This window comes from Microcoleus sp. Pol7_B2, from assembly GCF_036701035.1.
In the GTDB taxonomy this organism is placed as follows: Bacteria; Cyanobacteriota; Cyanobacteriia; order Cyanobacteriales; family Microcoleaceae; genus Microcoleus.
In genome coordinates this window covers 1-57,671 of record NZ_JAUBQB010000019.1, presented here as the reverse complement: position 1 = coordinate 57,671, position 57,671 = coordinate 1, and the positions used below count along the sequence as shown (strand labels likewise).

Annotated in this window: 52 protein-coding genes and 1 tRNA gene (1 of these 53 running past the window's edge); 25 read left to right on the top strand and 28 right to left on the bottom strand. The window is 45.6% G+C overall.

Translation table 11 applies throughout. The features are described from left to right. Together QUA57_RS10365 and QUA57_RS10360 are read left to right on the top strand one after the other, a co-directional pair. Nucleotides 1-1,943, top strand: the 3' portion of a protein-coding gene (locus QUA57_RS10365) for a tetratricopeptide repeat protein (protein WP_333060695.1). 1,786 nt of this gene lie to the left of the window's left edge; the window shows 1,943 of its 3,729 coding nt (coding positions 1,787-3,729); the start codon falls outside the window, past its left edge; the stop codon is at nucleotides 1,941-1,943. 229 nt (nucleotides 1,944-2,172) lie between these two features. After that, nucleotides 2,173-2,607, top strand: coding sequence for a hypothetical protein (locus QUA57_RS10360; protein ID WP_333060694.1), 435 nt, complete (start codon nucleotides 2,173-2,175; stop codon nucleotides 2,605-2,607). 182 nt (nucleotides 2,608-2,789) lie between these two features. On the opposite strand, the gene QUA57_RS10355 is transcribed toward QUA57_RS10360, so the two are convergent. Next, entirely contained in the window at nucleotides 2,790-3,866 is a 1,077-nt protein-coding gene (locus QUA57_RS10355) for a DMT family transporter (protein WP_333060693.1), read from the bottom strand. Nucleotides 3,867-4,212: 346 nt separating this feature from the next. On the opposite strand from QUA57_RS10355, the gene sppA (QUA57_RS10350) reads away from it, so the two are divergent. After that, a complete protein-coding gene (gene sppA / locus QUA57_RS10350; protein ID WP_333060718.1) occupies nucleotides 4,213-5,031 on the top strand; it encodes a signal peptide peptidase SppA in 819 nt (272 codons plus the stop codon). Nucleotides 5,032-5,315: 284 nt separating this feature from the next. Further along, nucleotides 5,316-5,723 (top strand): chorismate mutase, encoded by a 408-nt coding sequence (gene aroH / locus QUA57_RS10345; protein WP_333060692.1) that lies wholly within the window; start codon nucleotides 5,316-5,318, stop codon nucleotides 5,721-5,723. A 158-nt stretch (nucleotides 5,724-5,881) separates the two neighbouring features. On the opposite strand, the gene crtR is transcribed toward aroH, so the two are convergent. Next, on the bottom strand, nucleotides 5,882-6,772 hold the full coding sequence (crtR, locus tag QUA57_RS10340; protein ID WP_333060691.1) for a beta-carotene hydroxylase: 891 nt from the start codon (nucleotides 6,770-6,772) through the stop codon (nucleotides 5,882-5,884). Nucleotides 6,773-7,207: 435 nt separating this feature from the next. On the opposite strand from crtR, the gene pyk reads away from it, so the two are divergent. Next, nucleotides 7,208-8,995, top strand: coding sequence for a pyruvate kinase (gene pyk, locus QUA57_RS10335; RefSeq protein WP_333060690.1), 1,788 nt, complete (start codon nucleotides 7,208-7,210; stop codon nucleotides 8,993-8,995). Between the two features lie 94 nt (nucleotides 8,996-9,089). Further along, nucleotides 9,090-9,161: transfer RNA gene (locus tag QUA57_RS10330), tRNA-Thr, on the top strand. Between the two features lie 345 nt (nucleotides 9,162-9,506). Here QUA57_RS10330 and QUA57_RS10325 read toward each other — a convergent pair. The 8 genes from QUA57_RS10325 to QUA57_RS10290 all read right to left on the bottom strand — a co-directional run bounded on the left by QUA57_RS10325 (nucleotide 9,507) and on the right by QUA57_RS10290 (nucleotide 17,364). Further along, nucleotides 9,507-10,565: a potassium channel protein gene (locus tag QUA57_RS10325; RefSeq protein ID WP_333060689.1), complete on the bottom strand. Its 1,059-nt coding sequence runs from the start codon at nucleotides 10,563-10,565 to the stop codon at nucleotides 9,507-9,509. A gap of 125 nt (nucleotides 10,566-10,690) precedes the next feature. Then, the gene (locus QUA57_RS10320; RefSeq protein WP_333060687.1) at nucleotides 10,691-13,576 is read right to left on the bottom strand and encodes an AAA-like domain-containing protein; all 2,886 of its coding nucleotides are present in this window, start codon (nucleotides 13,574-13,576) and stop codon (nucleotides 10,691-10,693) included. A gap of 10 nt (nucleotides 13,577-13,586) precedes the next feature. After that, the gene (locus QUA57_RS10315; protein WP_333060685.1) at nucleotides 13,587-14,114 is read right to left on the bottom strand and encodes a type IV pilin-like G/H family protein; all 528 of its coding nucleotides are present in this window, start codon (nucleotides 14,112-14,114) and stop codon (nucleotides 13,587-13,589) included. Between the two features lie 107 nt (nucleotides 14,115-14,221). After that, nucleotides 14,222-14,755 carry a type IV pilin-like G/H family protein gene (locus tag QUA57_RS10310; RefSeq protein WP_333060683.1) on the bottom strand — a complete coding sequence of 178 codons (534 nt, stop codon included), beginning with the start codon at nucleotides 14,753-14,755 and terminating at the stop codon, nucleotides 14,222-14,224. Between the two features lie 101 nt (nucleotides 14,756-14,856). Next, nucleotides 14,857-15,384, bottom strand: coding sequence for a type IV pilin-like G/H family protein (locus tag QUA57_RS10305; RefSeq protein WP_333060681.1), 528 nt, complete (start codon nucleotides 15,382-15,384; stop codon nucleotides 14,857-14,859). 107 nt (nucleotides 15,385-15,491) lie between these two features. Next, the gene (locus tag QUA57_RS10300; RefSeq protein WP_333060680.1) at nucleotides 15,492-16,010 is read right to left on the bottom strand and encodes a type IV pilin-like G/H family protein; all 519 of its coding nucleotides are present in this window, start codon (nucleotides 16,008-16,010) and stop codon (nucleotides 15,492-15,494) included. 116 nt (nucleotides 16,011-16,126) lie between these two features. Further along, nucleotides 16,127-16,687, bottom strand: a complete 561-nt coding sequence (locus tag QUA57_RS10295) for an SPFH domain-containing protein (RefSeq protein ID WP_333060678.1) — start codon at nucleotides 16,685-16,687, stop codon at nucleotides 16,127-16,129. 131 nt (nucleotides 16,688-16,818) lie between these two features. Continuing rightward, nucleotides 16,819-17,364 (bottom strand): NfeD family protein, encoded by a 546-nt coding sequence (locus tag QUA57_RS10290; protein ID WP_333060676.1) that lies wholly within the window; start codon nucleotides 17,362-17,364, stop codon nucleotides 16,819-16,821. Nucleotides 17,365-17,539: 175 nt separating this feature from the next. On the opposite strand from QUA57_RS10290, the gene QUA57_RS10285 reads away from it, so the two are divergent. Beyond that, on the top strand, nucleotides 17,540-19,345 hold the full coding sequence (locus tag QUA57_RS10285; protein ID WP_333060674.1) for an AAA-like domain-containing protein: 1,806 nt from the start codon (nucleotides 17,540-17,542) through the stop codon (nucleotides 19,343-19,345). Between the two features lie 7 nt (nucleotides 19,346-19,352). Here the strand turns inward: QUA57_RS10285 and QUA57_RS10280 are convergent, their stop codons facing one another. Further along, on the bottom strand, nucleotides 19,353-19,913 hold the full coding sequence (locus tag QUA57_RS10280) for a Uma2 family endonuclease (RefSeq protein ID WP_333060672.1): 561 nt from the start codon (nucleotides 19,911-19,913) through the stop codon (nucleotides 19,353-19,355). A gap of 370 nt (nucleotides 19,914-20,283) precedes the next feature. Here QUA57_RS10280 and QUA57_RS10275 point away from each other — a divergent pair, with 370 nt between their 5' ends. From QUA57_RS10275 to QUA57_RS10260, 4 genes are all read left to right on the top strand, one after another. Next, nucleotides 20,284-20,925 carry a type IV pilin-like G/H family protein gene (locus QUA57_RS10275; protein ID WP_333060670.1) on the top strand — a complete coding sequence of 214 codons (642 nt, stop codon included), beginning with the start codon at nucleotides 20,284-20,286 and terminating at the stop codon, nucleotides 20,923-20,925. Between the two features lie 23 nt (nucleotides 20,926-20,948). Continuing rightward, the gene (locus QUA57_RS10270) at nucleotides 20,949-21,722 is read left to right on the top strand and encodes a sterol desaturase family protein (RefSeq protein WP_333060668.1); all 774 of its coding nucleotides are present in this window, start codon (nucleotides 20,949-20,951) and stop codon (nucleotides 21,720-21,722) included. Next, nucleotides 21,712-22,326, top strand: a complete 615-nt coding sequence (locus tag QUA57_RS10265) for a rhodanese-like domain-containing protein (RefSeq protein ID WP_333060667.1) — start codon at nucleotides 21,712-21,714, stop codon at nucleotides 22,324-22,326. The genes QUA57_RS10270 and QUA57_RS10265 overlap by 11 nt, the downstream gene beginning before the upstream one ends. Nucleotides 22,327-22,498: 172 nt before the next feature. Continuing rightward, nucleotides 22,499-23,599: an iron-containing redox enzyme family protein gene (locus tag QUA57_RS10260; RefSeq protein WP_333060666.1), complete on the top strand. Its 1,101-nt coding sequence runs from the start codon at nucleotides 22,499-22,501 to the stop codon at nucleotides 23,597-23,599. 200 nt (nucleotides 23,600-23,799) lie between these two features. On the opposite strand, the gene QUA57_RS10255 is transcribed toward QUA57_RS10260, so the two are convergent. Further along, nucleotides 23,800-24,519 (bottom strand): SAM-dependent methyltransferase, encoded by a 720-nt coding sequence (locus QUA57_RS10255; protein ID WP_333060664.1) that lies wholly within the window; start codon nucleotides 24,517-24,519, stop codon nucleotides 23,800-23,802. Between the two features lie 248 nt (nucleotides 24,520-24,767). On the opposite strand from QUA57_RS10255, the gene QUA57_RS10250 reads away from it, so the two are divergent. Then, nucleotides 24,768-25,400: a hypothetical protein gene (locus QUA57_RS10250; RefSeq protein WP_333060717.1), complete on the top strand. Its 633-nt coding sequence runs from the start codon at nucleotides 24,768-24,770 to the stop codon at nucleotides 25,398-25,400. Nucleotides 25,401-25,623: 223 nt separating this feature from the next. On the opposite strand, the gene QUA57_RS10245 is transcribed toward QUA57_RS10250, so the two are convergent. Continuing rightward, a complete protein-coding gene (locus QUA57_RS10245) occupies nucleotides 25,624-25,866 on the bottom strand; it encodes a ChaB family protein (protein WP_333060663.1) in 243 nt (80 codons plus the stop codon). Nucleotides 25,867-27,019: 1,153 nt separating this feature from the next. On the opposite strand from QUA57_RS10245, the gene QUA57_RS10240 reads away from it, so the two are divergent. Further along, nucleotides 27,020-27,988: a hypothetical protein gene (locus QUA57_RS10240; RefSeq protein ID WP_333060662.1), complete on the top strand. Its 969-nt coding sequence runs from the start codon at nucleotides 27,020-27,022 to the stop codon at nucleotides 27,986-27,988. 71 nt (nucleotides 27,989-28,059) lie between these two features. Then, on the top strand, nucleotides 28,060-28,899 hold the full coding sequence (locus QUA57_RS10235; RefSeq protein WP_333060661.1) for a DUF4142 domain-containing protein: 840 nt from the start codon (nucleotides 28,060-28,062) through the stop codon (nucleotides 28,897-28,899). A gap of 461 nt (nucleotides 28,900-29,360) precedes the next feature. Here the strand turns inward: QUA57_RS10235 and QUA57_RS10230 are convergent, their stop codons facing one another. Further along, nucleotides 29,361-29,729, bottom strand: a complete 369-nt coding sequence (locus tag QUA57_RS10230; RefSeq protein WP_333037416.1) for a Lin0512 family protein — start codon at nucleotides 29,727-29,729, stop codon at nucleotides 29,361-29,363. 291 nt (nucleotides 29,730-30,020) lie between these two features. Here QUA57_RS10230 and QUA57_RS10225 point away from each other — a divergent pair, with 291 nt between their 5' ends. Continuing rightward, nucleotides 30,021-30,935, top strand: a complete 915-nt coding sequence (locus QUA57_RS10225; protein ID WP_333060659.1) for a branched-chain amino acid transaminase — start codon at nucleotides 30,021-30,023, stop codon at nucleotides 30,933-30,935. Between the two features lie 190 nt (nucleotides 30,936-31,125). On the opposite strand, the gene fghA is transcribed toward QUA57_RS10225, so the two are convergent. After that, entirely contained in the window at nucleotides 31,126-31,980 is an 855-nt protein-coding gene (gene fghA, locus QUA57_RS10220; protein ID WP_333060658.1) for an S-formylglutathione hydrolase, read from the bottom strand. Between the two features lie 88 nt (nucleotides 31,981-32,068). Beyond that, nucleotides 32,069-33,178: an S-(hydroxymethyl)glutathione dehydrogenase/class III alcohol dehydrogenase gene (locus tag QUA57_RS10215; protein ID WP_333060657.1), complete on the bottom strand. Its 1,110-nt coding sequence runs from the start codon at nucleotides 33,176-33,178 to the stop codon at nucleotides 32,069-32,071. A gap of 78 nt (nucleotides 33,179-33,256) precedes the next feature. On the opposite strand from QUA57_RS10215, the gene QUA57_RS10210 reads away from it, so the two are divergent. The 3 genes from QUA57_RS10210 (at nucleotide 33,257) to sppA (QUA57_RS10200) (ending at nucleotide 37,220) form a co-directional block, all read left to right on the top strand. Beyond that, nucleotides 33,257-33,940 carry an SDR family NAD(P)-dependent oxidoreductase gene (locus tag QUA57_RS10210; RefSeq protein WP_333060655.1) on the top strand — a complete coding sequence of 228 codons (684 nt, stop codon included), beginning with the start codon at nucleotides 33,257-33,259 and terminating at the stop codon, nucleotides 33,938-33,940. A gap of 144 nt (nucleotides 33,941-34,084) precedes the next feature. Next, on the top strand, nucleotides 34,085-35,134 hold the full coding sequence (gene fni / locus QUA57_RS10205; protein ID WP_333060654.1) for a type 2 isopentenyl-diphosphate Delta-isomerase: 1,050 nt from the start codon (nucleotides 34,085-34,087) through the stop codon (nucleotides 35,132-35,134). Between the two features lie 265 nt (nucleotides 35,135-35,399). Continuing rightward, entirely contained in the window at nucleotides 35,400-37,220 is a 1,821-nt protein-coding gene (gene sppA, locus QUA57_RS10200; protein WP_333060652.1) for a signal peptide peptidase SppA, read from the top strand. Between the two features lie 229 nt (nucleotides 37,221-37,449). Here the strand turns inward: sppA (QUA57_RS10200) and QUA57_RS10195 are convergent, their stop codons facing one another. After that, nucleotides 37,450-37,719, bottom strand: coding sequence for a GlsB/YeaQ/YmgE family stress response membrane protein (locus tag QUA57_RS10195; RefSeq protein ID WP_333037423.1), 270 nt, complete (start codon nucleotides 37,717-37,719; stop codon nucleotides 37,450-37,452). Between the two features lie 299 nt (nucleotides 37,720-38,018). Between QUA57_RS10195 and QUA57_RS10190 the strand changes: the two genes are divergently transcribed. Next, nucleotides 38,019-39,206, top strand: a complete 1,188-nt coding sequence (locus tag QUA57_RS10190; RefSeq protein ID WP_333060651.1) for a tetratricopeptide repeat protein — start codon at nucleotides 38,019-38,021, stop codon at nucleotides 39,204-39,206. 124 nt (nucleotides 39,207-39,330) lie between these two features. Here QUA57_RS10190 and QUA57_RS10185 read toward each other — a convergent pair whose 3' ends face one another. Then, the gene (locus QUA57_RS10185) at nucleotides 39,331-40,056 is read right to left on the bottom strand and encodes a carbonic anhydrase (protein ID WP_333037425.1); all 726 of its coding nucleotides are present in this window, start codon (nucleotides 40,054-40,056) and stop codon (nucleotides 39,331-39,333) included. A gap of 233 nt (nucleotides 40,057-40,289) precedes the next feature. Here QUA57_RS10185 and QUA57_RS10180 point away from each other — a divergent pair, with 233 nt between their 5' ends. Further along, nucleotides 40,290-41,105, top strand: a complete 816-nt coding sequence (locus QUA57_RS10180; protein WP_333060649.1) for an MOSC N-terminal beta barrel domain-containing protein — start codon at nucleotides 40,290-40,292, stop codon at nucleotides 41,103-41,105. A gap of 19 nt (nucleotides 41,106-41,124) precedes the next feature. Here the strand turns inward: QUA57_RS10180 and ylqF are convergent, their stop codons facing one another. Together ylqF and QUA57_RS10170 are read right to left on the bottom strand one after the other, a co-directional pair. Then, entirely contained in the window at nucleotides 41,125-41,979 is an 855-nt protein-coding gene (gene ylqF / locus QUA57_RS10175; RefSeq protein ID WP_333060647.1) for a ribosome biogenesis GTPase YlqF, read from the bottom strand. Nucleotides 41,980-42,172: 193 nt separating this feature from the next. After that, nucleotides 42,173-42,586: a universal stress protein gene (locus tag QUA57_RS10170; RefSeq protein WP_333045478.1), complete on the bottom strand. Its 414-nt coding sequence runs from the start codon at nucleotides 42,584-42,586 to the stop codon at nucleotides 42,173-42,175. Nucleotides 42,587-42,769: 183 nt separating this feature from the next. Between QUA57_RS10170 and QUA57_RS10165 the strand changes: the two genes are divergently transcribed. After that, a complete protein-coding gene (locus QUA57_RS10165) occupies nucleotides 42,770-43,969 on the top strand; it encodes a phosphoglycerate kinase (RefSeq protein WP_333060645.1) in 1,200 nt (399 codons plus the stop codon). Between the two features lie 191 nt (nucleotides 43,970-44,160). Next, nucleotides 44,161-44,877 carry a pentapeptide repeat-containing protein gene (locus tag QUA57_RS10160; protein WP_333060644.1) on the top strand — a complete coding sequence of 239 codons (717 nt, stop codon included), beginning with the start codon at nucleotides 44,161-44,163 and terminating at the stop codon, nucleotides 44,875-44,877. A 219-nt stretch (nucleotides 44,878-45,096) separates the two neighbouring features. Here QUA57_RS10160 and QUA57_RS10155 read toward each other — a convergent pair whose 3' ends face one another. From QUA57_RS10155 to QUA57_RS10140, 4 genes are all read right to left on the bottom strand, one after another. Next, on the bottom strand, nucleotides 45,097-45,870 hold the full coding sequence (locus tag QUA57_RS10155) for a response regulator (RefSeq protein ID WP_445304466.1): 774 nt from the start codon (nucleotides 45,868-45,870) through the stop codon (nucleotides 45,097-45,099). 205 nt (nucleotides 45,871-46,075) lie between these two features. Then, nucleotides 46,076-47,422, bottom strand: a complete 1,347-nt coding sequence (locus QUA57_RS10150) for an EAL domain-containing response regulator (protein WP_333060643.1) — start codon at nucleotides 47,420-47,422, stop codon at nucleotides 46,076-46,078. 588 nt (nucleotides 47,423-48,010) lie between these two features. Beyond that, entirely contained in the window at nucleotides 48,011-48,280 is a 270-nt protein-coding gene (locus QUA57_RS10145; RefSeq protein ID WP_333060641.1) for a hypothetical protein, read from the bottom strand. Between the two features lie 80 nt (nucleotides 48,281-48,360). Next, nucleotides 48,361-50,265, bottom strand: a complete 1,905-nt coding sequence (locus tag QUA57_RS10140; protein WP_333060639.1) for a serine/threonine-protein kinase — start codon at nucleotides 50,263-50,265, stop codon at nucleotides 48,361-48,363. Nucleotides 50,266-50,569: 304 nt separating this feature from the next. On the opposite strand from QUA57_RS10140, the gene QUA57_RS10135 reads away from it, so the two are divergent. The 3 genes from QUA57_RS10135 (at nucleotide 50,570) to QUA57_RS10125 (ending at nucleotide 52,927) form a co-directional block, all read left to right on the top strand. Continuing rightward, complete coding sequence (locus tag QUA57_RS10135; RefSeq protein WP_333060637.1) at nucleotides 50,570-52,099, top strand: phenylacetate--CoA ligase family protein; 1,530 nt, start codon at nucleotides 50,570-50,572, stop codon at nucleotides 52,097-52,099. A gap of 88 nt (nucleotides 52,100-52,187) precedes the next feature. Further along, nucleotides 52,188-52,604, top strand: a complete 417-nt coding sequence (locus QUA57_RS10130) for an element excision factor XisH family protein (protein ID WP_333060636.1) — start codon at nucleotides 52,188-52,190, stop codon at nucleotides 52,602-52,604. Beyond that, the gene (locus tag QUA57_RS10125) at nucleotides 52,592-52,927 is read left to right on the top strand and encodes a XisI protein (RefSeq protein ID WP_333060634.1); all 336 of its coding nucleotides are present in this window, start codon (nucleotides 52,592-52,594) and stop codon (nucleotides 52,925-52,927) included. Before QUA57_RS10130 ends, QUA57_RS10125 begins: the two co-directional genes overlap by 13 nt. Nucleotides 52,928-52,969: 42 nt before the next feature. Here QUA57_RS10125 and QUA57_RS10120 read toward each other — a convergent pair whose 3' ends face one another. The 4 genes from QUA57_RS10120 to QUA57_RS10105 form a co-directional block, all read right to left on the bottom strand. Continuing rightward, nucleotides 52,970-53,707: a Uma2 family endonuclease gene (locus QUA57_RS10120; protein WP_333060633.1), complete on the bottom strand. Its 738-nt coding sequence runs from the start codon at nucleotides 53,705-53,707 to the stop codon at nucleotides 52,970-52,972. A 153-nt stretch (nucleotides 53,708-53,860) separates the two neighbouring features. Further along, nucleotides 53,861-54,955, bottom strand: coding sequence for a Rho termination factor (modular protein) (locus tag QUA57_RS10115; RefSeq protein ID WP_333060632.1), 1,095 nt, complete (start codon nucleotides 54,953-54,955; stop codon nucleotides 53,861-53,863). A gap of 441 nt (nucleotides 54,956-55,396) precedes the next feature. Beyond that, the gene (locus tag QUA57_RS10110) at nucleotides 55,397-56,326 is read right to left on the bottom strand and encodes a ParB N-terminal domain-containing protein (protein ID WP_333060631.1); all 930 of its coding nucleotides are present in this window, start codon (nucleotides 56,324-56,326) and stop codon (nucleotides 55,397-55,399) included. After that, on the bottom strand, nucleotides 56,326-57,603 hold the full coding sequence (locus tag QUA57_RS10105) for an AAA family ATPase (protein WP_333060630.1): 1,278 nt from the start codon (nucleotides 57,601-57,603) through the stop codon (nucleotides 56,326-56,328). Before QUA57_RS10105 ends, QUA57_RS10110 begins: the two co-directional genes overlap by 1 nt. Nucleotides 57,604-57,671 lie beyond the last annotated feature (68 nt).

Below are 57,671 nucleotides of genomic sequence, written 5' to 3'. Positions count from 1 at the left end.
GGGTTGACAGGGCGAAATTGCCTGGAGAATATCTGGAGTTGCTGAAACTGTTGGGCGGACATCCGCTGTCGCTGAGGGTGGTATTGCGGCATTTGAAGACGCAGACTCCGGTGCAGTTAATTGAGGCGCTGCGGCGGGGATTGGATACTTTCCAGGGTGCAGAGGAGGAAGGGAGAGAGAAATCTCTGGTGGTGTCGCTGGATTATTCCTTTGCCAATTTGTCGGCACGGGCACGGCTGCATTTGCCGTTTTTAGGGCTATTTTCTGAGCGAGTCGATGCACATTGGCTGGATAATTTTTCAGCAACTCCTGATATGGATTGGGGACAAGCATATCGGGTGGTGTTTGGGGAAAATTTGCAGGAATCGGATTGGATTGGACTTTTGAATGAAGCGACTGCGGCAGGAATTCTGGAAGATTTGGGAGAAAGTATTTATAAAGTTCACCCGGCACTGCCTTGGTATTTACGACAACAGTTGGACAAAATGGGTTCCCAGGAGGTAATTAGTAACCTGGAAAAAAAGTTGCTGGATTTCTACGCAATCTTGGCGGATAAATATCGTGAGAAACTTATTGACAATGCGGAACTGGCAAGCTTTGTGCTGCGAGTGGAAGAACCGAATTTATTGCAACAGTTGCGGCTGGCAGAACAGCAGCAGGATTGGGCTTATGCTCAAGTAATTCTGCAAGCCTTGGGGGAGGTGTATGAAAGGTGGGGACGCAAACCGGAATTTAAGTCCCTGCGAGGACGGGCCCTCAACCAAATTGGCTTCCATTTGGCAGAGGCAAAGGCAAAGGGTAAAGATGCTTTTGATTTCTGGATGTATCTGCGGGGAGTGGATGCGAAGGAAGCTGTTCAAAGTGCTGATTTGGAAACAGGAAGAGCAGTTTATCAAGAAATTATCGATGAACTCGTAGCTTTAAATGACCCCTCAGTCAATAACAAGATTGCTAAGATTTATCACAATTTGGGAGTAATAGCCCAAGAGCAACGGCGCTTTGATGAGGCGATCGATTTTTACAATAAAGCTCTCAAAATTTTAAAAGACGCGGAGGATTTTTACCAAGTTGCTACTGTTTATCACCAACTGGGAATAGTAGCAACTTTGCAACGGCGCTTTGATGATGCGAGCGATTTTTACCATAGAGCTCTTAAAATTAGAGAAGATGCACGGGATTCTTACAACGCTGCTAGCGACTATCACCAACTGGGAATAGTAGCCGAAAAGCAACAGCAGTTTGACGAGGCGATCGCTTTTTACAAGGAAGCTCTCAAAATTTATGAAGATGCGGAGGATTTTCACCAGGCTGCTAGGGAGTATCACCAACTGGGAATAGTAGCAACTTTGCAACGGCGCTTTGATGATGCGATCGATTTTTCCAAGAAAGCTCTCAAAATTTATGAAGATGCGCGGGATTCTCACAACGCTGCTAAGGACTATCACCAACTGGGAATAGTAGCCGAAAAGCAACGGCGCTTTGATGATGCGATCGCTTTTTACAACAAAGCTCTCGAAATTTATGAAGATGCGGGGGATTCTCACAAGGCTGCTAACCAGTATCAAGGATTGGGAAACACTGCTAAAGAGCAAGGAGATTTTGACACTGCTGTTGCCTATTTCCAAAAAGCATTTACAGCCTTAAGTGCAGCCAATGATTGGCGTAAAGCTTCCGAAATTATAACTGCATGGGGCGGAACTTTAGAAACCCGATCGAATTGGACGGAGGCGGTTAAAATTTACATTCAAGCGTTAGAAATTGACAGTGAGCATAATCCAGAATGGGTTGGCTCGGATATCCATAATTTAGGGCGCATACTCAAGCAGTTGGGAGACAGTCAGTTTCAGGTAATTTGGCGAGAGTTTACGGGTGATGAGTGTCCGCGAGACTGGTTTTCAGTTATTCAGAAAGCCAGTGAAACAGAGGAGGAGGGAGCAGATTAATTGTCACAGGAGTTACGCATGGGGTCCCATAAACCGGGTTTTTACCAAAAGACGCATTGCGACACGCAGATTCCCGCAAAAACCCGGTTTCTTGGTTTTACGCATGGGGCTCAGAAACCGGGTTTTTACCAAAAGAAGCGTTGCGACGCGCAGATTCGCCAAAAAACCCAGTTTCTTTTATAATCATTACAATCAAAATTGTTTAACTAACTTACCCGCAATTAAAAATATGGAACCGATACTAACTGCCGCCGAAATGAATGAAAAGCGGCTAATGTTGCAAGATTACGCTCCCGCCCAAGAAGCCTTTGCCATGCTGGAAAAACACAACGGCAGACTTGACACCAGTTTTGATGAATTGTGGGTTGAAAACCACAATCTTGAATCCTTTGCACAACCAAAAAACGGCAAATCCCTATGGCAAGTCACGCTGAAAACTCTCCGCGCCGAACTCTGCGGCAATGATGGCTTGCGTGCCCAATTCAAAGACTATACCAAAAATCCTGGGAGTACGCCTTTGCTTACGGGATTAATTGTTGCTGTGGTCGGTTTAGGTGCTTCGTCTGGAATACCGATCGATCCTAGTATAGCTACTATTATTGTTCTCTATTTGCTCAAAATTAGTCTCAATATTTTTTGTGAGTATACCGAGCCAGTAAGTTAGAATTTAGGTTGAATTACTATTGGCGTACCAAACGGGAAAGCGGCATTTACCTCTTTTAAAAAACAAGAAAAAGAGGTACATTTGAATTTACCGTGCGGCCGGGGCGGGTTTATTTATCCTTTTAATTGTTGTCAAGATTGTTCGTAAAACCCGCCCCTAAGAGAATAATATTAGCCAAAAATCTAAACTTCCGATTCCAATTCGCTTACCCGCACCTGCACCGGCAACTCTACAGAATCCAACTCTGACGGCTCTAATAAAGCCGCCGCTTCACCTTGAGCATTAACCTTGTCGCCCGATCGCACTTTTCGCAATTTCTCACCCAAAGTATCCCGCTGATTAATCAAATAAATACTAACCAAAGTCAGCCCAACTCCCATCGATTGCAGCGGATTGAGCACTTCGCCCAAGAACAAATTGCCGAACAGCAAAGCAAAAACAGGCGTAAGAAAGGTAAGAGAACTTAAACTTGTTAGACTGCCACTCGAAGCAAAATAAAAGAATAAACCGTAGGCGATCGCACTTCCGAACACAGTAGAATAACCTAACGCCATCCACCCGGAAAAATCGATATTCACAAACTGCTCAGACTCAGTGGCCGCCGAAATTGCCAACAGCGGCAAACCGCCCAAAATCATGTGCCAACCAGTCGCCACCACCGGGTCAACATAACGGCAAACCCAGCGCACCAAAACCGTACCCACAGCCATCAACAAAGCAGCCAACAGCATCAACCATTCTCCACCCTGAAACAACTGTTCGATACCCCCAGAGACCTGCGCGTTTTCAGGATGAAAAAGCCCCAAAATCCAGCCATCCGGCAACCCGATCAAACTGATGCCCGCAACGCCAATAACTAATCCCAACCAGCCCCAAAAACCTATTTTTTCTTGAAACAGCCACAAACACAAAATCGCCACTGCTAGCGGTTGAGAATCAATCATCACCGAACCCAAACCCGCACCGGTTCTCGCCAAACCTTCGGCTAAAAAGCCTTGAAACAAAGTAGCGTCAACCAAAGCAAACAGCGAAATCCACAGCCAAGCTTTCCAACCCTGCGGCTGCGGTTTTCCCATGAATGCCGCCGCCAGCAGCACCAACACGCCCGCAGGTACTAAACGCACGAATGCCACAAACAGCGGCGTTGTGTGGGGCATCACCCCCTTCATCGCTACCATAGCGGTTCCCCACAGGAAAAACGGCGCAATTAGCAACAGCGGGGCAAAAGGCAATTTTGAATCGGTAAGTTTTAACTGCATGGCGGAGACTCCAAATAATTGATGAGAGTGGCTCTCACGAGAATGATGTAGATTTGTTAAGCAATTTTTACAATTATATATTGGTGTTGAGTTAAATGCGATCGCACCAACCTCGGCCATTATGAACAGGCAAGATGCCTGTTCCACCTTGATTTTGTTGTGGAACAGGCATCTTGCCTGTTGCGGCAATTATGAACAGGCAAGATGCCTGTTCCACAATCGAGAATTTTCTTGTGCAACAGGCACCTTGCCTGTTGCGAACACAAGCACAACATCTACCCCGATGAATAAGGCACACTATAAGAAGTTAGCTACAAAAATCCGTAACATTGCCTGTACACTGCCCATGATTTGGCCATTCAAGCCCCGCTACCGCAAACAAATCGCCCGTATCGAAATCACCGGAGCCATTGCCGGAGAAACCCGTAAACGAGTGCTAGAAGCTCTCAAAACCGTAGAAGAACGTAAATTTCCCGCCTTGCTGCTGCGGATAGACAGCCCCGGCGGCACTGTGGGCGATTCCCAGGAAATTTACAGCGCGCTCAAGCGTTTGCGCGAAAAAGTCAAAATTGTCGCCAGTTTCGGCAATATTTCAGCTTCTGGCGGAGTTTACATCGGCATGGGAGCCGAGCATATCGTTGCTAATCCCGGTACAATTACTGGCAGCATTGGCGTGATTATCCGGGGCAACAATATAGAACGCCTGTTAGAAAAAGTAGGCGTTTCTTTTGAGGTGATTAAATCTGGCCCGTATAAAGATATCTTGGCATTCGATCGAGGATTGACCGATCCGGAACAGCAAATTCTGCAAGACTTGATCGACACCAGCTACCAGCAATTCGTGGAAACCGTTGCTGAAGCCCGGAACTTGGCTGTTGATAAAGTAAAAAGTTTTGCCGACGGTCGGGTTTTTACCGGCCAGCAAGCCTTAGAATTGGGTTTGGTCGATCGACTGGGAACAGAAGAGGACGCTCGTCGCCTTGCAGCCGAACTCGCAGGCCTCGACCCGGAAAAAACCGAGTCTTGCACCCTAGAAAAACAAAAACCTTTCCTAAATCGCGTCTTGGGGAGTAGTCTGGATATATCCGGGCTTTCAGCTTACAATAATGTGCTGGAATTCGAGCTTTCTACTAGCGGTTTGCCGCTGTGGATGTATCGCCCGTGATTAAATAAATTAGTCATTGGTCAGGAGTCAGTAGTCATTAGTTACTCCCTGGATGATTGGGCGATTGAAATCTGTTGACCTCAAACTCAAATGTGGTGCTTCGCCCGTCATAAGCGCTTCGCGCTGGCTTCGCCTACGAGTTTGAGGTCAAACTACACAAACGAACTCCACTCAAGGGCGGACTAAGAAATAAAGTGGGTATTTAAGCCTAATTTAGTATAACTACTTATTAGTGACTAATCACTAACGACTAATGACTAATGAGCGATAACAACTGACAAAAAATGGAGGAAATTTGCGTGGAGTGGCAAGTGCGGGCGATTCGCGGGGCAACAACTGCCAGCGAGAATTCGGTGGAAGCAATTCGAGAAGCCGTAAGAGAATTGTTAGATGAATTAGAAGCAAAAAATGATATAAATCCAGAATTAATTATTAGTGCTACGTTTTCTGCTACTCGCGATTTAGATGCTGTGTTTCCGGCCGCGATCGCCCGCGAACGTCCTCACTGGTGTAATGTTCCTTTGTTGGACGTACAGCAAATGCACGTTGAGGGTGCTTTGGAACGCTGCATCCGGTTTTTAATTCACGTCAATTGGCCGGCACATACTGAAATTTATCATCCTTATTTGCGGGGAGCTCAAAATTTGCGCCCCGATAGGAATTTAGCAGTGGCGGTGGTTGGAGAAAAATAATAGATTCACTTTGGGCTTGATTTAAAAGTTAACTCACCATTACAGGTGGGTTTATTTTTTACGGGACTTGATACAGTTCAAAACCTGCCCTGGGAATATATGGTTAAAAGCTTTTATTATAAAAAAAACCCGGTTTCTTTGAGAAGCCGGGTTTTTTGTCAATCAGACGCTTTCTTGTGATGCAGCCTAATCCCTAAAAAGATGTCATATATAAAATTCCAAAAGTCCTTTTTGCCTTCCAATATTCCCAAACTTTGAGGGGAACCTTTCTCATCCAACAGCGGCTTCACAGCCTCATAAGCAGGCTTGTAATTGTACCAAGGAATCGAAGGCCACAAGTGATGGATCAGATGATAATTCTGCCCCAAAATCAAGATATTTAGAAGAGGACTAGGATATACTCTGGCATTTTTCCAACGATCGCGATCGTGAAACGGACGGTGCGGCAAATAATCAAAAAATAACCCCAAGGCTAATCCCACCACCATAGCAGGACAAAACCAGAAATTCAGCACGTAACCTAAATGGTCGTACTGAATCGAGATATACACGATCGCGATCACAAACAAACGGCTGAGAAACCATTCCAATAATTCGTATTTCCGCCACAGCTTGCGCTTAAAAAAGAAAATCTCGTGGTAAAAAAACCTCGCAGCAATCAACCACAAAGGCCCACCGGTCGAAACATAATGGTCTGGATCGTTATCTGGGTCATTAACGTGGGCGTGATGCTGCATATGTACCCGCGTAAACACCGGGAAAGCAAAACCCAACATCAGCGCGCTACCGTGTCCCAAAATAGCATTAACTGTGCGATCGCGATGGGCCGCATTATGAGACGCATCGTGAATCACAGTTCCAGCCATGTGCAAAGCCAACACGTTCAGCGTAAAACAGCACCACTGCGGCCATCCCCAACACCAGAAACCCAAGTTAGAAATCACGATAATCGCTACTGCACTCAAAAATAGCAGCAGTGTCGGATTAAAGTCACCGGGAGGACTCAGAAACTCTTTCGGCACTGTCAGCGGCCGTCCTGCCTCCGACATCTTTGTTAAGACTCCTTAATATTTCACACTTGCGTAGTATAAGATACAAGCCGGACAATAGTAAAGTTTTATGAAAGAACAGAGTCCGATCGCCAGACCCCAACATCTGCACAAGCAAAAAAGTATTGCTGTTGTACAAGGATACCAGTGCTAGAGTAGCCACAAGAACTCAGCAGAAGAAACAAAATCAATGGGTATGTCTGTATTTATGTCAAGCCTGAGAGCGGAAAAATTTGCAAAAAAGAGCGCTCTCGAAGAAAAAATTACCGATCGGTAAAAAGTCAGATATTCTATATATTGTTCAATACCTGCTTTTTTTTTGACGAGTATCAAAATTTTTAAGACTTGAGACTAACGTCATTGCTTGTAGTGCAAAGATGAAACGTTAGCCGAAATTTAAACAAGAAATCCACCTGCTTCCCCAGAACACCGCTGATGCAATTGCCAAAAGCCCTACGCCGGACTAAAATCGTCGCCACCATTGGCCCAGCAACTTCGGACCCACAAGTGCTGCGCCAGCTCATAGAAGCCGGTGCCACAACTTTGCGACTCAACTTTTCCCACGGAACAGAAGAAGACCACCAGCGCAGCATTCGCTTAATCCGGCAAACATCCTTTGAACTCAACCAGCCGGTTGCCATCCTCCAAGACCTCCAAGGCCCGAAAATTCGTTTAGGGCGGTTTGAGACAGGCTCTATAGTTGTCAAAAACGGCGATCCTTTCATTCTCACCAGCCGTCAGGTTCCAGGTACCGAACTCATTTCTTCCGTCACCTACGACCCCCTAGCAGACGAAGTTCCAGAGGGTTCAGTGATTCTGCTTGACGACGGCAAAGTGGAAATGCTGGTGGAAAAAGTAGACCGCGCAGCGCGGGAATTGTACTGCCGCGTCGTAGTCGGCGGGCCGCTTTCCAACAACAAAGGTGTGAATTTTCCGGGAGTTTACCTGTCAATTAAAGCGCTGACTGATAAAGACCGCAAAGATTTAATGTTCGGCCTCGACCAAGGTGTCGATTGGGTAGCCCTGAGCTTTGTGCGGAATCCCCAAGATGTGCTCGAAATTAAAGAGTTGATTGCCAGTGCTGGCAAGCAAGTACCGGTGATTGCCAAGATCGAAAAGCACGAGGCGATCGAACAAATGGAGGAAATTCTCACCCTTTGCAACGGGGTGATGGTCGCCCGCGGCGATTTGGGAGTAGAACTACCCGCCGAAGACGTGCCGATTTTGCAAAAGCGCCTGATTGCTACCTCCAACCGCCTGGGTATTCCGGTAATTACCGCTACCCAGATGCTCGACAGCATGGTCAACAATCCCCGTCCCACCCGCGCCGAAATTTCCGACGTGGCAAATGCGATTCTTGACGGAACTGATGCAGTGATGCTGTCCAATGAAACTGCTGTCGGCAAGTTCCCCGTCGAAGCGGTGGCGACGATGGCGAGAATTGCGGTGCGGATGGAGAGGGAAGGAATTAAGCGGAATATTAGGAATGTAGAAGATATTGGTCGATCGATCCCCAACGGCATCAGCCAAGCTGTCAGCCAAATCTCCGAACAATTGAACGCTGCGGCGATCATGACGCTGACCAAAACCGGCGCCACAGCCCGAAATGTCTCGAAGTTCCGACCGAAAACTCCGATTTTGGCAGTTACTCCTCACGTAGACGTAGCCCGACAACTGCAATTGGTATGGGGAGTAAAACCCTTACTGGTGTTGGATTTGCCCTCCACCGGCCAGACATTTCACTCTGCCATGACTGTCGCCCAGGAAAAAGAGTTAGTGTCCGACGGAGATTTAGTGGTGATGACCGCCGGTACTCTGCAAGGGGTTGCCGGATCGACGGATTTGATCAAAGTTGAAGTAGTGACAGCAGTTTTAGGCAAAGGCACCGGTGTCGGTTTGGGATCGGTGAGTGGCATGGCCAGGGTTGCTCGCACTGCTGCGGATGTAGGCAATTTCCACGCTGGAGAAATTTTGGTAGTCGAACACACAAGCGTCGCTTTTGTCGAGATGATTCGGAAAGCCGCAGGTGTGGTGACGGAGGAGGACAGTTTGACTTCTCACGCCGCGATTATCGGTTTGCGCTTGGGCGTGCCGGTGATGGTGGGCGTAAAGAATGCCACGCGCGTAATTCGGGACGGAACTATGCTGACGCTGGATATGCAGCGGGGTTTAGTTTATTCCGGGGCCAGAGGCGGCTCAACTGACGCGGAAGTGACCGTTTAACTGTTGGTGAGCTAGGAGTTGTGGAGTTTTGAATTAAATTCTACAACTCCTTGCTTTTTTCGCTTAGGTTGTGCTATAATTTAAAATTGTCTGTGCCGATGTAGCTCAGGGGTAGAGTATTCGATTCGTAATCGAACGGTCGTGGGTTCAAATCCCACCATCGGCTTTGGGTTTCAGCGATTTTTGTCTACGCTTTAGTCTATGAGTGAGATCAAACTGTGCTCAAAACGCAGTTTAACTGCTCAAAAATGCTCTCGGCTACTTTGCCGAGAGCATTTTTATTTGCCCTAATTCCTTGTGTGGTGGAGATTGTGAATTTTTTAAATTCATATCGTTTCCGGTTGCATCGGAATAATAAAATCGAGTCAACATTTAACACTCAACCATTGAGTTTTTCGACCCGCCCGTCAACAGTCAACAGTCAACAGTTAACAGTCAACAGTCAATATTTTTTCTGGGAAGCATTGATCGAGAGAGGACTTGCATTCCTGACTAGAAACATGACCTGGTATTAGTTCGGGGGCCGGGGGAGGCGAAAACTCAGGGGACTGAGGATTTGATTGAGAGTTCGCAGTTGTTCAGCAGTACCCAAACAAATCAGCATATCTCCTCCTTCGATCACAGTTTCTCCGGTAGGCCCGACAATCAAAGTCCCGCCAGCGCGCCGCACTGCTAAAACCAAGGCCCCCGATTGCGATCGCAACTTGGCATTTCTCAAAGTTTCCCCAACGTAGACACAACTATTGGGATCGACCAAAAATTCTTCCATGTAAAAAGAACTATCGGTGCCCGTCAAAACACCGTCTAAAAAATCCATAACTTGAGGCCGCAAAGCCGCCGCCGCCATGCGTTTTCCCCCGGTAATGTAGGGGGATACGACTGCATCGGCGCCGCCCCGTTGCAACTTCTTTACCGCTTCTTCTGTGGTGGCGCGGGCGATCGCCCGTACCTTCGGATTCAGAGTTTTCGCTGACATGACAGTGTATAAATTCTCGGCATCCGAAGGCAAAGCTGCTACTATGCAAATTGCGCGATCGATCCCCACACTCAGCAAAATTTCGTCCAAAGTCGCGTCTCCTTGGACAGCCGTGTACCCCAGTGCCAAAGCTGACTCAACCGAATGTACTGCCGAATCTATCACCACAAAAGAGATGTTTTCGGCCTGAAATTCCAAGGCAATTTGGCGGCCAGTACGCCCAAAACCGCAGAGAATGTAATGCCCGATCAAAGAATCTACCAATCGTCGCTGCTGCCTAATTCTTGCTCCTTCTTGAAAATATCCTTCAATCAGCGCTTCTGTAAAGCGGTTGACGATGAAACCAATCACAATCACACCCATCAAAATCAGGCATATGGTAAACATTCGCCCGCGTTTCCCGAGGGGCTGAAGTTCCCCGTAGCCGACAGTGGCTAGGGTAAAGACTGTCATGTAAGCGGCATCGAGCAAAGACCATTTTTCCACCAGGCAATACCAGAGAGTACCCGTGCAGAAAATGCCACCAAGAGCGATGACTCCATTTCTTAAGTCTTTTTGCAGGCGCTGGTACTTTTGTTCTAGAGTTGAATACACCGATCGGGCTGACCTATTACCTATTACCTGCTACCAATTTTAACGATATCAGCCCTAGACGCAGGGGCGGTCAAAAAGCCAGTTTCTGCCTAGATACTTTGCTGCCAAACTCAAGATTTTGACTCTTAACCCGGTTTTTTTTGCGTGAGTTCCGACTGAGTTCCAATCCCATCGCAGAGGTGGCGATTGTTTGGATTTGCGATCGGATTTGTCTGAAAATAATTGCGGGCTCCATCGCAACCCTGCAGCAACAAATCGTCTAGATTAAAATTCCACAGCATCACCGTACCGTCAGCACTAGCAGTAGCGATCGCTTTGCCGTCTGGACTAAAACTCGCACTCCAAACAGCATCCTTGTTACCTTTTAAAGTTTGGAGCAACGTACCGTCAATGTTCCACAGCCTCACCATTTTGTCTGTGCTTGCAGATAGCAACATTTGACTGTCGGGACTAAAGCTGATATTTGTCACTCCACTTGTATGCTTGAAAATACTTAGCGGTGTGCCGTCTTTGCTCCAAATTCTCGCAGTTCCTCCAGCACTTGCAGCGGCCAGCATTGCTCCGTCTGGACTGAAAGTTACACTCATAATTTTATCACTTTCCATCTGTAAAGTTCGGAGCAATTTGATATCGGTGCTGGCTTCTATTGACTGCTGTTTTTGCATTTTTTCCGCAAGCTTTCTCAAACTCCAAAGTTTAACAGTGCCATCAGTGGAAGCCCCAGCAATTATCTGACCGTCAGGGCTAAAACTGGCGCTGGTTATCCAACCTCGCTCAACTTTTAAACTTGACAATTCTTCCCCGTTTATTTTCCATAGTTTAACTGTTCCATTGGTACTTGCTGAAGCAATAATTTTACCATCTGGACTCAAAGAGACGCTTGTTATTTGACCGCTGTGTCCTTTTAAATCATGAAGCAATTCGCCATTTCTTTGCCAAATTTTGACAGTTTGATCGTCGCTGGCCGAGACAATGATCTGACCGCTAGAATTAAAAATTGCCCTTCTAATTTTATCAGTATGTCCGGTCAATGTTGCTTGCAAAGATCCATTAGTTTGCCAAAGCTTGATATAATTATCATCGGTAGCAGTCACAAGTGTTTGACTGTCGGGACTGAAACTTACGAAAGCGAGGGTACTCGCTTGACTCTGCAAGCGGCGGCGTTCCCGAAAGTTGTAAACTGCCTGTTCGAGGGCGATCGCCACTCGCATCTGAATATCTGAGCTGACTCCGAGCGATCGTTTCATTTCTGTAACAGCTCTGATGCTTTCTAGCAAAGCTTCTTCTTTTTTATCTGCGGCAAATAGCGTTTCTGATAGCAAACTGAGAGTGAGAATTTTGTTGTTTCTTTCTTCTATTGACGGTTTTACCCAAAAAGCTACTATCAGGATGGATATTAATAGGACTGCGGCTCCTGTAACTGTTTGCACTCTCAGTTGTTGCTCGCGCCAAAGTTTAACTGCAATCGCTTTTTTCTGCTTTTGTGCTTCGCTTAGTTCCTCTAGTAACTTTTTTTCGCGGCGCAGTTGTTCAATTTCAGTTTGAGTTTGTTTTTCGCGATCGCGCAATTTGGAAAATTCCGCTTCTTGACTCGCACCTAAAAATTGATAATCTTGGGTGCTCAAGCTTTTATTTGCCGCCCACTGTCGGGCATCTTCCAGTGCTTGACCGCGCAACAAGCGAGATTCGTCTTGACAATTTGTAGCTATCCATGCTGTTAGGGATTCGGCATAGGGGCGCAAGTCGCCGAGTGCTTTTTCTACCCAGTCATGGCTGAATATAGCTGCGTAAATGCGGTTGGATACGGTTAATTTTCCGGCTCGTTTTACTACTAATCCGCTCAGCCGCAATTCTGTTTGTTCGGGAGTATCATCCGCCCAGATTCCCCCACCCCCGCTTAACAACGGGAGTTCTGAAAATTGCTGATTTCCGCTGGGCCGCAATTCAGTTTGTTCGGGAGTATCATCGGCGCAGGTCCCCCCTGCCCCCCTTAACAATGGGGGTTCTGAAAGTGCCAATATTTTTTGATATAGCCCTAATAACCTACTGGCGCGGTGCTGACTTCTGAGAAGGCGATCGCGAATTGTTTTGATGTGTACTGGTTCATCGGACGATTCCCAATTATCAATAATATGTGATTGCACTATCTCGCTAATTAATAATTGATTTGTAGTAAAGTTTTCAGTTTTGCTTTCATCCGTTGAGTCTGATATAATAGAATCCGAATCTAAGCTTTTTACATGGTGCAGAATCAGCTTGCAAAGCTTTTGAGTAAGAAATGGCTGCCCTCCAGTCCAGTCCAAAATCTCTTTTAAAACCTCTTGAGGATTGTCTACTTTTCCCTCAAATCCCTTGGCTAAAGGCAGAGCTTCCTGTAAGTTAAAACCGTGCAATTCAATAGGTAAACCGATATTAAAGGGCGTGCGAGTTGCATCGCTAATTAAATCAGACGGCGTAGCTACTCCCAGCAAAGCAAATGTAATGCGCTGGTATTCTGAATTGTGAGCGCGTTTATTGTAGCAACATCTAATTAATGCAAAAAAATCGTCTAGCGGTTCTTGAAAACTCAGAACGCTATCAATTTCATCAATAAAAATGACCAGGTTTTGAGAAATTTTTACCAGCAGCAACTCTTCAATTAACTCTCCTAAGCGCTGCACCGGCGGCATCAACTCTCTCTCCCGCCACCAAGTCATAAACTCGACTGGGTTAAACAGGTTGAAGCTGCACAAGAGTTTGTAAGCGACGCCGCCGTACCACTTATCTAGAGAGACTTGCTGGTTGCCAATGTCCGAAAGGTCGATCGTAGCACAGGCAATGCCATCAGCCGAGAGTTTTTGTACAGTTCGCACTAGCAAACTGGATTTGCCCATTTGTCTGGAATTGAGTACGTAACAAAACTCTCCGGCTTTGAGGGCTTGATAAAGTTCTGAGTCAGCTTGTCGCACTACATAAGTAGGTGCATTTTGCGGGAGACTGCCGCCGATTTGATAGTGGTAATCGACTGTCATTATATTGCCTCTAGTGATAACTTTGTCTCAGTTCTATGGTGCCTGTAGCACAAGCAATCTTACCATTTTGATTGGTGGGTTCTGGTGGTTTAATTGTACCAGGAGCATCAGATCGGCACAATATAGATGTGGTCGTTATTTTATTTTTAGAAGGACTTAACTCAAGTTTTGTAGCAGGAATTACAAAAACTCCACCGACAAAGCTTTTAAGATCTTTATGCTTTGAGACTCCATAATTAAATGTTGCTTTTTTTGTTGTATGGTGGGAATATTTGTAATTTTTTGTCTCGGTTTCAATAATGCGAATTCCTAAAGCCTTAACAGAAGTGCTAAAAACACTTTTTTCGGCAAAATAGGCTTGCTGACGTTTGTTGATTAAGCTAATATACATTCTGGGTTCCCATTGCTTGTTGTTCCTAAGCTTAACCTGAAAGGGTCGCACAACTAGCGAAGCTAATACTCCCATCACCATTAAACTCACTAACCATCGACAACCATTAGATTCAATGATAGCTGATTTAGAAATTTGTTGACTCATAGTTTTGTATCCTCTCTGTTTGTAGTAAAAATTTTAGTCCTGTAAATCTCAATTTAATGCCGATTTAATATTAGTAATTTACTGTCATTATCTTGCGTATAGTTAGATTATTGGGACCATTGTGTTGTGCCTTTACCACAAGCAATTTTCCCATTTTCATAGGTGGGTTCCGCTGGTTTAATTATACCGGGAGAATCAGCTTCGCACAATATGGACGTTGTAGTTCTTTCCTCTTTAGCAGCATTTGGCTCAAACTTTTTAGCAGGAACCAGAAAAACACCACCGACATAACTTTTTGACTTGTTTCCCTTTGCTACTGCATAATTAAATGCTGCTTTCTTAGTGGATCGAATTGAATACTTGAAATGTGTTGTCTCTGTTTCAATGCCAATTCCCAAAGCCTTAATAGAACTGGAAAAAGCATTTTTTTCTGCAAAATAGGCTTGCTGACCTCGGTTCGCTGAGCTAACATAATGTTGTGCTTGAAATGTCATATATGATGTCATATACTTATCATGCGCGCTATCACCCAGAAATGATGGCAGAGCGATCGCGCCAATGACTCCAATGCCCATTAAAAGCAATAAGCATCCGCAACCATTAGGTGAAATGCTAGCTGATTTAGAATCTTGTTGGCTCATAGTTTTGTATCCTCCCTGTTTGTAGTAAAGACTTTAGTCCGGTAAATCTCAATTGAAAGCCGATTTAATCTTGTAATCGACTGTCATTATATTGCGTATAGTTAGTTTGGTGAGACCATTGGTCTTGTGCCTTTACCGCAAGCTGTTTTACCATTTTCATAGGTGGGTTCCGCTGGTTGAATGCTACCGGGAAAATCAGCTTCGCAGAATATGAACGTTGTAGTTATTTCCTCTTTAGTAGCATTGGAAACAAAGTTTTTTGGCGGAACAATAAAAACACCGCTGACATAACTTTTTAATTCGTTTTCCTTTGCTACTGCATAATTAAATGCTGCTTTCTTAGTGGCGCGAATTGAATACTTGAAAACTTTTGTCTCTGTTTTAATGCCAATTCCCAAAGCCTTAACAGAACTGGAAAAAGCATTTTTTTCTGCAAAATAGGCTTGCTGACCTCGGCTCATTGATCTAACATACTGTATCCCTTCCATTTTCTTATATTTACATCCCTTGCAACCACCCAGAAATGATGGCAGAGCGATCGCGCCAATTACTACAATGCCCATTAAAAGCAATAAGCATCCGCAACCATTAGGTGAAAGGCTAGCTGATTTAGAATCTTGTTGACTCATAGTTTTGTATCCTCCCTGTTTGTAGTAAAGACTTTACTCCGGTAAATCTCAAGTGAATGCCGATTTGAGCTTGGTAATCGACTGTCATTATATTGCGTATAGTTAGATTATTTGGACACTTTTGTTGTGCCTTTCCCACAAGCAATTTTACCATTTTCATAGGTAGGTTCCGCTGGTTTAATTGTACCGGGAGAATCAGCTTGGCAGAATATGGATATTGTTGTTATTCCATCTTTAGCAGCATTTGGCTCAACTTCTTTAACAGGAACTAGAAAGACACCGCCGACATAACTCTTAAGTTGTGGTTGCTTAGAGACTCCATAATTGAAAGCAGTTTGCTTTGTGGCGCGAACTGAATACTTGTAATTTGTTGTCTCCGTTTTTATCCCAAGTTCTAAAGCATTAACAGAACTGGAAAAAAAACTTTTTTTGGCAAAATCTTCTTGCTGAGCTTTGTTCATTGATCTAACATACTGTTGTGCTTCCGACTGCTTGCTGCTATTGGTATTATTTAGATAAAATGGCAGAGCTATCCCATTAATTACTCCAATACCGGTTATAAGTAATAAGCATCCGCAACCGCGACAAGCTGCATTGCGAACTATTGATTCTTGATTTTTAGTCATGGTGTTGTCTCCTTAAATGGTATATACAAGGCGAATTAAATTCGGCGAGGCCGAGCCTCTGGAACTGCGTTACCAGGAAGATCCTGGTAACGAGGAAAAGGAGGAAATACTAATCTCTAAGCTCGCAGCTTTTGTACTTCTTTCCGGTCAATGGATGTGGGCTGAATCACTTTACTGCCGATCGCAAAATCGCGCAATTCCACTCTTGTAAACTTCACACCCCAAGGATCTGTCGCTGTATCCAACTCCTCTACTAAAGCATTATTGATTTCATGGCGAGCCGTGTAAAGTTCCTCCATAGATAATGTCGCCATGTGAGTCCGAATTGAAAGAATCAGCATATTTAACATCGCTTCCTTGAGATTCTGCACCTTGTAGGAAGCTTTTTCTAAGTCAATAATTCGCCAGTAAACAATAAACTCAACGGTGATGGCAAGGCGATCGCGCGTCATGCATGGTTGCGGTGGCAAGTTTAAAATTTGCTCGCGCAGAGTTTGTTTATAGGCGACTGTTTCGACAAAGGGAATCAGAAATGTCAAACCTGGTTCGAGTTTCTTGCGATCGTACTTTCCGAAAATTTCAACTAAAGCCTCATCTCCTTGACGGACGATTTTGACGCTGCTGGCTAAGGATACTCCGGTGATTGCAAACAACACCATCAAAAAATACTGATACATAATGAATCTCCTGGTAAATAGTTGACATTTGACAGTTGACAGTTGATAGTGATTTCTTAGTCTCTTAAAGAGGGACTTTGTTTGGCAAGAAGCGATTTCAATCGCCGAGTCATAAAAGAGCTAACTCAGATTTAGCTGTTGAGGTGAATTAATCTGTCAGGTATAACAACCAGCGTGTTTCCTTCGCGGCGCAAAACGTAAACTTTTTGTCTGGGTGCGATCGTCCCTTGCGAATCTTCATTGCGAGCTTTCCACGAAGCCCCTTCATAAATCACCATTCCGGTTTCTCCGGGGAAAATTTCGGAGATAGTTGTCGCTTCGGTGGCTTCGGGAATCACAAACTTTTGGCGAACAATAAAAATTGGTCGAATCCAGATGCTCAGCGCGAGGGCTATCCCCATCCAGTAGAAGATTTGCCAGTCAAAATCTTCATACATTATGTTCGCCCAACTAAACTGAAATGCTACAGACCCTCTCCACAAAATAAAGGATTCAATTAAAGCCGAAGCTCCCATCATTAGCAGGTAAAATCTGTATTTTTGGGGCTGAGTTTTGATGATTAATAGCTCGATCGCACTAAGCACAACTCCCAGCAGCAGCCAGAATAGGGGCGGGGTGAAGGCGAAACCTGGTTGATTAGTGGCTGAGGCCAGCGACCAAATTAGGATAGAATGCACAATGCTTTTACCTCGTTGCGATGTAGCTCAACCTTGTTATTTCTAATCTAATCAGGTGGCTATTTGAGTTGGCGACTGAGTTATTGGAAAAATCATCGACTTTTCATCGACTTTTCATCGACTTTAGGGACGGTTGGCATTTATGATGGTTTCAGTGTTTTGATTGTGATAAGCAATGCCACGATCGCTAAGGGTGCGCGAAGAGTGCATTCGCGCAGTTAAATCCTGTCTCCTGAGAAATGGCTTTCCCAGTCAGAAAATCCTGGCTGAGGATTTAGGGATGGCGCAATCTACTGTCAGCCATTTTCTGAATGGCAAACCTGTGGATTATGCAAATTTCATCGAAATTTGTCGCGGATTGGGCCAGGAATGGCGCGATATAGCCGATTTTGACGCGAATTCAGAGCCAGAAGAGGTAGTGCTAGTGAGGGCAAAAGTGGCGATCGTCTTCGAGGGCTTTCCTTCGGATCGCTTCACTAACGCCAACGCCCGATCGACCTCAAACACCACCCTTTCTCAGCAGTTACACCAAGCTTTGAGTGCGGGAGGCCACGAAGTCTTTTTTATTAACAACAGCAGCGACTCAGCCTCATATTTAAAGCGTTGCGATTATTTGCTGTTGCTGATTTCCCAAGAATCTGCCGCTAGCGAAATGATATTGGAACAAGTGCAGCTAGCCAAAGAACTGCACAACTTAACTGCTCATAAACCCGCAATTTTACCGATTTTACTTGAATTAAATACACCGCTTTCTTTTGATTTACTGAGCTATTTAGCAGGAATTCAGCCCTGGCGGTGGCGCGGTGTTGGCGACTCATTTAAGTTATTATCACAAATTTTAACCATTATCAAAGAAGGTCGCACATCGTTAACTGCCGACCATGAATTAGCTGTGGAATGGAACGCAATTACTAGCACCAAACAGTCAATAATAATTCAACCCCTGCCAGCAGCGCCGCCTGAATTGCCGGGAGGACAAGTTGAAATAGCTTCTCGTTTTTATATCGATCGCCCTCCGATCGAATCCCGCTGTTACGAGACGATCGCCCAGCCGGGAGCGCTGATCCGCATAAAAGCGCCCAGGCAAATGGGCAAAACTTCCTTGATGGCGAGGATTTTGCATCACGCAGAACAGCAAGGTTCTCGCACGGTAGCGCTGAGTTTTCAGCTAGCTAATAGGAAAATATTCGCTAATTCAGACACATTTTTGCAGTGGTTTTGTGCTAGCATCGGTCAAGAATTAGGGATGCTGGAGCAGTTGCCCAAGTGTTGGGAGTTAGCCGATTTGATTGGCAGCAATCAGTGCTGCAAGGCTTATTTTGAACAGTATTTGCTTTCAGAATCCTCAAAACCTCTGACGTTAGGCTTGGATGAGAGCGATCGCCTGTTTGAATCGCCGGAAATTGCCGACGACTTTTTTGGGTTATTGCGAGCTTTGCACGAAGAAGCAAAACGGCGAGATATTTGGAAAAAATTGCGTTTGATTGTGGTGCATTCGACAGAAGTTTACATCCCGCTGGATGTGAATAAATCGCCGTTTAATGTGGGATTGCCCATTGATTTGCCTGAGTTTAATTCGCAGCAAGTGCAAGACTTAGCAGCGCGACACGGAATCAATTGGAGTGCTACAGAAGTGGCAGAAATGATGGCGCTAGTGGGAGGACATCCCTACTTAGTGCGGCTGGCTATGTATCGCATTGCCTGTCAAGATGTGACATTAAATCAATTGCTGAAATCGGCGGCAACCGAGGCAGGAATTTACAGCGACCATTTGCGCCGACATTTGTGGAATTTAGAAAAATATCCAGAATTAATCGAGGCCATGAGAGAGGTTTCGAGTGTGTCAAAGCCAGTCCGATTAAGGCTAGAAGTAGCGTTTAAATTAAACAGTATGGGGTTGGTGAAACAGGAGGGCAATTATTGCAGTGCGAGATGCAATTTGTATGAGGAGTATTTTCGCGATCGCCTTGACTGCAAATAATCCCTATTTACCCGATCGCCAAATCCACATTAACTACAAATTCTGGAAAAGCCAGGGGCGAAACTTCGTCGCCCCGCCAAAACCTGAGGATTAAACTGTAACCGTTAACCGTTGGCTGGCGGTAAACTTCCAAGCAGTTTTCCTGTAAATTTACTATCCAGACTTCCTGAATTCCTGAGCGAGCGTAAATAGGAAGTTTCACGTCTCTGTCATAATCTATTGAAGTGTCAGCTACTTCTATTAACAGTAAAACTTCGGATGGGACAGGATGGGCAGTTGAATAGTAATCGGCACGAGGTTGCAGCAATACTAGATCGGGTTGCGGTTCGGTTCGCTGGCTGACTTGAATGGGGTTTTGTACAGTCACAATCGCCCTGTCTTCTGGAAGCCGGCAAAAGAGTCGGGTAATGCGGTTAACACAACCTGCGTGACGAGTTCCAATTGCGGCCATTTGAACAAGTTCTCCTTCTATCAATTCTACGCGATCGCCCTCTGAAAGAATACCAGCTTTACCCATCAGATGGTATTCTTCTACGGTGAAAAGTCTTTTGAGCAACTGCACTGCCATAACTTACCGTTCCTCTAATTATTTCTTCGATTATAGTCACACGCCCTATTAAATGCCAGTGATGTCTAAAGTCGATGAGAAGTCGATGAAAAGTCAGTCGAGTTCTCAAATAGCCTGGTGATTTAATAGAGATAGAGTAGAAGCAAGGCGCAGTAGGCGAGGTTTGCAAGCCCCACCGCACTCAATGGACTGGATGAAAACGACGCTAAAAATAACTTGCTTGTTTTTCTTGGCATCGACTGTTCGATTAGGCGATATTAGACAAGCTACGCCTGCACTCGCTGTTTGACTCTAGAATCCCCCTGTGTTTACGCTGGGGAGTATGTCAATCACTTGAAAACTACTCTGCTAACACATTTGGACAACCACCATGCAGCTTAAAAAAAATCCTCAACTCGATGCACTCAACAAACAAGCAGTATCGAGAACAACCATGCAGCTTAAGACAAACCCTCAACTGGATGCACTTAACAAACAAGCGGCATCTTCAGAAAAAAACCTTCCCCCTGACAAAAAAAGTAAATCTTGGGTAGGAATCTTACTGAGGATCACTTTTATTTACTTTCCTCTGGGCAGCATAATAGTTGGTGGGCTCGCCCTCCCTTCTGTTGTCGGTTGTGGTGGCGCGAAGAAAGCGAAGCAATCAGAAGGTAAACAATATGTTAGCGCAATGAACAAAGGTCAACAAGCAATATACGCCGAGGATGGCGCATTTTCCAATTCCGTTAATGCCCTAGGTCTCGGCATTAAAACTCAGACAACCAACTATAACTATTCAACCATATCTACCAAAAATGCTGCGTTTAGTTATGCTGTAGCCCGCAGCAATAATCTTACTAGCTATGTCGGGGCTGTATTTTTAGTACCTGTTTCCAAAGCAGCTAACAAAGAGCTGACTACTGTATCCATTCTGTGTGCAGCAAATTCTCCTGGAAATACCCAACCGTCTGCTCCTATCCTTCAGAATGGTAATCCTGTCTGCGCTGCTGGTAGTAGCGACGTATTTAAGTAAATATCGACATTAATCAGAATCTCATGTTACCTGAAATTGTCAAAGGCTTCATCGTCTTAGCGGCCATCTTCATTCCCCTCGAAAGAATCTTATCCTTGCACAAGCAAAAGATATTCCGTCTCGGATGGGCAACCGATGCCACTTATTTTTTTACAGGTCACTTTATTGGCAGATCGGGCGCTATTGTTGTGACTGTAAGTGTGTCGCTGATGACTAATTTCCTCAACCAGGAATTGCAAAGCAAAGTAGCATCTCAACCTGTGTGGTTGCAGTTTGCAGAAGCAGTTATCGTTTCAGATATGGCATATTATATTGCTCACAGACTACTGCATGAAGTACCCTGGCTTTGGCAATTTCATGCAGTCCATCACAGCATTGAACACATGGATTGGTTAGCCGCAGTGCGCGTGCATCCCTGCGAGCAAATCTTTACTCAGATTTGCAAAATTATGCCTCTTTACTGGTTGGGATTTACTAAGGAGAGTTTGGTGGTTTATGCTCTTTATTCTGCGGCGATAGCTTTCTTAATTCATTCTAATATTAAATTAAATTTTGGTCTACTAAAATGGTTCGTAGCAACCCCACAATTTCATCACTGGCATCACAGTAAAATTCCCCAAATCAACACCAAAAACTTTGCTGTTCAGTTGCCACTGTTAGATTTGCTATTTGGCACTATCTATATGCCAGCAAAAAAAATGCCTCATAAATATGGAATCTCTGATTCTATACCTGCTGGATATGTCGGACAAATGTTCTATCCATTTTCAAGAAGGATGATGAAAAATGCTAGATGAAAAGGTCAAACCAGGTATTAATCGCTATTCACGCCTTTTGCGAGTAATTATGGGTTTTGGCTTGACGAGTCTTGCTTCTCTGAGTGCAGTTGCCCTATTTCATCACATGGATATCCTAACTTTTATCGCCAGTTTAAATACGAAACAAGTAACTGTCGATCAATTGCAGCAGGGTGAGTTGAAATCAGTGATTTTGATCGATGTGCGATCGCCCGAAGAATACGCGGAAGATCGCATCGGTGAAAGTCCCCTTGTTCCCATAATTGATATTGAGATGGGGTTCGGTGTCAAGCAGATTCAATCCATTGTAAAAGCTAGGGTTAAATCTGAGCGGGTTCAGCCCGTAATTGTACTTTATTGTGCCAGAGGAGGGCGATCGGTTAAAGCATACAAACAGTTGGAAAAAGTCGCTCGGTATTCCCAAGAATCTGGAGGAAATGAGACTAATAAGATTAAGGATATTAGCCTGAATGTTGTTGTCCTTTCAGGCGGTATCAAAGCGTGGCGGGAAGCAGTGCCGGCTGCAAAAGATGCTCAGATATTAGCCCCAATTACTTTGCACAGCTTGATAAAGTCTCCCTCAGTCACCATGCTTTCGGAATGAATCGGCGCAGTTGTGGCCAAATTGATTTCTGTCAAATCTCTATCAATAGAAAGGTGTATCCTGCTGACAGATTAGCTATCTTCAAGAAAAGTAGCCATTATCCTCAGCAATCTGCAACGGTTGGCTGTTTGGGCAGGCAGCACAATAATCAAAGTCATAATAAGTTGATTCCATGCAAAACACGGCAGATTTACTCCCCAAAATAGACTCGCCGAGTCTTCCCAAAAAGCAACCCGCACCCCCAAATTACGAAGCAGCCGATCGGCAATTTGTCAATTTGCTAGAAGTCGAGGATTTAGACAAGACGGTGGCCGCAAAACCGTTACTTGTCAGCGATTTTGAAAGCGCGATCGCCTATGCAATTCAAGCAGCTTACCAACAGCAACCCGGCGATGAGGCCGCTCACCGCTTCTTGCAGCGCGTGCTTTACCGCATCAACCGCCTCAACTTGTTTTGGTACGACGATTTGCGCCGCTACAACAACGAGCGATCGCACTATTTGCGGTCTGTGCGCGATCGCATAGAGGAACCTTGGCAGCAGTGGGAACTGGCGCAAATCGACGTTGCAGCGCTGCAAAAATTGCCGGATGTCAAGCAAGCCCTGCGCGATCGCGCCGCCGCCGATGTCGATCCTCCTTTGAACGACAGCGATCGCTATTTGCGGGAACAGATGACAGCAGCCGGATACAAACACCTGCTGGCGATCGCCTCTTTCGACGGTTTAGTTGAAGCCAGCCGCCTTTCTCGCATCCTCGGCGGCGCCGGCAACGAAATTCAGTGTACTCTTACCCGAGTGCTGATGGAAGAATACGGCGGCGGTCGCCTCCCCCGCAAGCACTCGACCTTTTTTGCTCAGATGCTGGCTGAATTCGATATGAGTACAGAACCAGAATCGTACTTCGATTTAGTGCCTTGGGAAGTGCTCGCAAGCATTAATCACAACTTTCTGCTGACGGAACGCAAGCGCCATTTTCTGCGCTACAACGGCGGACTCACTTATTTTGAGGTGGCGGGGCCCGTTGCTTACCGCAATTATCTAGCCGCCGCCCAGCGTTTGGGCCTGTCGCAGGCTGCTATGGGTTATTGGGAACTGCACATCAAAGAAGACGAGCGTCACGGCCGCTGGATGTTGGATGAAGTGGCGATCCCGCTGGTTGATAGATACCCGCAGGACGCTTGGGAGCTGGTGTTGGGGTACGATCAGGAGAAGTCGATCGGCGATCGGGCTGGGGCTGCTGTGGTGCGATCGATCCAAGCCACAGAACACAATTAACAGCTATATCGTAGGGTGGGTCAGAGACTGATGCACCCTAGATCTTGCACCGTTCTCAATAAGCTTTTGAGGAACAGGCAAGATGCCTGTTCCACAAAGAGTTTATTTCTTGTGGAACAGGCATCTTGCCTGTTGCTGACAATCTTGCCTGTTGCTGACAATGGTGCCACATCTCAGAGGCACCCTACCAGCGCTGTATTTTAAAATGCTGTCATTAACTGAATGAGCTCGATCGACAAATCTCTTTGCGACTTTTGGTGCTTCTTAAACAAAACTCCAGCCAACAGATAGATGTTTTCGGAATAAAAAGCCATTCCCTGTTCTCTGAGAGTGGCGATCGCGCTTTTCACTTTGGGTTCCGAACTATAATAGCCAAAAGTTAAAGGTGCAATTTCAAAATTCGCAACCGAGTAGCCTCGATCCAAGGCATAATCGATCAAACCCACAGGATTAGAATAGCTAGAAACCATCAGCAAAACTTCATCGCAGCCCAAAGATAAAAGTTTCTTAGCAATTGTCGAACCATCACTCCCACCGTGCAACAGCGGCTGGTAAATCTTATCATCCACCGCCGGCAAGTAAGGCGGATTTGAGATGACACAATCCGCCGACTCGTATAAAGGCGAATCAAAAAAAGAGCAATTGTTGACAGTATATTTTTCGCTCACTTGATATTCCTTAATTTGAGACTGAGCAATTTTCCAAGCTACATTATTTAGCTCAAATCCCTGTATTGTCCCATCAAAATCACTTCTCAGCAAAGACTTAATAACTGGACTTCCCTCTCCTGAACCAAACTCTACGATAAGTCGAGAATTGTCACTAGCATTTAACACTAAACTTTCCAAGCAGTGCGCGTAAAAATCCGATTCTTCCGGGCAGTGGAATACCTGTTTCAGAGGATGGGATGAAGTGAGCATAAATTCTGTAACAAAGTTGACTATTTTCAAAGTATCGAATAAGTAATATTCCAGCCATCTGTCGCAAGAGCTATTTTATCAACTTGTGCAATCTCTCTCTTCCTGTGTTATCTGGTGCGCTCTAATAACTATTACTGCCGGCAGATTATCCAATTAACTAGATTAATCCGATTGACAGATTGCAATTAGAGCGATTGCTGGTGAGATAGTACCTAAGCTAATAATTGTAAATTTTAATAGTGTCAGATATGACCTTTTTTAATTATTCAGTTCCGCCTCTGCGCCGGAAACAGCTTAACATCGAGGTTCAGCAGTTAGAAGGGCTGTGGCAGGTTCAGTTTCCCCTTGGCAAAGATCGATTTTATTCGCAATTTTATACTTGTCTCGATCGAACTTGCTTGCTGTGGAGCTTGCTGTTGATACCCATATTCGGGACAGCACAATTTTTTTCTGTGAGTTGGATGCTGCAAGCAGGTTTGTGGTCAGCGCTTAGCCTCGTAGGTACAGCCGCAATGGTAAGCATGACATACTCTTGGGTCAAAATAGAACGCCTGATTTGGGTGCTTTACGGTTGGGTAATACTAATGTTATTAGGATTGCTGCTAACCGATTTAGCAATTTTTCTCAGTTGGGGAAAAGTGTTGGCGAATCTCTGTCCCCTGTGGTTGGGAATGAGCGGAATTGGGTATTTGGGGACGGGACTTGCAGTGCGATCGCGCGCGCTTTTAGCAGCAAGTTTATTTCACCTGTTGGGGATTTTGATTTTGCCTTTCACGAGCAGTTGGTCTTTCCTATTTACGGGAACCGTAATGGTATTTAGCTTGCTCGTTTTAGCCGAATTGCAATGGGATATGGGCCAGCCTATTAACAGGCTGCATTAACGGGTGTACCGCCGCGATTCCCACAGCTATCAACCTCAAGCATTAACCACAACTGATGAGTACATTGCTAATGACTGATCATATCATGCCCGCTAGAATAACGTCACTGCAATTGGTTGGTAGTGAGGACTCTTGCTTCTCATCAAAATTTGAGGAATGAAGTCCTCACTAAACAACGGATAGGGGTTATGTTAGCGGACACGATATTACTGATGGCTGATAACTAATTGCCACCAGACTGTACAGATTTGCGGGTTTGGTTAGTATCGTCGCCCTTGTGATGCCACGTGCCACCTTCGCCTTGAACGTATTCAGATTTTACGCTGTTCCAAGCAACGCTAGCAGCACCATCGGCGCTCATTCCATCCTCGCTAGCGCTCTTAAAAGCAGCCTGAAAAATTTGTTTGGCTCCTTGGGGGAGTTCTTGTGCTTCAGAAGGTAAGGTATCAAATTTTTGTTCTGGCATAATGACCTCTAATTATTAAACACAAATTAAATCTTATATACTAGAACCCACTCCTTTCCTCTCTCTAAAAGCAAGTTTTAAACCGCATTTTTTTCATACCGACGACAGATGTAATATTAATTTTTTTTTGAACTGCTTAGGGAATTGACTTGCCGTTGCTGGTTCAGCCGTGTTTGGGTAATTTCTTTTCTGAAACAGTCATTAATCTGATTTCGGCTTTTTCACTTGCGAATTTAGAAAAAGCGATGAACATGAGATAGCCAATTCTGGCAATAATTCGATACAGCATACTTGATGTCTGCTTGTGAGATGTGTTAGGAAATAAGCGCTATCTGGCATAGTTTGGGCTTTACTATATCAGAGTTTAGCCGATCGCACTCTCAAGCAATTCTGACGAGTGCGCCGCCGCTGGTTAATGTAATCTCGTGCGGGTTCGACTTGGATAGCCCTCAGTTCGCCTTCCTATTTTAGGCTAGTCAAAATCCAGTCCAAAGCCCTGCTGTTGCGGGGTCGCAGGTGTTTTAGCGAATCAAAACGGTCGATCGGGCGTTTTGAGATAATTTAGTTTCGGGGAAAGTTTGAGCGGTATTCGGTCAGCGCCCAAATTGCCAGCAGCAAGTTAAGGAAAAATAGCGCTCAAAAAATTTTTAAACTAACTCCTATGGCGTAGGCCCAACCCAAAATTGACGGTGAGAAAATCAATAATTTCTCTCTCAAAGCACCAGCCGCCGGAGAAAATTTATAGGAACAACCGCGCGCTTGTCTCAGAAACTCGGTTGATGCGTATATGTCTCGTTACTCAACCCAAAATTTTTCAGATCAACCCGCTTTTTATCCCCCGTACACAAATTTTGATTGAGCTAGTCTGCCGCTCAATCAAATTTCATCCACCACCTGAAATAAAAAGCCATTTGGTCAAATATTCCTAAAGATGAATGGCGAACTTGAAGCATACGTAATAGCTTATAAACTGTTAACGCGGCGGTTTAATTACTCAGGTAAAAATAATCGAGGGAACGGGACTAAATTTGCTCCCTTACCTTCATTATTCCGCAGCGAAGGTTAGAAAATTTGCACGTTACGCTGTCAATTTGACCCTACGGTTTTGGCATCACAAGCGATCGCAGCACTCTATGCAAAAGCAAGCATTACCATGAAATCTTCTAAATTGTTGAAAGTTGTTTTAGCAAGCGCTTGTACTTTAGGTTTAGCAACGGTTTCCTTAGCAGTGCCTGCTTCAGCCCAGTCGGGCGGTGCTGGCGGCGGTGCTGGTGGCGGTTCTGGCACAGGTACAAGCGGTACAAGCGGTACAAGCACCGGTACAACTGGCACGGGTACAAGCGGTACAACCGGTACGACTGGCACGGATACAACCGGTACAAGCGGTACGAGTGGCATCGGTACAAGCGGTACCAGCGGTACAAGCGGTACGACTGGCACGGGCACAACGGGTACAACCGGTACGACTGGCACCGATACAACCGGTACAACGGGTACAAGCGGCACGGGTACAACGGGTACAAGCGGCACGGGTACAACGGGTACAACTGGTACAACTGGTACGACTGGAACCGATACAACCGGTACAAGCGGTACAACGGGTACGAGTGGCACCGATACAACGGGTACAAGCGGTACGAGTGGCACCGATACAACGGGTACAAGCGGTACAACGGGTACGACTGGCACGGGTACAAGCGGTACAACGGGTACGACTGGCACTGGTACAAGCGGTACAACCGATACCACTGGCACCGGCACAAGCGGTACAAGCGGTACAAGCGGTACGACTGGCACGGGTACAACGGGTACAACGGGTACAACTGGTACAACTGGTACGACTGGCACGGGTACAAGCGGTACAACCGATACGACGGGCACGGGTACAACGGGTACAACCGGTACAACAGGCACCGGCACAACGGGTACAACCGGTACAACAGGCACCGGCACAACGGGTACAACCGGTACAACCGATACCACATCGACGCCGGCTGATACTAATTCTGGAGTTTTGAGTGCTCGGCGCGATAGCCCCAACAATTTCGGGTGGCTGGGTGCCTTGGGCGCCTTTGGTTTGATCAACTTGTTTCGGAAAGGCAGTACACCATCCCATCGGTAGTTTCGGGCGATTCCCTAGGGGATAGCTTCGCTTCACGTACTTTTGAAAACAACTTAGAGGCTTAGAAATTCATGACTTCACTCAATCGCAAAAGTTTGTTCAAAAAATTGGTAACAGTTGCCGGAATTGCCGGCGTTAGTTCCTTGATAGCTGTGCCGGGATTCGCAGAATTAAACCGCCAGACTCACGGCTTCAACCAGTCGGGCGATCGAGTTTTTGAGCTTGCTGATAGCGACTTAAACGATCCTAATTCTCCGGGACCTTCTGTTACAGATCCTAACAACAACAATCCTGGCGGTTCTCCCAACACTCCAAATACCCCCACCAACAACACTCCCGACCGTTCTCCCAACACTCCAACTACCCCCAGCAACAACACTCCCGGCCGTTCTCCAAATAGCCCCATCAACAACACTCCCAGCCGTTCTCCCAACACTCCAACAGGTGGCGAAACTTCGCCTAATTCTCTCAGCAACCAAGACAGAAACTTTGTCATGCAAGCAGGTCAACTTGGGATGCTGGAAGTGGAGCTCGGCAGATTGGCAGTGCAGCGCGGTTCTAGTGCTAGTGTGAAACAATACGGGCAAGAAATGGTTGAGGAACACACCCAGGCTAATCAAGAATTGATGCAGGTAGCAACGCAAAAAGGCGTAAAACTGCCAACCGAAATGAGCAGCCAGAACACAGCTTTGATGGAGCGACTTTCGGGACTCTCCGGTAGAAGTTTTGACACTGCTTACAAGCAGGCTATGATCGAGAGCCACAATCAGGCTATTGCTTTGTTTCAGGCTCAATCTCAACAGGGACAAGATGCCGACTTGAAGGCTTGGGCCACCCAGAAGTTGCCGAACCTTCAGGCGCACTTGCAAATGGTTAACCAAATGTTGGCAGATACCAGCCAGCCCCAATAGGAGGTACAGGAGGTAGAGTGCGAGCGCCTAAAAGCCCATCGCACTCTACCTTTGCCGAGCCGAGAGGGAACAGCAATAGATTCTTTTAAACTCTATAATTTTTGATAACAATGGAAGATTTTCTCCGCAGCTTGTTGGGCAGCAATATTACAGCGACGTGGCTGTTATTAATCGTAGGGTTTTGCTGGATTGCTTACATACCTGGTCGTCTGAACACTTAAAAATTATCCATTAAAACTTCAAAATTAACTAGGTAGGCGCAAATAAACCTTACCGTTGAACAGACTAAGTTATAGGGTGCCTCAAAGCCTCAGATTTTCTACGATATTTCATGCCATATCTCTGACACACGCTACAACTTAGTCTAAATTAATCATTTTTTAACAGAGAGGCGTTCGATCGCCCGATCGCGGAAACAAGCAAGTGCGATCGGGCGATTTATTCAAACAACACAAAATTAATTAGCCCTCAGTTTCCACAAAAACACTCACAGCCGCCACAGCGATTAGCATTTCATCATTTTTATCATTCAGAGAGGCGATCGCCCTTCCTGGCACAATCATGCCTCCTTGCTCCACAATCAGAGTTTTGCTGCCAAAAGGCAGCACCGCCAACACCTCCTGTTCCCGCACTTGTTCCGGGTAAGGAACAGCCACCTTTACCTCAACAATCATCTGATTCGGGTCAGTCAAACCCGCCACTTCCCAGACGCCTAGGAGAGCATTATGGGCGATCGCATTCCGTACAGCCCTGGCACAGGCTACAGTCGGTTCCTGCCCGTGCTGGTCTACCCCCATCCCCATTTCGATGATGAAACATTTACGTGCCATAGTTGCCCCTTGATGGATTTTTGTTTGTAGTCGTTAGCGAAGCCCTCGAAGAGGATCGCACTCTTTCCCCAAACAATTATCAACCTAATAGACGGCTTTTGATATTATTTTATCAATCGCTATAACAACAAAAGAATAATACCAGTCTAAAAAAAATTCAACTGTAAGCAAGCTTCAAACCCTTATCAAATCAGCCATTCTCAATCTCAAATCTCAAATGGTATAACTTATGGTAATATAACCAAATTCAGCTTTCCTAGCGGACTGCCAAACTCATCGCCAGCTTGAATCATGGATAGTTTTCTACCAATTGCCTACTTTCAAAACCAATTTCTCCCCTTTACCGACGCCAAAATTTCCATAGCCACCCACGCACTGCACTACGGAACCGGAGTCTTAGGCGGGTTGCGGGGAATTCCCGACCCCCAAAATGCCGATCGAATATTGCTATTTAGATTAGACCGCCACTGTCAAAGATTGAGTCAAAGTGCCAGTTTCCTTCACTGCGATTTACCAGCCAGCAAAATCCAACAAATAATCATTGATTTTGTCCAGAAAAACCAACCCACAAAATCATTTTATATCCGCCCTTTTATCTACACATCAAGTTTAGGAATTGCCCCGCGACTGCACAACGTAGAAACCGACTTTTTTGTCTACGGATTAGAACTTTCAGACTATTTACCCAAAGAAGGAGTCAACTGTAGATTTAGCTCTTGGTACCGCCAAGAAGACCGGAGTTTGCCCTTAAGAGGTAAAATTAGCGGCGCTTACATCACCTCAGCTTTAGCTAAAACAGAAGCAGTACAATCAGGCTTCGACGAAGCAATTATGATGAATACTCAGGGAAAAGTCAGCGAAGCTTCAGGAATGAACATATTTGTCGCCAGAAACGGTAAATTAGTTACTCCAGGTTTCGAGCAAGATATTCTCGAAGGAATTACCAGAGACAGCGTTATAACTATCGCCAGAGACTTAGGAATTGAAATCACAGAAAGACCCGTTGATAAATCAGAACTGTTGATTGCAGACGAGATTTTCCTCTGCGGAACCGCCGCCAAAATTACGCCTATTAACCGAGTAGAAAACTATCAATTGCCCCAAAATAGACCCATCACCGAAAAGATTTTGGACAAACTCACCGCGATTATCGAAAATCGCGACAGCAAGTACAAAGACTGGGTATTTCCGATTAATCTTAATTAACCGAAAATACCTGCGAGCGTAGAAGCGAGTTCACTCGTTACCAGGCTCTGCCTGGTAACGCAGATCAGGAGGCTTTGCCTCCACATTCCATGGCAGCCATGCGAGGCAGAGCCTCTGGATATCGGTTCCCAGGCAGAGCCTAAGAACCAGTTGTTGTGGAGCAGGCATCTTGCCTGCTTCCTGCTAGGAACTACCCGCACAAAACATCCGCGTGATGGCGAATGTGATCCTCCATAAAACTCGCAATAAAATAATAACTGTGATCGTAACCTTCTTGCATCCTTAAAGTTAGTGGCTGTCCCGCTTTTGCACAAGCCTCCGCGAACACTTCCGGCAACAACTGCCCGTCAGCCAGATACGAATCAGCAGTGCCACAGTCAATCAGAATCGGGCGGTTGTATTGCGCCTCAAGCACCAATTCGCTAGCATCCCAAGCCCTCCAAATCTGTTGGTCGCTGCCGAGGTAGTTTGCAAAAGCTTTTTGTCCCCAAGGGCAGCGCATTGGCGCGGAAATAGGCGCAAAAGCGGAAACTGAAAGATAGCGAGCTCCCTTTTTCAAAGCGCAAATTAAAGCCCCGTGTCCGCCCATCGAATGACCAAAAATTCCCTGTTTTTCGGGTATCGCTGGAAAATTTTCGGCGATTAAATTGGGCAATTCATCAACCACATAACTGTACATCCGATAGTGAGAATTCCAAGGTGCGGCTGTCGCATCAACATAAAAACCCGCACCACTTCCTAAATCCCAATCGTCATCTTCGCCGGGGATGCCAGTATTGCGCGGGCTAGTGTCGGGCGCAACCAGCATTAACCCGTATTTTGCCGCCAATTGTTGCGCCCCCGCTTTTGCCATAAAGTTTTCTTCCGTGCAGGTTAAACCTGATAGGAAATACAAAACTGGTACGGGTTGAGATAGAGCTTGCGGCGGCTGATAAACCGCAAATTTCATCTCGCTGTTGCAAGCAGAGGATTGATGGCTATAAAAGCCGAGTTTGCCACCGAAACTTTTCTGTTCTTTGTGCAGTTTTAGGGAGTCAGATAGCATAATTGGGAATTGGGAATTGGGGGTTAAGCTTTGTTCTATCCGTTACATCCGTTACAAAATCCGTTGCCGAACTTCTTCTTTCTCAAACTCAAAATGTCAGCACTGTGCGAATTACTTCGCCTTTGTGCATTAAATCAAAAGCTTCATTGATTTTGTCGATCGGCATTACCTGAGTTACGAGACTGTCAATATCAATTTTACCGTCCATGTACCAATCAACAATCTTAGGAACATCAGTTCTGCCTTTCGCCCCGCCAAAAGCCGTCCCTTTCCAAACCCTGCCAGTTACTAGCTGAAACGGGCGGGTACTAATTTCTTGACCGGCTCCCGCTACCCCGACAATTACGCTCACGCCCCAACCTTTGTGACAGCATTCCAAAGCTTGGCGCATCACATTAATGTTGCCGATACATTCAAAACTGTAATCAGCTCCACCTTTGGTTAAATCTACTAAATAAGGCACTAAATCACCTTCCACTTCGCGGGGATTGACAAAGTGAGTCATGCCGAATTTTTCCGCCATCTCTCGCTTGTCGGGATTCAAGTCTACGCCGACAATCATGTTAGCTCCCACCATGCGAGCCGCTTGAATTACATTCAAACCCACGCCGCCCAAACCGAAAACTACCACATTAGAACCAGGCTCTACTTTCGCAGTATTAATGACAGCGCCGATGCCAGTTGTTACGCCGCAGCCGATCAAACAAACTTTATCAAAAGGAGCATCTTCGCGAATTTTTGCTACTGCAATTTCCGGCAATACTGTATAATTAGCGAACGTAGAAGTTCCCATGTAATGGTAAAGTTTCTGCCCGTCTATGGAAAACCTGCTCGTGCCGTCGGGCATTACTCCCTGGCCTTGAGTCACGCGAATTGCTTGACAGAGATTGGTTTTTTTGCTCAAACAATATTCGCAGTTGCGGCATTCGGGAATGTAGAGAGGAATTACGCGATCGCCCACTTTGACACTCGTGACTCCCGCCCCAACTTCTGCGACAATCCCGGCTCCCTCGTGGCCTAAAATAGCAGGAAACAAGCCTTCAGGATCGGCACCGGAAAGAGTGTAAGCGTCAGTGTGACAAACACCCGTGGCTTTAATTTCCACCAGCACCTCTCCAGCCCGCGGCCCATCCAGATCCACCGTTTCAATGCTCAAAGGTTGGCCGGCACTGCGAGCAACTGCTGCTTTTACTTTCATGCTTTCTCCTGCGATCGATTTGTCAATTCACTTGTCAATATGTATTGTATTACTTAATGTCTAACTTGGAGCAAATTTATGACAAAATTAATTGTAATTACCGGAGTCAGTCGCGGTCTCGGTCTTGCCATGACCGAAAAGTTTATTGAATTGGGACATACAGTTTTGGGATGCGCCCGTTCTTCCGAAGCGGTGGAAAAACTCAACAAAAAATATAGTGCGGTCCACCATTTTACTTGTTTGGATGTCACCAACGACGAGCAAATAAAAGCTTGGGCAACAGAAATGCTGGCAAAAAATGAGCCGCCAGATTTGCTAATTAATAATGCAGGTGTAGCTAATCATCTCGCGCCTCTTTGGAATGTCAGCAACGAAGAATTTTCCCAAGTAATTGATGTTAATATTAAAGGTACGGCTAATGTAATTCGTCACTTTGTCCCGGCAATGATTGCTCGAAAAAGCGGCATAATTGTCAACTTTAGTTCGGGTTGGGGAAGGTCAACTTCGCCGGAAGTCGCGCCCTATTGCGCTTCCAAGTGGGCAATAGAAGGACTTACGCGATCGCTCGCTCAAGAATTGCCCGCAGGTATGGCAGCGGTTCCTTTGAATCCGGGGATAATTCACACAGATATGCTGGACATTTGTTTCGGCGAAGATGCGGCAAATTACACATCAGCCAAAGCCTGGGTGCAAAAAGCAGTTCCTTTTTTACTAAAATTAAAACCTTCAGATAACGGAATGCCGCTGACTGTTCCTGGATAATACAGCAACCCTTGCAGCATTTGCGAACATCTCTCTTTTCTTCTCCTCTGCGCCCTCTGCGCTCTCTGCGGTTCATTAAAAAATTCAAAAATGAAATAAAATTGCTATATTCCCAAATCACAACTCTTTCCCCAAATAGCAACTGTGAACTTGCCGCTAACCTCCCCCTCGCAAACCGAAACCCGCAAAGCAGACCACCTGCGGATTTGCCTCGAAGAAGACGTACAATTTCGCGAAACTACCAGCGGCCTCGAACGCTACCGTTTTGAACACTGCTGTTTGCCAGAACTCGATCGCACTGAAATTGATTTAACCTCCACATTTCTCGGCAAAAAACTAGCCGTTCCGCTGCTAATTTCCTCGATGACCGGCGGCACACAATTAGCCCAGACAATCAATTATCGCCTCGCCGATGTCGCTCAAGAATACAAACTAGCAATGGGAGTCGGTTCCCAGCGAATAGTTGTAGAAAATCCTCAACTCGCTCCTACATTTGCCGTCCGTCGCCGCGCTCCCGATATTCTGCTGTTTGCCAATATCGGAGCAGTTCAATTAAACTACAATTACGGTTTGGAAGAATGCAAAAAAATTGTTGATATTCTAGAAGCAGATGCTCTAATTTTGCACCTCAATCCGCTGCAAGAGTGCGTTCAAACCGAAGGCGATACTAACTTTAAAGGACTGCTAGAAAAAATTGCCAAATTGTGCGATAAATTACCAGTACCAGTTATTGCTAAAGAAGTCGGCAACGGTATTTCAGGAAAAATGGCAAAGAAATTGCTCGCCGCTGGGGTAGGTGCGATCGACATTGCCGGGGCCGGAGGCACTTCTTGGGCGAAAATAGAAGGAGAGCGAGCTAAAGATGGCAAGCAGCGCAGGTTGGGCGCCACCTTTGCCGACTGGGGAATACCGACAGCCGAGTGCATTGTCAGCACCCGCGCCGTAGCGCCGGATGTTCCTCTGATTGCCTCTGGAGGATTGCAGAATGGGTTGGATGCAGCGAAGGCTATCGCCCTGGGCGCGGATATTGCGGGACTGGCGCGGCCGTTTCTACAAGCTGCTGCGGAATCGGAATCAGCCGCAGCCCTCCTAGCTGAGGCTTTAATTGCAGAAATCGCCACCGTGATGTTCTGTACGGGCTGCGGTAATTTGGATGAGTTAAAACATTCGGGGGTTTTGGAAAGGTTAAGATAAAAGAGAGTCAGCAGTCAAAAGTCATTAGTCAGCAGTCAAAAGTCATTAGCTAATAACTACGACAGGGGATAATTGTTTAGTCCTAGTTGCAGGAATTACCCATAATATCGTTTGCGCTGGCATCGGAATAATATTTTTTCGAGTGCAGTGCGAGCGACCAGCTCCCACGCTCGGTATTATTCCGTTCTAACCGGATTTGCTATAACTAATGACTAATGACTAATGACTAATGACTATTGACTAATAACTAATTACCAATTATCTAATGAAAGATTTCCTAAAATATACCTGTGCAAGTTTACTGGGAACCTTCCTAGGACTGCTGCTGCTGGGCAGCATCGGATTGGGGGGACTGGTACTACTAATTGCTATGGCGGCATCGTCGTCTAAAGATTCGGGCCCGCAAGTTAAAGATAAGTCGGTATTGGTATTAGACCTTTCTTTAAATATCACCGACAGCAAACCGAGCCGTAGCACTAGCGCGGCGATTGAAGAAGTGCTTTCGGAAGATTCCGGCGATACAGTGACGCTGCGGACTGTTTTAGACACGATCGAATATGCGAAAAAAGACCCGAAAATCGTTGGTATTTATCTCGAAGGCAGCTCAAATTCGAGCAGCAGCGGGTTTGCCAATCTCAAAGAAGTTCGATCGGCATTGCAGCGTTTCCGAGATGCCAAAAAACCCATTTTTGCTTACCAGATGGACTGGAATGAGCGAGATTATTACCTCGGTTCTGTTGCTAATACAATTGCCGTCAATCCTTACGGCGCTTTGGAAATCAACGGTTTCAGCAGTCAGGCAATGTTTTTCACTGGTGCTTTGGAAAAATACGGCGTCGGAGTCCAAGTGACTCGCGTCGGCAAATACAAGTCAGCCGTTGAACCGTTTTTGCTCACAAAAATGAGTCCCGAAAATCGCCAGCAAACTCAAAAGTTACTCGGAGATATGTGGGGAGAATACCTGAAAACTGTCGCTCCGAGTCGCAAAGTGACTGTTCCGCAACTGCAAGCACTTGCAGATAATGGCGGAACTTTGATGGCTGACGAAGCTCTCAAAAGCAAGTTAGTTGATAAAGTTGTATATTTTGACGAAATATCGACTGAACTTAAAAAACTCACAGGCACCGATCGCGAAAACAAATCTTTCAAGCAAATTAGCTTGAAAAACTACGCCAAAGTTGCTGAGAATAAAAACTCAACTCGCGCTGACAAGAAAAACCAAATTGCTATACTTTACGCAGAGGGAGAGATTGTAGACGGCGAAGGGGGACCGACTCAAGTAGGAGGCGATCGCATCGCTAAAGAAATGCGGAAAATCCGAGAAGATGACGACGTAAAAGCAGTGGTTTTGCGCGTCAACAGTCCCGGAGGCAGCGCGACGGCGGCCGAAGTCATTGGGCGCGAAGTGATGCTGACGGGGAAAAAGAAACCAGTTATTGTTTCAATGGGCAATTTAGCAGCATCCGGCGGCTATTGGATTTCGATGGGTTCCAACCGCATTTTTGCCGAACCCAATACGATTACCGGTTCTATTGGCGTTTTTGGAATGCTTTTCAACGCCGAAAAGTTGGCTGCTAACAACGGCCTAACTTGGGACGTGGTGAAAACCGGCCGCTTTGCGGATACTAACACGGTTTCCCGCCCGAAAAACCCTCAAGAATTGGCGAATATTCAGAGGATAGTCGATCGCATTTACGATCGATTTATTACGAAAGTCGCGAACTCCCGCAAACTGCCGAAAAACAAGGTACAAGAAATTGCTCAAGGCAGGGTGTGGTCTGGTACGGCCGCGAAAGAGTTGGGTTTAGTCGATGAAATTGGCGGGCTTGAAGATGCTGTCAGAGAGGCGGCGAAGCAAGCTAAACTCGGCGACAATTGGAAGTTGGAAGAATATCCAAAACGCCGCACTTTGGAGGAGCGAATTTTGGAAAAAATTTCCGGCGTTCACGTTTTGAAACCAGCCACCAAACTCGACCCGCTAACGGCCGAATTTAAGAAAATGCAAGATGAATTGGCTGTGATCAAGTCGATGAATGACCCGCAGGGGGTTTATGTTCGCTTGCCGTTCAATTTGCGGATTGATTAATTAATACCAAGTCCGGGATTTTTACCCCTTTATTCTTCAGTCCCCCTCTGTGCGGAAGAAAGTTTTGCTCTTGAACCGTTGCAAGCGCTGAGTCTGATAGGGGTTTTTAACCCGGATTTGGTAAAAGTAGGCTGACGCATCCTACAAACAACTGAAAAACCCGGTTTCTTCAAGAAACCGGGTTTATGAATACCCTAAAAGTCGATCGACTGGGAATTGGCAATATTTGTTATGCAGCACGCTGAGTTAACAATCCCCAGATGAAAAGTAGAACGATCGCACCTACAACTGCAAAAGCTATGCTGGGTAGAGTCAATGCTCCGAAGGATGCTCCCCCGCTCGTCCCCAGTAAGACTTGACCTAGATAACCTCCCACTAGGGCGCCCAAAATTCCTAAACCTGTTGTTGCCAGAAAACCACCGCCTTGAGTTCCCGGATAAATGGCTTTGGCGATCGCACCGGCAATCAGTCCTAAAACGATCCAAGCAATAATTCCCATTTCTCTTTCTCCTGAATACTTAAACTTTTCTCGTCCCTTGTCTTATGTTCTTAGAATAACAACCGCTATCGAGCCTTTACCTCTACCGTAGGGAGGAACCGAAAGTAGTAGGATTTCTCATCAATCGTCCCAGGTTGAGGCTTTTTAATATCTCAAAAGAGTTAACCCACTTTTTCTAGGGAACAAAGGCACTTATGCTCAAAGCAAAAGGGAAATAGGAGAAGTTTTTCTGGGACTGTTTGTGTTTTACTGGTAAAAAAATTACAATAATTTTGTGAAACGAGGAAAGTTTGCGCCCGATGGATCTGACTCTGTGCATGATTGTGAAGAATGAAGAGGCAACACTGTCGCGGACTTTGGACAGCGTTAAGGGTGTTGTTGACGAAATGGTGGTGGTGGATACGGGATCGGGCGATCGCACCCGTGAAATTGCCCGAGGATATGGCGCGAGGGTTTATGACTTTGAATGGTGCGACGACTTCGCAGTGGCGCGCAATGAGTGTCTGAAGCACGCTCAGGGCGACTGGATTTTGGTATTAGATGCCGATGAGGTTTTGGTACCCGAGATTCTACCTCAAATAAAGCAGGCAATTGCGAGCGATCGGCTGCTGCTAATCAATCTCATCCGCCAAGAAATCGGTGCCTCTCAATCTCCCTATTCCCTAGTGTCGCGCTTGTTTCGCAATCGCCTCGATATCCGCTTTTCTCGCCCTTACCACGCCATGGTAGACGACAGCGTGGCTGAGATTTTGCAGAGGGAACCACAATGGAAAATAGCTTCTCTCCCCGATGTGGCGATTTGGCACTCTGGTTATCAAAAAGATGCGATCGCCGCAAAAAGTAAATTCCAAAAAGCTCAAGCAGCAATGGAACGCTATATTGCTTATTATCCAAACGATGCTTATGCTTGTAGCAAATTAGGCGCTTTGTATGTAGAAACCGGGCAAATCGGGCGGGGAATTAATTTATTAACCAAAGGCTTGACTGCCGAGGTCATAGATGATTCTATTCTTTACGAACTAAACTATCATTTGGGAATTGCTTATCGCCAGCAGCAGCAGTTTGCCAAAGCAAAAGAACACTATCAAGCCGCAATTAATACCAATGTGTTCCCGCCCCTCAAGTTGGGTGCTTACAATAATTTGGGCAATTTGCTCAAAGAGGAAGGAGATTTGAAATCTGCTGAAAAAGCTTACAAAGCAGCTTTAAAAATTGACCCCAATTTTGCAGCAGGTCACTACAATTTAGGACTGACGCTGAAGGCAGCCGGAAATTTAGCACATGCGATCGCCTATTACCGACAAGCGATAAAAATCGATCCCGAACACGCCGAAGCTCATCAAAACTTGGCAGTAGCGCTGTTAAAAATTGGCAAAATGCCAGAAAGTTTAGCAGAATTCAAAAGAGCGATCGCCCTTCACGAACAGCGCCGCCCATTTGAAGCAGAACGCCTGCGCCGAGGACTACAAGAAATGGGTTTACTTTAAACTTGCATATCTACTTTATCGTTGCCCAATAAATTTTAGGGGCAATCCCCGATGGTTTCCCCTCGCTCCCCAAGGGTAGGCACTCTTGGCACTACCCTAAAAATTCTGAAAATTACCAGCAAAATCAAGCAATTATCTCTACTTTGCCGCTATCCAAATCGTAGCGACCCCCAACAACTTTAAGCTTGCCCGCTTTGACTGCTTCAGCTAAAATAGGCGAGGAGGATTGTAACTGATTGACATTCATTTTCACGTTAGCTCTGACTGCGTTATCCCAGGCATCGCCTTTTTGACCTTTGGTCGAATCAACTGCAGGTTTAATCGCCGCCACCAAAGTGCTAATGTGACCCGGAACAGCTTTACCATCTAAAGCTGCTTTGACAGCACCGCAGCGTTCGTGACCCAGAATTACTAATAGTGGCACGCCTAATTCTAAGGTGGCATATTCTATATTCCCGAGAACCACATCGTCGAGAAAATTTCCAGCTACTCGAATATCAAATAAGTCCCCTAATCCTTGGTCGAAAATAATTTCGGGAGCAACGCGCGAATCAGAACAAGCCAGGATGGTTGCAAACGGATGTTGACCCTGTGCTACTTCTACAACTCGCGATCGAGCTTGGTCGGGAAATGTCCGTTTTTGCTCAATGTAGCGTTGATTACCCTCCATCAATTTCTTAAGAGCAGTGTTAGGAGTAATGTCAGTAGGAGTAATGTCAGAGATTGCCTCTGCCTTTGCTGCTTCGGCTTGTAAAAACGCTGGTGCAATGCTGGCCGCCAGCATCCCTGCACCAGCCCTCAGCATTAAATTCCGTCGCGAAATCATACCTGTTCTTTCGCTTTTAGTCATTGCTTGCAACTCTGTTCAATTGTTTGTATTTGTTAGCATAATATATACCACAAGCTCAGTCAGACTTCTTTGATTTTTCTTTACAAGCTGCTCCGGCACAATGTAAACTTCAAAAAAGTAGCCCATTTTTATTTCATTCATATTTTATTTAGTAGAGTCAACGGCAGTCATCCTTCTGCGGACAGGGATGCTAGAATGTATCTAAAACGACTATTTTTTATCAATGGCTCGAAATGTCATACGTCGCCAGCATTCATATCTATCCGGTCAAGTCCCTTGACGGCATAGCAGTCAGTCAAGCAACTATTCTAGCCAGCGGAGCTCTAGAAGGTGATCGCTCTTTTGCAATCTGCGATGCAGCCGGAGAATTTGTTAACACTAAGCACAACAGCGGAGTCCGTTTTCTACGCTTATCCTTTGACATCAAAAAGAGAATTGCCGGTCTAAAAATTCAAGGCACCGAACAAGAAATATTTTTTCATGTAGATAGAGAACGCTTTGGAATAGAATCTTGGTTGAGCAACTACTTCGGTTTCCCCGTCAAGTTAATTGAAAACTTGCTGACTGGTTTTCCCGACAATCTCGCTGCACCAGGGCCAAGCATTATCAGTACCGAAACAATTGCCGAAGTTGCATCTTGGTTTCCGAGAGTTTGCGTTAACGAGATGCGCCATCGCTTGCGAGCTAATATTGAAATAGGAGATGTCCCGGCTTTTTGGGAAGACCAACTTTTCTCACAATCCGATGAAATTGTGAGGTTTAAAATAGGAACAGTAATATTTGAAGCTATTCATCCCGGTCAGCCATGTATCCTATCTACGCGAAACTATGGGGCGAAAGCAGGCGATCTAAATTTTAAAAATATACTAACAGCCAAGCAGAAGGAAATCATGCCTGACTTGGTAAAAAAAGGGCATTTAAATCACTTTAGTCGGCTGATAGTTAACACGCGACTCGCACCTCAAGCAGCAGAAAAAATATTACACATAGGAGACGAAGTTCAAATTATCACCGTCAGCAACTCTCTATTGAATACCATTTCTGATTAGTTGTAGGTTACGAGTCTGATCAAGCCGGCGGCAACTCCAAAGAAAGTTGACCCAAAACACCAGTTCTAAAATCGTTTAACATCTGTCGCGCCGTTCGTTCGACATCTCCTTTATACTTGTCTTTTGCGACCTCGTGCAAATAATCTTCACCATTACTAGATGCTGGATCTAATTTATACCTGGATTTGAAACCAGATAGTGATACCAACGTGTCATCAGTCGCCTCCAGCCCTTGCAGCAAATCTACCATCGCTGCTGCTACTACCTGATTGTCGTAAGCTGCTTCGCCAATATCTTCGCAAATAGCTAATTTTATGGCATTTTCTTGATTGTTAATTCGGGTTGGGATCACTCCAGGCGCGTCTAATAATTCTATTTCGTCGGAAATGCGAATCCATCGGAGCGATTTAGTTACTCCAGCTCTGCGGGCACTGTCTACCACTCTCCGCCCTAACAGCCGATTAATTAAAGCAGATTTTCCCACATTGGGAAATCCCATCACCACTGCACGGACTGGACGGGGCAGCATACCTCGATCGAACCTTCTTTTATTTAGCTGCACCCCAGCATCCTGCACGGCATCCGCCACAGCGTCTACTCCTTGACCGTGCTCGGCATTAGTAAAATACGCAGTTTCCCCCTGAGCCTCAAACCATGTTTCCCACGCCTCGCGCGATCGAGGTGTAATCATATCCATGCGGTTGATGACCAAGACTCGCGGCTTGCCGCCCACCCAGCTCGGCATTTGAGGGTGATAAGTAGCCAATGGAATGCGGGCATCTCGGACTTCGAGCACCACATCTACCCGCTTTAGCTGTTCTTTTAATGCCCGTTCAGCTTTGGCAATGTGACCGGGATACCAGTGAATTTTCATTAGTTAGTTGACTGTTGACTGTTGACTTTTGACTTTTGACTTTTGACTTTTGTTACTTGTTAGTTGTTATTAGTTAGTTGTTAGTTGTTAGTTGACAGTTGTTAGTTGTTATTGGTTAGTTGTTGAATGACAACAGTCAACTGTCAACTGCCAACTACCAACAGTCAACAGTCAACTGACAACTGCCAACTGACTAAGGCACAATCAAAACTGCACAAGGAGACAGATTGATCACCCGATTGGTAACGCTGTCAGACGCCCCATCATCGGTTAAACCCATCCCCCGACAGCCCATCACAATCAAATCGGCCCCAATTTCGTCAGCCACATCGCAAATCGTGAAAGCAGGTTTGCCTTCCCGTTCGATGATTTCAGCTTCAATTCCCTGCTGGGAAAACATCGATTGGGCCTCAGAAAGAAGTTTGGCGACTGCTTCGGGGGAAGTCATCACCTCTCGCGCGGGGGCGTCGGCCTCCTCGGCTGGGGGCTCGACTACCGAGAGAATTACTAAGCGAGAGGCGTAGGTTTTCACGATATTGACCACCTTTTCGGCAGCTTCGCGGGCTTCTCGGCTTTGATCTACAGGAAATAAGACAGTCTTGAACATACTGCGCATCTCCGGGACGCGGACTCCGATAAAATGTTTACGTTGAGCCAATCAGTGCCGTTTGTTTCATCTTCCGTTTTTTGTACGGACGCGGTTGAATGCGTCCGAGGCCCAAGTGCAAGTGACCAGTGCCGCCATTTCAACGGAATTCGACAAAAACACACATATTAGGAGGTTAATCCTGTGACAAAAAAAACTGTAGCAAATTTATCGGCATCGGACTTATCGGGCAAACGGGTATTGGTGCGGGCGGACTTTAACGTGCCGCTCGACAACGGCAATATCACCGATGATACTCGCATCCGGGCGGCTCTGCCGACAATTCAAGATTTAGCGTCCAAGGGCGCTAAGGTGATTTTGTGCAGCCACTTCGGCCGTCCCAAGGGTGTGACGGAGAAGTTGCGCTTGACGCCGGTTGCGAAACGGCTGTCGGAATTGTTGGGTAAAGAAGTCAAAAAGACTGACGACTGCATCGGTGATGAAGTCGCTGCTACAGTCGCCGGGATGCAAGATGGCGATGTGCTGTTGCTGGAAAATGTCCGCTTCTACCCAGAGGAGGAGGCAAACGACCCCGAATTTGCTAAGAAGTTAGCTTCTGTGGCCGATTTGTATGTCAACGATGCTTTTGGTACGGCTCACCGGGCTCACGCTTCTACTGAGGGCGTTACTAAGTATCTGAGTCCTTCTGTGGCTGGGTTTTTGATGGAGAAGGAACTGCAATATCTCGGCAGTGCGATCGACAATCCTCAGCGTCCTTTAGCTGCTATAATCGGCGGTTCTAAGGTTTCCAGCAAGATTGGAGTCATTGAAAAACTGCTCGAAAAGTGCGACAAACTGCTGTTGGGCGGTGGCATGGTTTTCACCTTCTACAAAGCTCGCGGCTTGAACGTGGGCAAGTCTTTGGTGGAAGATGACAAGCTGGAACTGGCTAAGTCTTTGGAAGCTAAGGCAAAGGAACGGGGAGTTACTTTTCTGTTACCTACTGATGTGGTAGTTGCTGACAAGTTTGCTGCTGATGCTAACACTCAAACTGTCCCTGTTGAAAGCATCCCCGACGGTTGGATGGGTTTGGATATCGGCCCGGATTCAGTAAAAACTTTCCAAGAAGCTTTGGCCGATTGCAAAACTGTCATCTGGAACGGGCCGATGGGCGTGTTTGAGATGGAGAAGTTTGCGGTGGGAACTGAAGGAATCGCTCATTCTTTGGCTGGACTTACTAAAACTGGTACTACCACAATTATCGGTGGTGGTGACTCGGTGGCGGCTGTGGAACAGTTGAATTTAGGTGAACAAATGAGCCACATTTCTACTGGTGGTGGTGCTAGTTTGGAGCTGCTCGAAGGTAAGGAATTGCCTGGTGTTGCTGCTTTAGATGAAGCTTAATTAAGTTAAGTAGGGCGGGCTTTGCCCGCCTTGCTGTCAGCAGGTCTATATCCTTGGCTGCGAAGCATTTTTTTGAAGATTTACCGCAGAGGGCGCAGAGAACGCAGAGCAAGAGAAAAGAGAGAAGGATATCGGTTTAAAGTCTACAGTTTGCTAGTATAATTTGTTTGAAGTAGCAGTGAGGTTTGTTTGTGAAACTTAAACTCTTGGCAACTGTAACGGCAAGTTTAGCTTTGTTTGGGCTGGCAGCTCCCGTTAAGGCTCAAAATCCAGATCATGTTAGGCAATTGCTGGAAACTAAAGAGTGCGAGGGCTGTGACTTGAGAAATGCTGATTTGTTCAAGGCTAGCTTGTACAGAGCTAATTTAAGAGGAGCAGATTTAAGCGGAGCCAATCTCTATGAAGCTAATTTGCTAGAAGCGGATTTAAGTGATGCTAATTTGGCAAATGCTAACTTAGTTAATGCCGAGATGTACGGTGCTGAATTGAATGGTGCTAATCTGCGAAATGCGGATTTGTCTAATGCTTTTTTGGGGCGAGCGAATCTGACGAGTGCGGATTTGCGCGGTGCTAAGCTTTTTAATGCGAATCTGGGCGAAGCATATCTGCTGCAAGCTAATTTGTCGAATGCCGATTTGAGGCGTTCCCTGCTTTTTAGAGTTAATTTGAATCGTGCAAATTTAAGCGGAGCCGATATGTCTTTCGCCGATGTGCGCGATACTAATTTGCAGAATGCTATTTTGTCAAATACTAGGCTTCCTGGGGCTCAATTGACCGGGACAAATATTGATGCGGCCAATAACGTGCGGCAGGCTGATTTGGAACGTGCCAACTTGCGAGGTACGAATTTGGGGCCAGGGGTTTGCGTGATAAATAATTTTCCTTATTGTGTTTTGAATGTGGAATAATCTGCTTGCTGAGTGCGTCAGCCTCCATTTTTTGGCAGCTACGGGAGTTTTTGATTCCGACCAAAAACGGATACAAGCCCGCGACTTAAGTCGTGGAAAGATCAAAATTTTAGACTAAAGTTTTAGCTCCCCAATGAATCTGTGGAGTAAATCTAAAATCTAAAATCTAAAATCGGCTGACTCGCTGGCTGGCTGGCGCACCCTAAGTTGAGATACGAGCTAAGTTTGAGGTGGTTTGTATCCTCTTTCTAGGGCAAATCTCACAAGCTGGGCACGATTTTCTAACTGTAATTTACTGAAAATACTGCCTAAATGAGCTTGCACAGTCCGGGGGCTAATAAACAGCCGATCGCTAATTTGTTTGTTAGTATAACCCTGGATCACTTCCCAAAAAACTCTTTCCTCGGCTGGTGTTAAAGGCAAAGGTGCAGGTGCTGGCAATACTGCCACAAATTGTGGTTCCACCGCCCTACCGCTAGAAGTTTGAAGCAGTCGGACAATCTCGGCGTGAATGCGGTGAGAGCGCTCTAACTGCGCCTTTACCTTAGCTAAGATTTCTTCAGACTGAAAAGGTTTTACCAGATAATCGTCAGCGCCGATCGAATGACCTTCAACTTTTGACTCAATCTCGCCTTGACCCGACAAAAATATAAACGGGACTAACTGTCCCAAACGGGTAGTTCGCAAACGGCGACAAAACTCAAACCCGTCCATTTCCGGCATCATGACATCTGAAATTACCAAATCTGGGGGGGCATTTTCAAAAATCGAGAGCGCCTCAACCCCGGAAGTAGCGCATTCCACCCGATATCCTTGACTTTCCAGGTACATTGCTAAGACTGTTTGACAGTCTGCTTCGTCGTCAACCACTAATATTCTTTCCATGACAGGCTTGCACCAATTCCAGTTGGACAGTTCTTGAAACTGCCAGTCCCAAAGTAGGGACTTAAATGAGTTTACCTGCTGCCACTTGATAAAGGCTCGCAATTTCAAGATGCCACAATTTCTCAAATAGTCCAATTAGGGGCGCCGAGCGCATAAAAGGGGAAGCAGTAGAGGAATATCCGGAACAATCTCCTTCTTTGATTCGCCGACCATCAAAAGCTACAACTTTTTATGAGGTAGCGTCAACTTTTATGCAGAAAATAGAAGGTAAAAGAAAGAATTTTATCCTATTATACAGAAATCTTGGTAACGCTTACACTATTCCTAGACCCGACATTGAAAGGTTTTTAGATTTTTCGGGTTCGGAGACAGGTACAAAAGGGACAACGCGAGCAGGTCCTGCTGCTGGGGGCGGCGGGAATAAACTCGGGCCGGCAACCAACATACTTTCAATTACCGGTGCGGGTTCGGGGCGGCTGAACAGATAGCCCTGCATGATATCACACTGATGTTGTTTCAAAAAATCTAGTTCTGCTTCTGTTTCCACTCCCTCAGCAATTACAGTCATATTCAAACTGTGACCCAGTAAAATTACTGCTGTAGTAATAGCAGCATTTTGAGTATCTTCGTTGGCATTACGGACGAAAATTCGATCGATCTTTAAACTGTCAAAAGCAAATTGCTTAAGATATCCTAAAGTAGCGTAACCGGTGCCGAAGTCGTCAATAGCAATCCGAATTCCTAGAGCTTTAAGTTCGTTTAAAGTAGCGCCTGCTACAGTCGCATTTTCCACCAAAGCGCTTTCGGTCATTTCTAATTCTAAATTAGCAGGCTCCAAGCCTGTAGTTTCCAGTATTTGGACGATTCGCGCCTTGAGTTCCGGGTCGGACAACTGCCGGGCCGACAAGTTTACTGATATTGTAAAGGGCGAAAAGCCTGCAGCCAGCCAACTAGCGGCTTGAGCGCAAGCTGAAAGCAGTACCCACTCGCCAATCTGAATAATTAAACCGGTTTCTTCTGCTAATGGAATAAATTCGCAGGGAGAAATTATACCTCGATCGGGATTTTGCCAGCGCACTAAAGCTTCGGCGCCGATAACTTGGCCGGTAGCAAGATTTACTTGTGGCTGATAGTATACCTGAAACTCACCTTGTGCCAAAGCGTGGCGCAGCAAAGCTTCGAGAGCAAACTTTTCAGGAGAGAGGGTCGTAACTTTGGTGGAGTCGTTAACTAAATCTTTGAGTCTGGCTTCTGCTTGGTGAAGCGCTACTGTCAGCGGTTGAGTAATAGTTTGCCGTTTCAAGACGCGAGAAGCAATGGCTCCCAGCAATTCACCCTTGGTAAACGGTTTTGTCAGGTAATCGTCTGCCCCCAAATCCATCCCCCGACGAAAATCGGTTTTGTCACTTTGAGCTGTGAGGAAAATAAAAGGAATTGTTGCAGCTAGCGAGTTTTGCCGCAGAGTCCGCAACACGTCATAACCGTCGAGTTCCGGCATCTGCACGTCGCACAAAATTAAATCCGGTATCTCCGAAAGTGCCATCTGCACCCCAGCTCGACCGTTTTCAGCCGCAATAACCCGGTAGCTGTGAGATTCCAGGAGTTGCAGAAGAGTTTCCCGGATTAATTCGTCGTCTTCAATCACCAAAATTTTGAGCATGATACTTAGATAACAGATGGCACTATATATCTGAACCTGACTAACTCTAGCATACTCAAACTAGCAAATTAATACTTCAGCTAATTAGCCAATAAATGATTAGCCAAATGGCTGAATATTTGTCCTCGGTTCTTAACTCACAATCAAATAACTGCCCAAATAGGGAAGATTTCGATCTTTTTCCAGAGCAGAAAACTGCTGCGCTCGACTCGTTAGATAAACTTTTATTACAAAATATCCTAGATTTCTCATCAAAAAAGTTTCAACTAACAGTTTCAGTGCGCGGATGCCGGAAATTACTACTCAGGCAATCACTTATATGATGTTCGGTTAATTGTTCATAATTAGTCTGTATTTGTACTGACAACTATAGTGTTATCTCAATGGATGAATCAGGAGGCAGCGTCCTGAGCGCGCCCAAAAAAGGATACTTGCTTTCAGGCAACAGTCGTGGAAAAAGAAAAATTTTAGATTAAGGTTCAACTTGCCAGATTCATCTGTGAAGTGAATCTAAAATCTAAAATTTAAAATCTACTAACCGAGAACTTAATTATGGTTCTCTAACCGAAAATCATATTATCCACGGCTTTAATTCACAGGCTTAGTGGAATTCACGCAAAACTTTTCATCTACAATTGCAGAATTGATAGTGACAGCGTGCATGGATGATGACGGAATTATCAGGTCTTGCGGAACTACCACGGTCTTTTTACAAACCAGCTCGCTACTGCCTACAGAGGCAAAGTTCCAAGCATAAAATTCGGGAGTGCTGACTGTCGCATTGGCCGGATGTAAACCTAGTGCAGTCACTAATACTAATCCAAAAGTCACTAAAGCTACGATCGCGAATCTCAGCATATTCTTTGTTTGAACCCGACAACTTGTCTGATTGGTATTACCTTATTATTGCCTGGGTGGATAGAGAGCGTCAATAGCAGTTATTCCGCCGTCAGGTTCAACTCGTAAGCGATCGGCTCAGATGCTTGAGAAACTACCACGAATTCATAATAACCTGCATCATCCAGCAATCCAGACCAACTAAGCCCCTCTGCATCTTCCAGCAAAGCTCGCGCGCCCTTTGTCCGCCCCGGAGTATAAATTGACAGTAGAGTAGATTTGCGCGGTGCTTGCAAATTCACGCGCAAAGTTTGATTTTGAGCGAACCTGGCAATGTAAGCTTTCCCTTCTCCGGGTTTGAGATTGCCTGTGAGGCCTTTGCTCTTCGATAGGCGGTCAAATTCAACGCTTTCGAGAGTTGCTCCAGCTTGTAAGGCTTCGAGTTCGTCGGCGGTAATTGCTTGCCAAATTTGTCCGATCGGCAAACCAATGAGATTGCGATCGCGCGGCTGTTGTGGAAACCAATAAAAGAACCTAGCATCAGCCAAATCGTACAAAGCCCGACTGCTCAAATTCAGCTTGTTAACCTCAGTTTTCCAGCGATCGATATCAGTGGTGTCGTAACTGCCCAATCGCGCTCTAGCGTCGCTGCTGAGATTTTCCAGCTTGTCGAGCAACTCGTCGCCAATTTTCTGCCACCTTTCGCGCCACTGGCGATCTTCCTCGCCTTCTTTTAACAATCGTCCCCCCAATTCCGGGTATTTGGCATAGAAAGTCTCGTCCACAAGGTTGACGTAACCGTTATAGAATCGATCGTCAATTTTGAGCTTGACAAAGCGATCTTGCAAAGCATCTTCTTGCTGCTGCTTCGGGTTTGGAGGCTGCGGAACTTTCTGTACTTTTGATTGCAGATTTAACAAAGAATTGCCCGCAAACCAGCCAACTCCCCCCATAGTTGAGAGCACCGCCACCACGAACAAAACCATTTTCCAAGCAGGCATTTTTTGCTGATTGCCAATAGCAGCAATTCGCACCGGAGTTCCCGGCAGTTTTGGCGTGGGAGCGGGCACGGGTATAGGCGAGAGATCCGGCGGCTGCGTGATCCCAAAATCCGGGGCTGGCGGCAAAGGTGGCTGTAAAGGCGGATTCCCGGAAAGAGCAAGCATTACCTCGCGAGCCGAGGAGTAACGCTGGCTCGGCTGCTGAGCAAGCATTTTATCCAGCACCAGGGACAAATTCGGAGACAGAGAACATTCCGCCCGCCAGTTCCAATTCAGCGTTTGGCTGTCGAGCAACTGATGCGGTTCCTTCCCCGTCAGCAACACCAAAACCGTGGCCGCCAGAGCGTACAAATCGCTGTGGGGAGAGACAATGCCCATCTGCATCTGTTCGACGGGAGCGTAGCCGAGCTTGCCGATGCGAGTCGCGGGGCCGGGAGTGCCGTTAGCCTCAGCGAAAAGAGACTCTACGGTGGCGGCGACTTGTTTTACTCCGCCGAAGTCGATTAGCACCGGCATCCCGTCAGAACTCCGCAGAATCAGGTTGTCCGGGGAGATGTCGCGGTGAAGCACTCCTAGAGAGTGAATGTATTCGAGCACGGGCAAAATCTGCAGCAGCAGTTGATTGATTTCTGCCTCTATAAACCGCAAACCCTGACGCTTGCGGGCGTCGAGCAGAAAGCGGTAACTTTGACCGGGCACGTAGTCTTGGACTAGAAATAGGTAGCCTCGATCGCTGATACTGACCCGGAAGAGTTCGCGAAAGCGGGGGATTTGATTGTGTTGCAGCTTGTAGAGCACTCCCGCTTCCCGCTCGAACAGTTCCTCGGATTTTTGTAAAGCGTAACTTCCATGTACTTGGGGCGCAAATTCTTTTAAAACGCAGGGTTCGTTAAATCGGTGGGCGTCTTCAGCGAGGTAGGTGCGCCCGAAGCCTCCGTGTCCCAATTCGCGGACGATGCGGTAGTGGTTGTTGAGAGTTATGCCGGGGTAGATGGGATTGTTCATTGGAACTTGCTGCGTCGGATTTTCACGCTTGACTGAGACTAGGAGTTTTGGGCGATCGCTGAATTAATCTTGACATAGTGTGTCAGTGTTTATTAGTCGATCGGCAGCTTGGCTATCCCCTGTGGTTATTGTGAAAACAGCGGTTTTGTGCTATGGAAGTTTATCTACTGCGACATATTTTCGATCGACCTCAAAGTGTGTTCAAATTTTTAGTGTCCAGCCCAATGTGCGATCGGGTCGCGCCGCGCTACTAATGGAATCTTGAGCGATCGGGGTGCAAAATAGGCATTTTAAGGAGCAAATCATGCAGCCAGAACAGCGTCAGAGAGCAATTGGGGCGTTTGAAGAGTTTTTGAGGGCGCCGCTTGAGGAACGATTGCAACACCAGCAGAATCGAGTTGCCGAATCCGGGGCGATCGCGCTTTTTCAAAAAGTCGCGGCCACAGTACCAGCTTACCAGACTTTCCTAGCTGCACTCAACATCAATCCCGCCTCAATTCAAACCTTTGAAGACTTCCAAAAATTGCCGCTAATTACCAAAGAGAATTATTTACGCTGTCACCCGCTACCTCAGTTGTGCTACCAGGGCAAATTAGAAACTTGCGATTTCATTGCTGTTTCATCTGGTTCGACAGGAAACCCGACATTTTGGCCGCGTTTTATCAGCGACGAGTTGCAAATTGCTGCTCGTTTTGAACAAATATTTCACGACAGTTTTTCCGCAGATACTCGCTCAACTTTAGCTGTCATTTGCTTTCCGTTGGGAACTTGGGTAGGCGGAATGTACACGGCAAATTGCTGCCGCTATCTAGCGACTAAGGGCTATCCAGTTACAGTTGTGACTCCTGGGAATAATAAAACTGAAATATTTCGAGTTGTGCAGGAACTTGGGGAGCATTTTGAGCAAGTAGTTTTGTTGGGATATCCGCCGTTTATCAAGGATGTGATTGATAGCGGAATTGCTGGGGGTGTGGAGTGGCAAAAATATCGAATTAAGATGGTATTTGCGGGGGAAGTGTTTAGCGAAGAATGGCGGAGTTTGGTGAGCGATCGCACTAATTCTGACAATCTATATTACAACTCTGCGAGCCTTTACGGTACGGCAGACGCGGGCGTTTTGGGCAACGAGACACCGCTGAGCATTTGCATCCGTCGCTTTTTAGCAAACAATCCCGAAGCAGCACGCAATTTATTCGGGGAATCGCGGTTGCCAACGCTGGTGCAGTACGATCCTAAAAGCCGCTTTTTTGAAGTGAATAATGACGGCACGCTGTTATTTTCGGGCGACAACGGCATCCCGCTAATACGCTATCACATCTCCGATAACGGCGGTTTAATTTGTTACGAAGCAATGCTCAATTTTTTGGCAGAATGGGGATTTAACCCTGTGGCACGTTTGCAGCAAGAAGCAGGTATGAAAGTTTCTAATTTCCCCAGAGGAATTCGCTGCTTGCCCTTTGTCTATGTATTTGGGCGATCGCACTTTACTGTTTCCTACTTCGGTGCCAACATTTACCCGGAAAATGTCACCGTAGGTTTAGAAGTTCCCACCATTCGGGAATTGGTGACTGGAAAATTTGTACTGCAAGTCAAGGAAGATGCGGATCAAAATCGGTTTTTATCGGTGGTTGTGGAATTAGCAGCGGGGGTGGAGGGCGACGAGGAGATGAAGCAGGCGATCGCATCTTCAATTCTCACGCAATTGCGGCGGCTAAACAGCGAATTTGCTAATTACGTTCCGCCAGAATATCAGTTACCTGTGGTGACATTAACTGCGATGGGCGATGCGGAGTATTTTCCGATTGGGGTGAAGCACCGATACACGCGGCAGTAAGTAGTTTGAATTGATGAGCTATCAGTTTTCAAAAGTATTGTATTATTATAATATAATTAGGGTGAAAGTTGACGGCTCAGCATAAAATATGCCAGCAAAAGACATCTACCACAATACTGTCAGAACAGCTCTAGAAAAAGACGGCTGGACGATAACAAACGATCCGCTACCCTTAAAAATTGGCAAACGTACTCTCAACGTCGATTTGGGGGCAGAAAAACTATTTGCTGCCGAAAAGCAAGGTCGCAAAATTGCTGTAGAAGTAAAAAGTTTTCTGAGTGCTTCACCAGTTCATGACTTAGAAGAAGCTGTTGGACAGTATATTGTCTACGAAGATATTCTAGAGCGCTCGGAACCTGAACGGATCATATATCTGGCAATCCGTGCAGAAGTTTATGCACAAATTTTTTCTGAACCTATCGGCCAGGTTTTGTTAGAAAAAAAGAGATTTAAATTAATAGTTTTTGATGCGTTAAAGGAGACAATTGTCAGATGGATAGACTAGATGAATATCGCCGATTTATTCATGAAATTTTAGAGAGTTATGCTCAGATTCCCTACCAATACGGAGAAATTAAAAGCAGCGTTATTGTTGACCGCGAACAAAACAATTTTTTACTGATTCACGAAGGCTGGCAAGGGCCTCAAAGAATTCACGATTGTATCGTCCATGTGGAAATTATCGACGGCAAAATTTGGATTCAACAAGATGGTATAGAAACGGGAATTACCGCAGAACTTGTAGAATTAGGAGTGCCTAAAGACAAGATAGTTTTAGGGTTTCATCCATATCATGTTCGGCAACATACGGGATATGCGATCGCCTAAACACCCTTACAATACAGAAAGTTAGAATAAAAAGGACGATCGCTAAATTGTATCGGGATCAATATTTAATTCTCGCAGTTTCGCGGCCAGGCGATCGGCTCGTTGAGCTTCTTGTCCGGCTCGTTGAGCCTCTTCGTCGGCTCGTTCAGTCTCCCTTTCTGCAACCTCTTCAGGAGTAGGGACCAGCTCTCCTTCTGCTGTAAAGAAACGCAATTTTCCGCCACAAATTCCGAGACTCAAATCGAGCTGCTGACTCCGCAGATGCCCGAATTCGTTCGGTGCAATTGGTTCATATTCCCCGTCAACTAAATGAAACCCAGCTAATTCTAAACTTTCAGGATCAAACCAAAAGTAGTCGTGAGTGCGAAAAGTATCTTGATAGAGTTGTCTTTTAAAGTTTTTGTCTATATCCGCTGTTTTGGGAGACAGGATTTCAACGATAATATTGGGGTACTTTCCCTCTTCTTCCCAAACTACCCAGCTTTTCCGAGTTTTTCGTTCTGTTCCGAGTACCACAAAAAAGTCTGGGCCTCGGAAGTCTTTCGATTTGAGTTGCTTGGGACTGTAATAAATGGTGAGGTTTCCAGCAGCATAAAAATTGTTTCTATCTCGCCACAGCCATTCTAGACAGTTGAGGAGTAGGATTATTTGTCGGAGATGCAGTTCTGTTTCCACGGGAGGTTCGTCACTGTATAAATCGCCTGAAGGAAAGATAACATTTTCCGGTATTTCTTGTTCTAGTATCTCTTGGGTAGTAGCTAATTCTGCGGTTGCGGACATGGCTGCTTGGTGAGGAGTAAGAGGTTGTGTGTCTATTTTAACAAGCTTTTCATATCTCTGCCCAGGACTATCATGAAACCCCGATCGCGCTTTTTGCCCAAAAACGCGATCGAGCCCCCAATAATTAGTTTTTAACTATTAGCAATTAGCGTTTTATTGACCGTCAGTTTGTCTGAGAGCCGCCAGAATTTCCGGTCGTTTCATGCGCGCGTAGCCCCGCACTTTCCGGTCTTTGCCGATCGCCTTCAACCGCCTCAGCGAAAGACCTTCGTAGTCTTCTTCTGGGGACGGGGCCGGAAACGGCAACTCCAACTGCAACTGCGGTAACTGAGGTTTCTGCTGTGCTTTTGACTGCTTCTTCGGCTGCGTTTTTGACTGCTTCTTGGGCTGTGCCTCCGGCTGTCTTTCTGAGTGAGTCCCTGCGGCTCCCAGTTGGCGGCGGAGCGTTTCAATTTGATTTTTCAGGTCATTTTCTACGTCTTCAATGGCGTCGTAAACAAACTGATTAATTATTTGAACTGTGCGTTCTAATTTTATTGACAGCAGTTTTTCCAGTTCATCTAACTGTCTCAAAGCACCTTCAAGATTTACCTCAGAAATAACAGCAGAGGTCGGCGGACGGTTGCTGGTCGATTGTTCAATTTTTTTAGCCATTTTATCTACCTTTTCATTAAAAGCTTTTTCCACTTGTTCTAGCAAATGCTTAATCTGTTCTATTTGGTTACGCTCAAAGTTCTGCTCAGTGAGAGCTTTTACGTGCTTTTTTAGTATATCTTCATTTTTTTTAACAGATTGTTCTATTTGTTTTGTTAGACTATCTACCTTTTTTTGAAAGGATAGCTCAAATTGTTGCAGGAGAGTCTCAATTTGTGCTATTTTCTGAGTCGGTTGCGGAGCTAAATGTTCCATTTCTGCTTGAGCAACAGCTACCTCCTCGTCGGTCATTTCAAATACCCACGCCCACATTTGCTCGATGCCGAGTTCTTTAGCAACAATACACCAATCTGAGCCGCAGACAACTTCATATTCTTCTTCGTTGCTGTAAGCTTCTGTAGGGCGTACAATTAAAGGAATTAAGTTGCTGCCTTGCTCGATCAGACTTCTCCTGAGAGCTTCGCGGCGTTCGCGAGGAATTTCGCCCCGATGAGGCTCTGGTATGGCAATTTGGGAAGTGTAAATCTGATTGTGACTAATTGGCTTAATCCGCAAATATTCAACTATTTGGTTTTGATCGGACGATCGCTCCATCTTGTTACAAGTCCCCTTTTGTCATTAAAATCTGGTGTTTGGGTGTTTATGTATATTTGCACTTTACAGCCTGCGTTTTAAGGGATGCAGGACTAACCCAAGAACTCAAATTATAAGGTGCGAGACAAACACCTTACCCAGACCGTGGTAAGTTAAAGGGTTTCTTGGGCTGAGTCTTCCAAGTCTGCGATCGAACTCAGTTATCTGGAGGAGATATGGCGTTGCTGCTGTACCTGTGCGGCTGGCTGTGCGGTGACAGCCCGGGCGATGGCGTCCCGCCCCGCAAGCTACGGCAAAAGTTACTGCAATTCCTAAAAAAAGCGACTGTGATGAGTTTAACTGCCTGCGGGACACCAAGCATACACTGCTTTACTCATCTTTACTTTTTTTGGCTTAGAGACTCACTAGACCAAAGTTGCTAGTAGCGGCAGGAGTTGCGAGTTATGAGTATTTTTGCCACTTGTCAATTATTTTAATCATTGTTTTGTCGCCTAACCCTTCAATACGTTTCACCGCACTTGTAAAGGACACAAACGGCTGCACCTTTCGTTCTGTGATTATGCTGTCGATCATGTGAGACTTCAAGCCAGCATCTTTAAAATTCGCCAACAATTCAGGTTTTTCTAGAGTATTGAGTGCTTCCAACGCCGACATTGATTCGGAAGCTACGTTTTCAACTTCTGGTATCCTCTCTACCACCACTTGTTTTTCGGGTGGCGACTCTGATTTCAACTCATTAATTCTGTTTTCTAACCCAGCTTCAACTAACCGAGGTACTTGTTGTAAGATTCGGTTTTCAAGTTCTTGTATACTCTGGGCTAAAACTTTTTGTTCACGGGCGTACTCGGCTTTTAAGTCATTAATTTGACGGGCAAACTGAGCTTCAATATTTGTTAGTCGCTGTTCTAAACTAGATGACTCTTGGGGACTTTCATTTTCACCTAAATTAGGGACTTCGACCAAATAAACCGGGTTTTTTATTGAATCTGCGGGCGGCGACGAAGTATTTTCGTACAAAACCCCGGTTTCTGGGTTCTCAACTAAATTCTCAGTTTTGGCTGATTTCCTCAGCGCTTGAACTTGCTCTAAAAGCAGTCCTTCATTTTCGGGTTCAAGAATAAATGCTCCGATTGTCTCGCCTTTCATAGGGTTGATTTCCCGGGCTTTCGCCGCCGCGTAGTATTCAAAGTCTCCGTCTACTATCTCGTAGGAATCCATACCGTTGCGGCGGAGAATTATGGGGTTAATCAATCCTCCTAATTCTAAAATCAGTTGCGCCAGTTTCTCCAAATCGCGCTCGGCAAAATTGGAACGGGGAACTGTGGATGTAATCTTTTTAACTAGAACCAACGACACCAATAATTTTTTCATTATTTACCACCTATCTTTTCCAAGACTTCCATTGCTAATACTTCAAATTCTTGAGATGCGGTAGAATCTGGATTAAAGTCTAGCACGGAAATCGGATCGGCAAGTTCCATATCTCCCACCATCTGAGTTTGTTCTGCACACTTAGCCAAATCATCTCTTTCGTAAATGGCGCTTTCCATAATTTCCAGGCCGTAGCGTTTGGGAATTGCCGCCCTCCGTTTGGGCAAACTGTACTGTATAAATTTACTGTTAGTTGATATTTTACAAGGAAGTACGCCTAAAATTTCTAGAGAATTTCTGCCAATTAGTTTTTTGAATCCATTGATTTTTCCGATAAAATCTTTGACATGAATTAGTCCTTGATTGGCAAAAGGCTTTAAGTCAGAAGGAATAATTAAATAATCAGCAGCAATCAAAGCAACTCTAGCATATAAATTCAAAGATGGCGGCGTATCAATCAGTACAATATCGTATTTTTCTTGGACTTCGGCTAGTTTTTGAATCAAAATTATTTTACTGTAATCCAGTGAGTTTAGTTCATGTTCATGTTGCATTAAATCAATATGAGAAGGAATCACATCTATTGCTGGAGTGCAAAAATTAGACTTTCTCGCGACTTCTGATATTGAGTAAAAATCTGCTGACTGCAAAACGTGAAGAATATTGTTGTTTTTCAAATCATCTTGTTCTTCATCCTCAAATTTTACTAAACCCGTCGCAAAGGTTGTATTCGCTTGACTATCTAAGTCTATTACCAGGACTCTTTTACCTTTCTTGCTCAGCGCAGCAGCTAAATTGACTACAGTGGTAGTTTTGCCAACGCCACCTTTGTTATGGTAAACTGCAATGATTTTCATACTATTTTGCGTTTTTTGGGGAACGGTTACATCGGATTTAACTTGAGGCTTAACTGGATAATTTTCAGGTATTTGTTCGGGTTCTGAGATTTGACTTGGCTCAGGTTCTGCGGTGGCGGGATTTTTGGGCTGTACTGGGACTTCGCTAATTAACTCAGGACTAACCAAATTAATTTTACTATCTTCCAGTTCGAGATTATCGGGATTTTTTATAAATTTTAAACTATCTCTGCCAATTAAAGCGATAATTTCATCAATTCTATTTTCAAGGTCTTTTCCAGCACACTTAAAAACTAGCTGAATATCATCGGCGACTCTTTGGTAAATTCTAATTTCTTTACCGTTAGTTATGAGTCCGTAGCGGATGCTCAAACTTGTTAAATAGCGATGGAGTTTTCGCAGGTGGCGGTCTAATACCATTTTTATAAAGTTATGATAGACTTAAAAAAAAAGTAAAGGAAAACATTAAAATGTCTGGTCGTCCTCAT

Bases quoted from the DNA above. Each gene is read 5' to 3' on its own strand.
- QUA57_RS10185 (WP_333037425.1), bottom strand. From the start codon at position 40,056: ATGACTAAAAGCGAAAGAACAGGTATGATTTCGCGACGGAATTTAATG.
- QUA57_RS10250 (WP_333060717.1), top strand. From the start codon at position 24,768: ATGACCTTTTTTAATTATTCAGTTCCGCCTCTGCGCCGGAAACAGCTT.
- crtR (WP_333060691.1), bottom strand. From the start codon at position 6,772: ATGTCGGAGGCAGGACGGCCGCTGACAGTGCCGAAAGAGTTTCTGAGT.
- QUA57_RS10230 (WP_333037416.1), bottom strand. From the start codon at position 29,729: ATGGCACGTAAATGTTTCATCATCGAAATGGGGATGGGGGTAGACCAG.
- QUA57_RS10280 (WP_333060672.1), bottom strand. From the start codon at position 19,913: ATGGCAGTGCAGTTGCTCAAAAGACTTTTCACCGTAGAAGAATACCAT.
- QUA57_RS10240 (WP_333060662.1), top strand. From the start codon at position 27,020: ATGAAATCTTCTAAATTGTTGAAAGTTGTTTTAGCAAGCGCTTGTACT.
- pyk (WP_333060690.1), top strand. From the start codon at position 7,208: ATGCAATTGCCAAAAGCCCTACGCCGGACTAAAATCGTCGCCACCATT.
- QUA57_RS10255 (WP_333060664.1), bottom strand. From the start codon at position 24,519: ATGCTCACTTCATCCCATCCTCTGAAACAGGTATTCCACTGCCCGGAA.
- QUA57_RS10260 (WP_333060666.1), top strand. From the start codon at position 22,499: ATGCAAAACACGGCAGATTTACTCCCCAAAATAGACTCGCCGAGTCTT.
- sppA (WP_333060652.1), top strand. From the start codon at position 35,400: ATGAAAGATTTCCTAAAATATACCTGTGCAAGTTTACTGGGAACCTTC.
- QUA57_RS10105 (WP_333060630.1), bottom strand. From the start codon at position 57,603: ATGGTATTAGACCGCCACCTGCGAAAACTCCATCGCTATTTAACAAGT.
- QUA57_RS10145 (WP_333060641.1), bottom strand. From the start codon at position 48,280: ATGCTGAGATTCGCGATCGTAGCTTTAGTGACTTTTGGATTAGTATTA.
- QUA57_RS10235 (WP_333060661.1), top strand. From the start codon at position 28,060: ATGACTTCACTCAATCGCAAAAGTTTGTTCAAAAAATTGGTAACAGTT.
- QUA57_RS10310 (WP_333060683.1), bottom strand. From the start codon at position 14,755: ATGAGCCAACAAGATTCTAAATCAGCTAGCATTTCACCTAATGGTTGC.
- QUA57_RS10355 (WP_333060693.1), bottom strand. From the start codon at position 3,866: ATGCAGTTAAAACTTACCGATTCAAAATTGCCTTTTGCCCCGCTGTTG.
- sppA (WP_333060718.1), top strand. From the start codon at position 4,213: ATGATTTGGCCATTCAAGCCCCGCTACCGCAAACAAATCGCCCGTATC.
- QUA57_RS10270 (WP_333060668.1), top strand. From the start codon at position 20,949: ATGTTACCTGAAATTGTCAAAGGCTTCATCGTCTTAGCGGCCATCTTC.
- ylqF (WP_333060647.1), bottom strand. From the start codon at position 41,979: ATGAAAATTCACTGGTATCCCGGTCACATTGCCAAAGCTGAACGGGCA.
- QUA57_RS10320 (WP_333060687.1), bottom strand. From the start codon at position 13,576: ATGACAGTCGATTACCACTATCAAATCGGCGGCAGTCTCCCGCAAAAT.
- QUA57_RS10265 (WP_333060667.1), top strand. From the start codon at position 21,712: ATGCTAGATGAAAAGGTCAAACCAGGTATTAATCGCTATTCACGCCTT.
- QUA57_RS10285 (WP_333060674.1), top strand. From the start codon at position 17,540: ATGCCACGATCGCTAAGGGTGCGCGAAGAGTGCATTCGCGCAGTTAAA.
- QUA57_RS10195 (WP_333037423.1), bottom strand. From the start codon at position 37,719: ATGGGAATTATTGCTTGGATCGTTTTAGGACTGATTGCCGGTGCGATC.
- QUA57_RS10300 (WP_333060680.1), bottom strand. From the start codon at position 16,010: ATGACTAAAAATCAAGAATCAATAGTTCGCAATGCAGCTTGTCGCGGT.
- QUA57_RS10215 (WP_333060657.1), bottom strand. From the start codon at position 33,178: ATGAAAGTAAAAGCAGCAGTTGCTCGCAGTGCCGGCCAACCTTTGAGC.
- QUA57_RS10150 (WP_333060643.1), bottom strand. From the start codon at position 47,422: ATGCTCAAAATTTTGGTGATTGAAGACGACGAATTAATCCGGGAAACT.
- aroH (WP_333060692.1), top strand. From the start codon at position 5,316: ATGGAGGAAATTTGCGTGGAGTGGCAAGTGCGGGCGATTCGCGGGGCA.
- QUA57_RS10275 (WP_333060670.1), top strand. From the start codon at position 20,284: ATGCAGCTTAAAAAAAATCCTCAACTCGATGCACTCAACAAACAAGCA.
- QUA57_RS10190 (WP_333060651.1), top strand. From the start codon at position 38,019: ATGGATCTGACTCTGTGCATGATTGTGAAGAATGAAGAGGCAACACTG.
- QUA57_RS10295 (WP_333060678.1), bottom strand. From the start codon at position 16,687: ATGTATCAGTATTTTTTGATGGTGTTGTTTGCAATCACCGGAGTATCC.
- QUA57_RS10245 (WP_333060663.1), bottom strand. From the start codon at position 25,866: ATGCCAGAACAAAAATTTGATACCTTACCTTCTGAAGCACAAGAACTC.
- fghA (WP_333060658.1), bottom strand. From the start codon at position 31,980: ATGCTATCTGACTCCCTAAAACTGCACAAAGAACAGAAAAGTTTCGGT.
- QUA57_RS10225 (WP_333060659.1), top strand. From the start codon at position 30,021: ATGGATAGTTTTCTACCAATTGCCTACTTTCAAAACCAATTTCTCCCC.
- QUA57_RS10315 (WP_333060685.1), bottom strand. From the start codon at position 14,114: ATGAGTCAACAAATTTCTAAATCAGCTATCATTGAATCTAATGGTTGT.
- QUA57_RS10305 (WP_333060681.1), bottom strand. From the start codon at position 15,384: ATGAGTCAACAAGATTCTAAATCAGCTAGCCTTTCACCTAATGGTTGC.
- QUA57_RS10130 (WP_333060636.1), top strand. From the start codon at position 52,188: ATGCCAGCAAAAGACATCTACCACAATACTGTCAGAACAGCTCTAGAA.
- QUA57_RS10170 (WP_333045478.1), bottom strand. From the start codon at position 42,586: ATGTTCAAGACTGTCTTATTTCCTGTAGATCAAAGCCGAGAAGCCCGC.
- QUA57_RS10140 (WP_333060639.1), bottom strand. From the start codon at position 50,265: ATGAACAATCCCATCTACCCCGGCATAACTCTCAACAACCACTACCGC.
- QUA57_RS10125 (WP_333060634.1), top strand. From the start codon at position 52,592: ATGGATAGACTAGATGAATATCGCCGATTTATTCATGAAATTTTAGAG.
- QUA57_RS10180 (WP_333060649.1), top strand. From the start codon at position 40,290: ATGTCATACGTCGCCAGCATTCATATCTATCCGGTCAAGTCCCTTGAC.
- QUA57_RS10210 (WP_333060655.1), top strand. From the start codon at position 33,257: ATGACAAAATTAATTGTAATTACCGGAGTCAGTCGCGGTCTCGGTCTT.
- QUA57_RS10115 (WP_333060632.1), bottom strand. From the start codon at position 54,955: ATGGAGCGATCGTCCGATCAAAACCAAATAGTTGAATATTTGCGGATT.
- QUA57_RS10135 (WP_333060637.1), top strand. From the start codon at position 50,570: ATGCAGCCAGAACAGCGTCAGAGAGCAATTGGGGCGTTTGAAGAGTTT.
- QUA57_RS10110 (WP_333060631.1), bottom strand. From the start codon at position 56,326: ATGAAAAAATTATTGGTGTCGTTGGTTCTAGTTAAAAAGATTACATCC.
- QUA57_RS10120 (WP_333060633.1), bottom strand. From the start codon at position 53,707: ATGTCCGCAACCGCAGAATTAGCTACTACCCAAGAGATACTAGAACAA.
- QUA57_RS10360 (WP_333060694.1), top strand. From the start codon at position 2,173: ATGGAACCGATACTAACTGCCGCCGAAATGAATGAAAAGCGGCTAATG.